The following is a 57,671-nucleotide window of genomic DNA, read 5'->3' on the forward strand; positions in this document are numbered from 1 at the left end:
ATATCGAGCTCATTATTACAAATCTAATTAACTAAATTTGTCCAATATTTTGGGGGCAGTCCATACTGAAGGAGGCTTTTAATTTTATAAGATGATTTTTACAAATTGACCACTTGGATCGAACAATAAATCGATATCATTTGTCAGTTCGACTTCAAATCCAGCAGTAACTTTATCGATGGCGCTGATTTGTGCAGTTTTATAATTTGTATCCACGTAGCTGACTATAGTAGTTGAGATAAAACCCGTTGGAATAGCGGTATCATTGTCAGATTCTACTTCTTTCCAATTACCTTCTTGATCAAAATCAACTTCGATTCCATTGGCTAACTCCACACTGTAAGCTGTTTTATTTGTTGCAGTAGGAGTTTGTTTCTCTGTTTTCCGAATTGTTATACCTTTAAAATAAGTATCAAGAAAACTGACCGCCGCTGCAGGTAATTCGGTGTTTGGGACTTGATGATCATCATCTTTGTCACATGATACCACGATGAATGCAAGAGCAAGTAAGGCTGTAAATGTTAAAATTAGTTTTTTCATATTTTAATTCTATTAATCATCTATTTTAGTAAACTGCCCTTTTTTATTAAACTCCAATTCAAGACCATTTGAAATTTCAACTTCAAATTTACGGCTTGACTTTTTGATTTTTACAATGTGGGTATTAGGAAAACTTTTTGTAACATAATTTTGAATTGATTTTGGTACAAATTTTAAAGGAATAGCGTTATTGTGACCATCTACTTCTTCCCAATTTCCTGATTTATCAAATTCTATTTTTGTACCATTATTTAAAATCACTTGGTATTCTTTTGAAAGTAGATTTTCTTTTTCTTCAATTGTACTTGTGATCTGATTGCTGGCAAAATTGTTTTTAATAAATGTTTGTGCATTTGCAGGTAATTGATTGCTGTTAATCACCTTTTTTTGTGCATAACTAACTGTCGATAATGCTACTAAAGCAACGATCGCCATTGTTTTAATTTTGTTCATAATATATCCTCCTATTTATTTATATAACAAAGTTCCCATACAATTTGGTAAAGAATTAGGAATTATAGCTTTTGTATCTTAAAAATATGAAAATTATTTAAGTATGAGTAATTTATGCTGATGGTCTTATTTGTCTCTATGATTGTTTTAACTATAGAAAGACCTAATCCATTTGAATTGATTGCAGTATTTTCTTTGTGAAATCGATCAAAAATATTTTCTGCCTGTAGTGCAGTGTTTTTGCCTAAATTTGCAATTGTAAAGAAATCCTTATGAATATCGATTTTTATAAATCCATTTTTTGATTTATTATAGTTGATAGCATTACGGAGTAAATTGGAAATTAATATCTTTACTAGATCCACATTGAAATCAGCAGAGAACTTTCCATGCTCAAGAACTTCTAAAGTGATTCCCCTAAATTCAATCAAGTCTGCTAACTCTTCACACGCTTCGTGAATTACGCTATTAAAATCCACTGTTTGCGTAGCATCAAATTGATTGTTTTCAATGCGAGATAGCATAAGTAATGCCTTATTTAATTTAATCATACGTTCTAAAGCTTCTTTAGTTTCACTGATCGTGATTAAATGATGCTCTGCCAGTTGTTCATCTTCTAGCAGTAATTCTAGTTTATTACTACTGATCGCCAAAGGCGTCTGTAACTCATGGGAAGCATTTTCAATAAACAGTTTTTGTTGCTGGAATATTTTTTCATTGCGATCAAGCATTTTATCGATTTCGGTATCCAATAGCATAAATTCTCTAACATTACTGTTGATCGGTACAGCTGTTTTTATTTTCCCAAACTGATAGTGCTCTAACTTGTCAAGAATTTGATAAAAAGGCTTAAAAGCTCGGTGAAATACAAGGGTGTTGAGTAAAAATATACTCACAATAATCAAGATGTATAGTATTATCAAAGCAGTTGCCAGATCATATTTTAGTTCATCTTCTTCTACGGTTGAAGTTCGAATTTCCAGTTGATACAGCTGTTTGTCCTTACCATAGAAGTAAGTATTTAAAATTCGATAAGGTTCCATATCCTCATCATATGGCATGTATATGAGATCGTTTTTGAAAATATTTTTTTCATCCTTGTTTACTTGCACATCAGATTTGGTGATTTTAAACTGATTAATACCGAATGTATCCGTTTTTAGAATAGATTCATCTTGGTATGCAGCACGAATAATTTCAATTTTTTGATTCTTTAAGCCGTCGTCTACATTATCATACACTTCTTCTGTGATGTATGCATAAAATAATGTTGCCCACACCGCAATTACAATCAAAATCATGATTGTAATGTATCTTATAGTGTAATTCTTGAGCGACTTTTTCATTAAAATATTTAGTTTTAAATAATGGTATTAGCAGTTAATGGCAATATAAAGATCACTTCACCAGTTTTTGAAGCCATTCAAACAATCGTGAATATATTTTTAGATCTTGGCCATTATTGCCTTGTGGGTCATTAAATCAATTTGTATCCTATACCATAAACAGCCTGGATATCGATATCAGCATGATTATCTTTTAATTTTTTTCTTAAATTTTTTATTTGTGAATAAATAAAGTCTAAACTGTCAGCCTGATCAATATGATCACCCCAAATTGACTCTGCTAAGCTATTTTTTTGAATAAGCTTAGTAGGCCTGATAATAAAATAATAGAGTAAATCAAACTCCTTTCGGTTGAGAACCACTGGTTTGTTATTAATCTGTATGCTTCTGTCTGTTGTGTTTACTGCAATGTTTTTATACGTAATGATATCATCACCATGTTGATTCTTTCGGCGTATAATCGATTTGATCCGTGCATGTAATTCTGCCAAATGAAAAGGTTTGGCTAAATAGTCATCAGCACCTAGCTCTAAACCTTTTACTTTATCGTCTACAGAATCTTTGGCCGACAGGATGATGATTGATTCTTCTTTTCCAATTTCTTTAATCTTTTCTAAGAGTTGCAATCCAGAACCTCCGGGTAACATGATATCGAGTAAAATACAATCATATGAATAAATTGATATTTTCTCTAATGCGCTATTGTAATCAAAAGCTTGTTCAACAAGGTATTTTTCAGCTTCTAAAGATTGCATGATAACCTGGCTCAAGGCAACTTCATCTTCGATTAGTAATATTTTCATATCTTTTAATTAGCTAACAAAGTTAATTTTGAAATTAGGAAAGACTTGGGAATTAAAGTCCAATAACAACTACGACAATATCATCATTATGATAAGCAGGATGAAAATGGGAAATTGCTCTTTGATTTTTATAAATCATCAGTTCATCATAGACCATTTTTTTCAGAATTCCTTTACCTTTTCCATGTACAAATTTTATTTCAGGCATATCCCAATATATTGCAGCATCCAACATATCGCGCATGTAGATGAGAGACTCATTAGCTAATTCCTCTGGTGTATAATCCTGCCAGTCGTATAGAAAGGCTTCAGCATGTAAATCTATTTGTACAGGGGGTTTTTTCATGTAAATCTTTTTGCAAAGGTACAAAAGTAAGATTAACAGACTACAAATAAAGTTCAAGGAGCTTTACTTAACGTCGACAGCTGAATGGAGTCGGTCATACCATTTTTTGATAGTCGCAGCTTCCTCATAAGACTCTTTTTCAGCATGAGTAAGCATAATATCCTGTATTTGTATTATTAGATCATTATGGTCCTGAAAAATACCATTACTGTCACGATAGTCATTAATTATTTCGAGCAAATGATTAAGCGATTTCATCTTGTGATATAAAATATGATGCTTTTCACCAATTTGATCTGCAATTTCTTCATACGCTACGCTAGAGTCATTCGTTTGGTTACGTGCCTTATTATAGAGCTGGCCGTAACCAGCAAGACGATGATTAAGATCATAAATCGTGCTTTCAAGATCTTCAATGAGTACAATGAGATTTTCTTGAATTTCAAAATCTTTTGATACGATTGACATAATACCCCTTTTTGTATGAATATAATTAAAATTTTGATCATTTTAAATTACAATAATGTAAAACAAAAAAAACGAAATAAAGTTTTCTTGTTTTGCATCGAGCTTTTTATATCACCCACACAGCCAGTTTAAAGAAGTTTTAGTGTATATTATTAGTTTATTGTACCTTTGTTAGGTAAATAAGATTAGAGGCTGTTACAGGACTCTACATCTACCTAATGGTTGAGTATAATTGGGATTTTGTACTTAATATAGAAGGGAGGAGGTTCAAATTGATCTTTCTCCCTTTTTATTCGAAAACTTCAGAAAAGATTATTGTATATTAAATTAATGGGAAAAGAAATCACTATAAACGGGTATCAATTGGAAATTTGTTCCAATTCACCTCATTCTGCATTGTATGCTGCGCAAGGTGGGGCTACGCGGATCGAATTTTGTCAAAATTTGGAAAATGGCGGCATCACACCTTCTTACGGTCAGATTGTTCAAGCAAGAAAGTTGATCGATATTGGCATACATGTTCTCATACGTCCAAGAGGAGGTGATTTTGTTTATTCCGATTTAGAGTTTGATGAGATGATGGCTGATGTACAGTTTTGTAAAGAGGCTGGCTGTGATGGTGTGGTGATAGGAGTAATGAAGAACGATGCAACAGTTGATATTGAACGAACGAAAGCCCTTGTCGATGCAGCAAGACCGATGCATGTAACCTTTCATCGCGCATTCGATAAGTGCGCCGATCCACTGTCTTCGTTAGCTATTTTAATCGAATTGGGAATTGATCGTTTATTGACCTCAGGATTGCAGAATAAAGCCGTGGATGGAGTTGAATTACTTAAGGAATTAGTCAAATATGCGGAAGGAAAAATTGTTATTATGCCTGGTGCAGGAGTGGATAGTAATAATATCGAAATGATCTTAAAGACAACTGGAGCGACTGCTATACATAGTTCCGCGAAAGAAACAGTTTATTCACAAATGTCTTATGATAGAAGTGAAGTGGAAGGTATGAATGAACCGATCTATCGTACATCAAAAGAAAAAGTCCACCAATTGGTAGACATCCTTAAAAAACAATAGCGTTGTAATTTACAACGCTATTGTTCTTAATATTTTTTAACCTATTTAGCTTCTAAAACTAATTGGTTTAAGATAGCATCGTTTTTAACGATTTGATTTGATTTCTTCATTTTAGATCTTGAACCAAGTTCAACATTACTACCTAAACTTAAGAACTGAACTTCAACACGTGAAGTAGTTTTATTTCTTCTATCTTTTCTTTTTAAACGTGTAACTCCCATTTTGATAAATTTTTTTATTGTTCAATAAAACGAGGTCGGAAGCGGATTCGAACCGCTGTAGGAGGTTTTGCAGACCTCAGCCTAGCCACTCGGCCATCCGACCCTATTTGTTCCCCTAGGGGAATGCAAAAGTAAAATTAATATTTGGATTAAAAAAGACTATTGTGCAATTATTTTTTAAAATAATCATTATCAAGCTGTTTTGTTTTTTGTATTTTTTTTTGATACTCCGCGTTTCAAAAAGACTGTAGCAAGAAACAGGTCCTTGTCTATTTTATTGTACAGTAATCTTGACTTTTGTTTTTTTAATATATATCTGAATATTAGTGATTTATCCATTTGGCGTGTAACTTGCATTGTTTGTGAAAACACTAATAACATAATAGAGCGATGAAAAAATTATTATTATCAACTACTGCAGCAGTATTACTTTCTGTTGGTGCATATGCACAAGGAGGATTAGGGTACGGAGTTAAAGCAGGTGTCAATCTTCCTTCTTACAGTTACGGGGGAAGTGACCTTTCTGATTCAAAATCCACTGTTAACTTTCATGTTACTGGTTATTTAGATGCACCTGTTACGAGCAACTTTTATATTCAACCAGGAGTTTCTTTACAAGGAAAAGGAGCTAAGTTTGCAGATTATAAAATTGGTGAAAATACTTATGAAGTGAAACAAAATACTATGTGGTTAGAAGTACCAGTGAATTTTGTATTGAAATTCCCAACTGCTGGAGAAGGTAAATTCTTTGTTGGAGCTGGTCCATATGTATCATTTGGTTTAAGCGGAAAAAATAAATATGAAGCTAAATCAGGAAGTGGAAGTACATCTGTTAGCGATGATTTCAAATTTGGCAAAGATGAAACCCTTAAAGGTACAGACTTTGGTGTGAATTTTTTAGCAGGATATCAATTGGGTAGTGGAATATCTATTAATGCAGGTTATGGCTTAGGTTTAACTAACATTGCTGGATCTAAATTTATTGGAAAAGGAGATGTTAAAAACCGAGTTTGGTCAATAGGCCTCGGATTCGGAATTTAATTAAAAGAATTAAGATTGTAATTAAATCTTTTAAAATTAAACCCTTGCTTTTTGAGCAAGGGTTTTTTATTGTCAACTAAAACTTTACATTAGTAGTATTGTTTGACAATTACATTTAGAAGATACTATGACAAAATTCCTGAGCTTACCATTTTACGTCAAATTAGCTTGTACGCTAATTTCCATTGTTATTTTAGGTTATCTCGCAAAGATAGGGGATACAATATTAGTCCCCTTTATACTGGGGCTGCTTTTAGCGTTGTTGCTCGTTCCCGTAAGTAATTTTTTTGAGAGAAAACTGAAATTTCCTCGCACTCTTGCTGGAATTATTACCGTTCTACTTTTCTTTGGCCTTTTAGGATTTGGATTTTACATGCTTGCTTCACAATTATCGATGATTAAGGAAGATTGGCCAGCTTTTAAGGAACAAATATTAGTGGGATTTCATAATGTGCAGATCTGGGTTACGGATCGCTTTGGCGTTATGCATAACGAACAAATGGATATCCTTAATAAGACGGCAACTAAGTCACTTGATAGCGGTACGCTCTTACTGGGAACAGCTTTGTTATCTTTATCTTCTCTGTTGATACTTTTTGTATTTACTTTCCTTTATACTTTCTTTCTACTTATCTATCGTAGTCACATTGTGCGATTTCTGTTATTGTTAAATCATCAAGAACACCACAATATCGTTATGGATGTCGTTGGCCAAGTGCAGTATGTAGTGAAAAAATATTTGATTGGTTTATTGCTACAGATGCTGATCGTTTCTACATTGGTATTTGCAGCTTTGAGTATCATTGGAGTGAAATATAGTTTACTGTTAGCTATTATCACGGGCGTGTTTAATGTGCTTCCCTATATTGGGATTTTCACGTCTATGTTAGTAATTGCACTACTTACTTTTGCGACGACCTCCTTTACACATGTACTGATTGTGACTGGAGCACTTATTATTATACATCTTATCGATAGTAATTTTATTGTTCCAAAGGTAGTTGGCTCAAAAGTAAAAGTAAATTCTTTATTTGCGATGATGGCGATAATCGTAGGAGAGTTGATATGGGGGATTTCAGGTATGTTCTTAGCAATTCCTATATTGGCTATCTGCAAAATTGTGATGGACCGTGTAAAAGAATTGAAGCCATGGGGTTACTTGCTTGGAGAAGAAGATCATAAAGGAGATACTTATTCTACTATACGTAATACAATAAGTTCTAAGAAGAAGCAGTAAATTAGTTTTTTTTGGAGTATTTTTTCGGGCGTAAAGCCATGATTTGGAATTGACTTAAAAGTCATTGTGATTTAAATACTGTATTTGAGCTTAAAACTTGTTTTTTCTTCAAGTCACACCTATGTTAGGAATTATATAAATTATTCATTACGAGGCGCCATAAGTAGTAAAAAGCAGCATATAAAAAAGGCTTCTAATTTAACATTAGAAGCCTTTCTTGTTTTCAATCAGTGCAATTCTATCACACTTTGATTTCTACTTCAACACCTGAAGGTAATTCAAGTTTCATCAATGCATCAACAGTTTTAGAGTTAGATGAATAAATATCTAACAATCTCTTGTATGAACATAATTGGAATTGCTCACGCGCTTTTTTGTTAACGTGTGGAGAACGTAAAACTGTATAGATTTTTTTCTCAGTAGGTAATGGAATAGGACCACTAACAACTGCACCTGTAGGTTTTACTGTTTTTACGATTTTCTCAGCTGATTTGTCAACTAAATTGTAATCGTATGATTTCAATTTGATTCTGATTCTTTGGCTCATTTTTGTTTTTGTTTAAAATGATCTCCCGTTAGAGCTATTATCAACAGGAGATCGGTTTACTTTATATTAGAAAGGATTATTCTCCTTTTAATTTACCTTTTGCTTTTGCAACAACTTCTTCAGTTACGTTACGTGGAGCTTCTTCGAAGTGATCAAATTCCATAGTAGAAGTTGCACGACCTGAAGTGATAGTACGCAATTGTGTTACGTAACCAAACATTTCCGAAAGTGGAACTAATGCTTTAATTACTTGAGAACCATTACGGCTATCTAAACCTTGCATCAAACCACGACGACGGTTTAAGTCACCCATTACATCACCCATGTTTTCTTCTGGTGTTAGAACCTCTATTTTCATAATTGGTTCCATTAGAACAGGAGAACATTTTGGCAATGCTTCACGGTATGCTTGACGAGCAGCTAATTCAAACGATAATGAATCTGAATCGACAGCGTGGAATGAACCATCAATCAAACGAACTTTCATTCCTGATAATGGGAATCCTGCTAATACACCATTTTTCATTGAAGTTTCAAATCCTTTTTGAACTGAAGGGATAAATTCTTTTGGAATTTTACCACCAACAATTTCATTTACGAATTGAAGTGGAGATTTAGTTAAATCGTAATCTTCATCCGCAGGAGAAATAACAACTTTAATGTCCGCAAATTTACCACGACCACCTGACTGTTTTTTGAATACTTCACGGTGTTCAGTAGTTCCATTGATAGACTCTTTGTACGATACTTGAGGAGCACCTTGGTTAACCTCAACTTTGAACTCACGTTTCAAACGATCGATCAAGATCTCTAAGTGAAGCTCACCCATACCAGAGATAACTGTTTGACCAGTTTCTTCGTCAGTTTTTACTACGAATGTAGGATCTTCTTCAGCTAATTTACCAAGACCAATACCTAATCTATCGATGTCAGCTTGAGTTTTAGGCTCAATTGCTAATCCGATAACTGGCTCAGGGAAGTTCATTGACTCTAACACGATAGGGTGTTTTTCATCACATAAAGTATCACCGGTTTTGATATCTTTGAAACCAACAACAGCACCAATATCACCAGCCTCGATGAAAGGGATAGGGTTTTGTTTGTTAGCGTGCATTTGGAAGATACGAGAGATACGCTCTTTGTTACCTGAACGAGTGTTCAATACATAAGAACCTGCATCTAACTTACCTGAGTAAGCACGGATGAAACACAAACGACCTACGAAAGGGTCAGTTGCAATTTTGAAACCTAATGCAGCGAAAGGCTCGTTAACATCTGGTTTACGTAATAATTCCTCACCTGTATCAGGGTTAGTACCTTTAACACCTTCTGAATCCATTGGAGAAGGTAATAATTCCATTACTAAATCCAACATAGTTTGAACACCTTTGTTTTTGAAAGATGAACCACAAACCATAGGAACGATAGAGTTATCTAATACTGCTGCACGTAAAGCATTTAAGATTTCACGCTCAGTTAATGAATTAGGATCTTCGAAGAATTTTTCCATCAAAGACTCATCATAACCAGCAACAGCTTCTAATAAACGCTCACGGTATTCAGCAACCTCTTCCAACATATCTTCTGGAATAGGAACTTCTGTAAACGTCATACCTTTATCATGCTCGTTCCAAACGATACCACGGTTGTTAATTAAATCAACAACACCAGTGAAAGTATCTTCAGCACCGATAGGTAATTGTAAAGCTACAGCTTCAGAACCTAACATTGATTTTACTTGACCAACAACTTTTAAGAAGTCAGCACCAGAACGGTCCATTTTGTTAACGAAACCGATACGTGGAACGGCATAGTTATCAGCTAATCTCCAGTTAGTTTCTGATTGAGGCTCAACACCATCAACTGCAGAAAATAAGAATACTAATCCGTCTAATACACGTAATGAACGGTTTACTTCAACCGTAAAATCTACGTGACCTGGAGTATCGATAACGTTTACTTGGTATTTGTTACCACGGTACTGCCAGAAAACTGTAGTAGCTGCAGAAGTAATCGTGATACCACGCTCAGCTTCTTGCTCCATCCAGTCCATTGTTGAAGCACCTTCGTGCACTTCACCAAGTTTATGATTAACACCTGAGTAGTAAAGAATACGCTCAGTTGTAGTTGTTTTACCAGCATCGATGTGAGCAGCGATACCAATATTTCTAGTGAATTTTAAATCTCTTGCCATAATATTTTTAAGCATTAGCCCAGATGGAGCTAAATATTTTTCTGTCTAAATAAGTACACCGATCCTGATAAAAGAATGAACGTTTACCAAAGATCGGTGTAATCATATTTTTGTGTGTAAGTTCAAAACTAGAATCTGAAGTGTGAGAACGCTTTATTAGCTTCAGCCATTTTGTGCGTATCTTCTTTCTTCTTAACAGCAGCACCTTCACCTTTAGAAGCTGAAATGATTTCTCCTGCTAATTTTTCAAACATTGTTTTCTCACCACGTCTGCGTGAATATGAAATTAACCATTTCATACCCAAAGCAATTTTACGCTCAGGACGAACTTCCATAGGAACTTGGAAGTTAGCACCACCAACACGACGAGATTTAACCTCTACAGCTGGCATAACGTTGTTTAAAGCTTTTTTCCAAGCTTCTAAACCGCTTTCGCTAGTTTTTTGCTCTACTAATTCAATTGCATTGTAAAAAATTTCGTATGCTGTAGATTTTTTACCATCGTACATCATATTGTTTACAAAGCGTGTTACCTGAGTGTCGTTAAACTTTGGATCAGGTAAAATGATTCTCTTTTTTGGTTTTGATTTTCTCATTTTTCTTTCCTCCGTTTAATTATTTCTTTTTACCTTTTGCTGGCGCAGCCGCTGCTTGTCCTGGTTTAGGACGTTTAGTTCCGTATTTAGAACGACGTTGGTTACGACCTGCTACACCTGAAGTATCTAATGCACCACGGATAATGTGGTAACGTACACCTGGTAAATCTTTAACACGACCACCACGAATCAAAACGATTGAGTGTTCTTGTAAATTGTGACCTTCTCCTGGGATGTAAGCGTTAACCTCTTTACCGTTTGTTAAACGTACACGAGCTACTTTACGCATTGCTGAGTTTGGTTTTTTAGGGGTAGTAGTATATACACGTGTACATACACCTCTTCGCTGTGGACATGAGTCCAACGCTGGTGACTTACTCTTGTCAACCAGAGCTACTCTACCTTTTCTAACTAATTGTTGAATAGTAGGCATTTACCTGATTTTGTTATTTAATTTTATTCTTAAATTATTATAAGTTCGCAAAGATAACCATTTTATTGTTAAATCGAAATGTCCAGTCAATTAGTTTTCCACATTTTGCTTGAAAATCTTAGAGTTAGCTGTTAGATTAGTTTTTTTTGTAATAAGTAACGAACAACTTGATCAGCTCCATATTTCGATAAATGATCGTCATCATGCATGTAGGGATCTTGACCATTGTATTTAATTATTTCAGGTAAATTGTAAATATCAATGTAAATATCTTCTGGAATAAAGGTTTTTAGATAAGTGTTGATGTGTGCAGATCGGGATTCAACGTAGTTTTCTTCTTTTACACTTTTATTTTTTATCTGTAGAGCCAAAATATTTGGAAAGATGATAGAATAACTAGGGGTCTGTCCGATCATTTTAAGCGGAATACCATTTTCTTTGAAATATTGAATTACTTGCTGAAGTTTTATTTTTAAGGTTTCATCTGGATATTGTTGCGAGCCCCAAAAACCAACAAGTATCACTTCATCAATTTTTTTCGTATTTTCTGGTATAAATTTTTGATACATATAGTCGATCAGTTCGCAAGATGCCTTTGGCCCTTTGGTGTCCAAAAGTGGATAAGTGGTGGATACGGTTGCTTGTAAAAGATTGATATTTTGTTTTTCTAATTGCTCTTTTAAACTCTGTCCGAAAACACCCGCATGACTATCCCCTAGTAAAAGAATATTCTTTTTGTTTGGAATGATGGTGGCACAGCTTTCAAAATTATATTGCTTAAATGTATTGTCTATATCCAGATGGCATGTGCCTTTTCTGAATTGTGAAGCAAGTCTGTTTTTTCTGTAATTGGTGTTATAGTTCGTCAGGTAATCAATTTCTTTATTTATTTGTAATCGATTATAAGGAAATAACATCATAATCCCTGTTAGCAACCCAACAGCGGTGGTAGCAGCTATTGTAAATGGTAGTTGATCAAATTTGTTATTGGTCTCGATGAAATAATAGGAAATACTTGCACAGAGTAAAGATAGTGTGAGGATGGGAATGATAATAAAAGGTTGATTCAATCCGAGATAAATGGCGAATACATAAATTGGCCAATGCCATAGATATAAAGAATAGGATAGTTTCGCTACCCATTGTATTGGTTTAATGGATAAAAAATTGAAATCGCACTGTGCTATAATGATACCAAAGGTCGCAATGACAGGAATAAGTGTATAATAGGAAGGCCAGCTTATATTTTGTTCGTTAAATAAATAGATACTAACAATTAAAATAGCATATCCCGTAATTGCAACTACTTTTCTGAAGAGCTTGGGTATCGACTTTTGAGTATAAGACTCTCCTAAAAATGCAAGTCCCCCAATTAACATTTCCCATGCCCGAGTCGGGAACATATAAAAACTGAAGGATTGGTCTGTATTATTGAAATATAAGTTCAGACCTAATGACAGCATAATCAAAAAGATGAAAAAGCTAACAAATCTTATTTTATTGTTCGTGTAGAGACTTTTAAAAGGGAATAAGAGGGCAGGGTATAAAAGGTAAAATTGCCATTCGACCGATAATGACCATGTGTGCAAAAGGATGTTATTTTGAGAGGCAACATCAAAATATCCACTATTTAAATAATATTCAATATTAGAACTAAAGATTATGCTGAAAAATGCATTATTTCCAAGTTGCTGTAAGTCTTTTGGAAGTAATATAAAACTCCCAATAATAGAAACACCTACAAGAAGAAACAAAAGTGCAGGAATAATGCGTGTTATACGTTTAGTATAGAATTGTTTAAAAGAAAAGTTGCTATTCTCAAAGCCCTTTAAAATAATTCGGGTCATTAAGTAGCCAGAGATGACGAAAAAAATATCCACACCACTAAAGCCACCATCAAAATAGGGTACTTTGAAATGAAAAAAAATTACTGCCAGTACCGCTAAAGCACGTAATGCCCCTATATCATTTCTAAATTTCATTTTTAAAGTAACTTGTAAACTGCAAATCTGAACAAAATAATTTATTTCACCTATTAAATTTTGTTCCATTTTATTTTTTAGACAATATCATAAAAACATAAAATTGCGTTCATGTTTTTATGATATTTTTGTATCGTTTATCAAAATCGAAAATATAAATATGAAAAAAATCATCCTGCTTACGCTGACTCTGTTGTGTTCTAAAGTATATAGTCAAACATTTGAAGTAGTGCCGTTGGGAGTTTATGGAGGAGATCATGAAGATAATCTATCTTCATACTTGATTGGTAAGTATAAGGCAAATGCATATTTAGCGCTAGATGCCGGTACTATAAATGCTGGAATTCGAAAAGCGATAACCTTAAAAACATTTGAGGTTCCAGCAGGCATGGTATTGCGAGATTATATCAAAGGGTATTTCATCTCACACGGACATCTTGATCATCTGGCAGGCATGATAATCAATTCTCCCTCAGATGCTGCAAAAAATATTTACGCAACAGCAGCAATGATAGATGTATTGAAAGCGCATTATTTCATAAACGATACATGGGCTAATTTTGCTAATGAAGGTGCTCTACCCATACGGAAATATCAATATAAACGTTTAAAAATTGGCCAGATCGATACGGTAACAAATACCGGAATGACTATTCAGGCTTTTGATTTAAGCCATGTGAACCCGATGAAGAGTTCAGCAGTTTTAGTAACTATAGGTGATAGTTCTATGGTATACCTAGGAGATACAGGAGCAGACCGTGTGGAAAAGGTCACAAATCTTGAAAATTTATGGCAATCTATAGCACCCATAATTAAATCACGACGATTGAAAGCTTTAATGATTGAAGTTTCATTTCCTAATGCACAACCAGAAAAATCACTTTTTGGACATTTAACACCTCTACTTTTAAACGAAGAATTGGGAAAGTTAGCAACTTTTACCGGAAGAGATATGCTACAAGGTTTAAATGTTATTGTTACCCATATGAAGCCTGTTTCCGATAATGTTGACACGATTAAACGGCAATTGCTGGAAAATAATTCTTATAAAGTTAATTTTATTTTTCCGGAGCAAGGAAAACGAATGGTCTTTTAATATATACTATTAATGATGGCTATGTTTTTTTCAATTGAATGTCAATTTTTGTGTTTTACCTAAAAAAAAGTGAATTTTTCTACTTAGATTTAAGGATAATTGGAAGGTGTATGAGAGATTGTTTTATTTTGTAAATCAGATTGTTATGAATTATTTAGAGGATGTTCAAAAATTGTTTTTGTATTATAAGCATTTAGTTGATAGTACTTTGAATCAGTTAAGTGATAGCCAGTTATTTTGGCGTTACAATGATGAAAGTAATAGTGTAGCTGTACTTATTCAGCATATATCCGGTAATATGAAGTCTCGTTTTACAGATTTTCTTACTTCTGATGGTGAAAAAGAATGGAGAAATCGTGATGCAGAGTTTGAATTGGTGGATCAGGACAAGAACAGGTTGTTTCGGGAATGGAATGAAGCATGGGACAATTTATTTAACACCTTGAAGTGTTTGGAATTTGAAGATCTAGGAAAGCTAATTTATATCCGTAATCAGGGCCATACAGTCGTAGAAGCAATTAATCGACAATTGGCTCATTATCCCTATCATGTAGGACAAATTGTTATGTTGGGAAAAATGATGAAAGGGAATAATTGGAAGTCATTATCCATCCCGAAAGGCGAATCAGAAGTTTTTAATGCTGTTAAATTTACGCAGACCAGGCATATTGAGCATTTTACAGATGAGATGTTGAGACATTTGGATGGTTAGTCTGTCTTTGAAATGAAAAGCCCCCAAAAAAGTGTTTTACTTGATTGGAGGCGTCCATTGTATTTTAATATGATTTAACTGATTAAAGTAAAATCGATTTGACGTTTGTCAAGATCAACCTTTTTAACTTTGATCTGTACTTCGTCACCTAATTGATATTTCTTTTTCTTGCGTTGACCTATGATTGCAAAGTTCTTTTCGTCTAATACATAAAAGTCGTCGTTAATGTCTCGTAATCTAACCATACCTTCGCATTTGTTGGTTTCAATTTCTACGTACATACCCCATTCAGTTACACCAGAGATAATTCCTTTATATTCAGTCCCGATTTGTTCCTGTAAAAATTCAGCTTGTTTATATTTTATTGAAGCACGTTCGGCTTCTGCTGCCTTCTTCTCCATTTGTGAAGTGTGTTCACACATTTTTTCATAATGATCGGCATTGATTTTATCACCTCCACTTAAATAGTATGCTAATAATCTATGTACCATTACATCAGGATATCGGCGAATAGGTGAAGTGAAGTGCGTATAATAATCAAATGAAAGACCATAATGACTTGTTCCTTTTGTCGTATAGATCGCTTTTGCCATCGAACGAATCGCCAAGGATGTTAACATATTTTGTTCTTTACTGCCTTCAATTTTAGTCATTAAAGCATTGAGAGATTTTGCAGTTTCTTTGTCAGATTTGATCGTTAACTTATGCCCGAACCGAGCAGCAAATTGAGAAAATGTAGTTAATGTCTCTGGATTGGGGACATCGTGAAAACGATAAACAAATGGTAATTTATTTTTTCCTTTTCCCTGTTTCCCAATGTATTCAGCAACTTTTCTATTGGCTAAAAGCATGAAATCTTCAATGAGTTTATGCGCATCTTTTCTTACTTTGGTATAGACCCCTGTTGGTTTACCGTTCTCATCCAACGTGAATTTTACTTCCTCACTTTCAAATGCAATTGCACCATTTTTAAATTTGCGCTCACGAAGAATATAAGCAAGTTCATTTAGTTTTAGTATCTCTGAAGCAAAATCTCCTATTTTTGTTTCAATAACATCTTGAGCTTCTTCGTAAGAAAAGCGTCGATCAGAATGAATGATCGTTCTTCCGAACCATTGCTCTACAACATTTGCCTTTTCATCAAGCTCAAAGACCGCTGAGAAACAAAGTTTATCCTCATGTGGTCGTAATGAACATACACCATTGGAAAGTCGCTCTGGAAGCATGGGGATTACCCTATCGACAAGATATACTGAAGTACCTCTTTCGTATGCTTCTTTGTCCAGTTCAGTCTCTGGAATAACATAGTGCGAAACATCGGCAATATGGACTCCGATTTCATAATTCCCATTTTCTAATTGCTGAAAAGAAATTGCATCATCGAAATCTTTTGCATCAGCAGGATCAATTGTAAATGTGGTGATTGCCCTAAAATCCCTGCGTTTTGCAATTTCTTCCTTAGAGCAGGTCTCTGGTAAAGCATTTGCCTCTTCTTCAACTTTTTTAGGAAACTTTAATGGAAATCCGTAGTCTGCCAATATAGCATTCATTTCCGTGTTGTTTTCTCCTTTTTTACCTAAAATAGTCTTGACTTTGCCAATCGGATTTTTTGCACCTTGTGGCCATTCAATAATAGAGACTACAACCTTTTCTCCATCCTTAGCACCCTCAAGATTATCAAGTGGTATAAAAATATCATGCAACATCTTTCTATCGTCTGCAATAAAGAATGCGAAGTTTTGAGAAAGATTGATAATACCTGTGAAATCTGTTTTTGCACGCTGTATAATTTCAACAACTTCTCCTTCTTTTTTACGGCCTCTGCTCTTTTCAAAAGTATGTACTTTAACAATATCTCCATGCAGTGCTTGACGTAATTTTCTAGGCGCCACAAAGATATCATTCTCAAATTCGTCTTGAGGTATAATATAAGCCGATCCCTCAGCAGTCATATCGACTTTTCCAATCACGTAAACTTTAAGTTGACGAAGTTTGAATTTACCCTTCTCAACCTCTAAAAAAGGGCTGTTTTTTGGATGGTCAGTTAGAATGTTGGCGATTGCTATTTTTGAATCTGAATCGTGAACGTTCAGCTTTGATGCGACTTGTTTATAGTTGAGTGGCTTGTTGTTTGACTTCTCGAAGATGTCGATGATGAGCTGTGTTAAAACCTCTTGGTACGGGTTTTCTTTTTTTGTCGTCATACGTTTTTATTTACTTTTATCGTGTTGTAAGTGGGGGAGAAGGCTACTGTAGTTTGCAATATAATACCATTGCTATTTAGGCTATTCCCGATGTCTTATCACATACAATATACAAATATTAATCCGAAATTGTGGATATCTAAATGTTCTTTGTTTTTGTTATAGAATTAAGTGTATTTTTAATTCTATTTAGCTTATTTAATATTTTGATAACCAGTATAGTGAGTATTAAATAGCTTAATGAATCATTATTTGTGATGTTGATAAACAATATACTTTCAGGTTCTGCTCGATTTTTAATATTTTGCTAAATGTGTTTTTATCAAATTCTTATTTATTAAAATTTAATAAAGTGTATTGTATCAATTATTTAGATTTCTTTTTGCTGAATTTTAGTTGATGATTAAGAAAGAACCTTAGCATCAGGATTTAGTAGAAGCGTGTGCAAAGTAAAGGTTTTTAGAAATGCTGGTACCTTTCTTTGAATTCAGTAAAATTTTGTTTTTTTATTATTTTTCCTGACATTGATCGCATAGACCCAGGGCATTTATAGCTACAGCTTCAAGTTTGTAACCTTCCGGAATGTTGAAGGAGGGAAGTGTGATTTCATCCATACAAAATACGGAGTTACAGCTTCTGCAGATGAAGTGCACATGTTGGTCATGATGATTGTGCTCGGAGCAGTTGGTCGAACAGAGGGCGTAAGTAGCTGTACCATTTAGATCAAAAATTTTATGCAATATTCCCTTCTCCTCAAATGAAGCTAAAACGCGATAGAGGGTGACACGATCAATTTCTTTACCGATTAATTTTTCGAGCTCTGGTTGTGAAATGGCTGATTTCTTAGTCGATATAACTTCCAAAGTTCGCAGTCTAGGCTGTGTAACCTTAAGCTGATATTGTTTTAGTAAAGTTGTAAAATCGACACGCTCATGTACTGTTTTTTCCTGTTGTTGCTCTTTACTCATAATACAAAAATACATCATTATTCTAATATAAAAAAACGGTCAGAAACAAGTTATTCATACTCGTTTCTGACCGTTTCTTTAAAGTCGTTTTATATCGATTTTATTTCGCTGCTGCCTTCGCGTGGTCAGCTAAGAAAGTAGCAAGGCCACTATCTGTTAATGGGTGTTTTAATAAAGCTGTGATTGCAGATAAAGGACCCGTCATCACATCAGCTCCAATCTTAGCACAACCTAAAATGTGCGCACTGTTACGTACCGAAGCCGCTAAGATCTGTGTTGGGAAACTGTAGTTATCATAGATTAAACGGATCTCTTCGATAAGTCCTAAACCATCTGTAGAAATATCATCTAAACGACCAATGAAAGGTGAAACATAAGTAGCTCCAGCTTTTGCAGCTAGGAGTGCCTGACCTGCAGAGAAAACCAAAGTACAGTTTGTTTTGATTCCTTTTTTGCTGAAATATTTAATTGCCTTGATACCATCTTTGATCATAGGAACTTTAACAACAATCTTGTCATCTAACTTTGCAAGTGCTTCTCCTTCTTTGATCATTTCTTCGTAGTTCGTAGAAATTACCTCCGCACTTACATCGCCATCTACGATAGCACAGATCGCTTTGTAATGATTGATTACATTCTCGTCACCACTGATTCCTTCTTTAGCCATTAAACTTGGGTTTGTTGTTACCCCGTCTAATACACCTAAATCTTGTGCTTCTTTGATTTGTTCTAAGTTTGCTGTGTCAATAAAAAATTTCATCTTGTATTGAATTGATTGTTAATTGTTTGGTTTATTTACCATTAAGTGGCAAAGTTATCGATTAAAATTCACTAATCTTGTGCAGAAATGAAATTACTGCACAAATATTGCTTAGTCATTACTGTTCATTTTAGATCATTCCTTTCATTTACTTCTATTATTCATTGATATGCAGATATTTCGTTCGCTTCAGTATCCAAATTTTAGATTACATATAATTGGCCAGGCAATCTCATTGATGGGCACATGGATGCAACGTGTTGCTATAAGTTGGTTAGTATATAAGTTAACAGATTCTGTTTTCTGGTTAGGTTTTGTATCTTTCATCTCCCTGCTTCCTTCTTTGGTATTATCTCCATTTATTGGAAGTTTTGTCGATAAACATAAAAAGTATAAGCTTGTTTTTATTACACAAATAGGTCTAATGATTCAAGCAGGAATCTTAACACTTTTAGTGTACCTGAAGATGGAAACAGTATTGTGGTTATCTATTTTGGGATTTGCACAAGGAGTAATCAACGCTTTCGATGTGTTGGGAAGACAATCGTTGATGGTACATTTAGTGGATAATAGAAAAGATCTGCCTAATGCAATAGCACTAAATTCTTCTATATTTAATGCAGCACGTATGGTTGGTCCGGCTATTGGTGGTATATTATTGAGTACATACGGTGAAATGATGTGTTTCAGCAGTAATTTTCTGAGTTTTATCCCTGTTTTGATTACTTTATGGATGATGAATGTCACAGAAAGTACAGCAAGCTTAAGCAAAGGAAGTAATTGGCAGGGATTGGTCGAAGGGTTTTATTATTTGAAAAGATCTCCCCATATTTTTTCGCTTATTATAGTGATGACTTTTTCTAGCTTATTAGTGATTCCATATACTTCTTTATTACCTGCTGTAGCAAAAGAAATGTTTAATGGCGATGCAGGAACATTTTCATGGTTTGAAAGTGCAGCTGGTCTTGGGGCAATGATAGGTGCTATTAATATGGCACGGCTAAAATCGGGGACTAATATGCGCTACCAAGTAATGGGCGCAGCATTGTTAATGGGAGCTGCCTTGTTTTTACTCGGGCATTCATCTGTTTTAGTTCTTGCTCTCTTATATACGGCGATCGTTTCTTTCGCTATGATGATGCAGAACTCCAGTATTAATACGTATATACAGACGCATGCGATGCCGATCTATAGAGCACGAGCAATTTCTTATTATGTAATGGCGTTTCAAGGTGTTTTCCCTATAGGTAGTTTGCTTATAGGGGCTTTAGCAAGCTATTTCGGATTGCGTAGTGTCTTATACTTTATGGGCGGTGCAGGTGTTTTGATAGCTTTATCTTATTATTTATATTTACGTCTGCATATTCATAAAAGGCTCTTTAAGTTTTAACTTTCTCTTGAGTAATTTAAGCGTTTTCTTTTTGTAATCAATCACTGCGCCATAAGGAGCTAAAATATCTCCTCCGATCACTCCGATCACAGGACGTAGATTCATCTGTTCGTAAGCATAGTTAATAGAACTTAGGTCAAGAACTGCAGCCCTATAATTTTTTATTTTCCAATCATGGATTTTAAAAAGAGGAATATGAATCAAAAAACTTTCCATGTTATTCGTGCCCAAACCTGTTGAAAGCGTATCGGTACTTTCTAATTGGAATTGGTCTGTGTGAATTTTTTCTAATTGGTTTTTATCAAAAACAGTCTTTGAAGCTCCAGTATCTAAAACCATTAAATGGTTAGTTTCGTATAAAGTGACCTCTATTAAAATATGAGTGCCTTGCTCCTGTATTTGTAAAATCTGTAAGGGAATGATTGCCATATTCCAAACATAGAAAAAATATGTGCTTCATGAAAGTTAAAGTATCTTTATTTAGATATATTAATGCACTTGATCTAAAGTTTGCCGTAAAGCAGTAGGATTATTTAAATTTTTAAACTGCGTTGGTGTTAAACCTGTGTTTTTTTTGAATTGATTGCTGAGATATGCAGTGCTTGAATAATTAAGCTTTTCAGCGATTTCAGCTAATGAAAGTTCATCGTAAATTAATAACTCCTTAATATATTCTATTTTTTGGAAGATAGCATATTTTTCAATACTGATACTTGCTACAGAAGAGAAGAGGGCACTTAAAGAGCTGTATTCAACATGTAAATGATCACTTAATATATCTGATAAATTTTTATTCAGATAGTTATAAGGATAGCGTGTATAATCGATGATCAGCAATTTTATTTTTTCAATAAGACGCGTGTTTTTATCATCGATTAATTCAAAACCAATAGCATGCAGATTTTCCTTCACTTTCTTTCGTTGTTCAGGCTGTAGTGAATGGTCCAGTGTAACCACACCTAGTTGTAGATCATGATAAGGAATATGCAACTCTTTAAATATATTTTCTACAGCCATCTTACATCTATTGCAGACCATATTTTTAATAAAGAGTTGCATATTATTTTTATAAAACGTTAATATCTTTTAGTACATTATTCATGTTTCGAACAGCATCCGCACTTTTGTGTAGTTTTTGCTTTTCCTCTTCCGAAAGCTTCAAAGGTACAATTTTATCCCATCCATTTTTATTGATGATGACTGGAACACCTAAATTGATATCCGATAATCCAAATTCTCCATCCAAAAATACACTTGCTGTGAAAAGCTTGTTTTGATTTCTAACGATACTTTCAACGACAGCTGCAGTCGCTGCCCCAGGAGCATACCATGCAGAGGTTCCGATTAAGGATGTCAAAGTTGCACCGCCTACCATTGTTTTCTGAATAATTTCTTCTTGCTCCTCCTCAGTTAAAAAATCAGTTACAGGAATACTATTCCATGTGGCATGTTTGATCAGAGGAATCATGGTCGTATCGCCGTGACCGCCGACAACAATTGCATTAAGGTCACTTGCAGAAGCGTTTAATTTTTGACTTAGCTGATATTTAAATCGTGCAGAATCCAATGTTCCCCCCATACCTATGATTCTATTTTTTGGAAGACCAGAGCTTTTTAAAGCCAAATATGTCATGGTATCCATTGGATTTGAAACAATAATAATAATGACCTCAGGAGAATGTTTGATCAAATTATCAACTACTGTTTTAACAATATTTGCATTAGTGCCGATTAGTTCTTCTCTGGTCATGCCCGGTTTTCTCGGAATTCCTGAAGTAATAACTGCTACAGTGGAGCCTGCGGTTGCACTGTAATCATTCGTTACACCTATTATTTTTGAGTCGAATCCCAATAAAGCAGCAGTCTGTGACATATCTTGTGCCTTACCTTCAGCAAACCCTTCCTTGATATCTAAAAGGATGATTTCTTCAGCAACCTCTCTTCGGATTAAATTATCTGCAGTTGTCGCTCCAACTGCTCCTGCACCAACTATTGTAACTTTCATAAGCCTTTTAATTTTGGTCCTTAGACATTAATTTTTCTTTGAATTTACTCAATAAATAGTAGGAAAGCAATTAAGTTGTATAAAAAATGATAGGAAATAAAAAGGAGAACTTTCGTTCTCCTTTTTATTAAAATGGATAGCCAATAGCTAGATTAAACATTAAATTGTCCTTGCGCCATCTGCTACTTCCTAAATCAATATCTTTCAAGACCCATCGCTCTCCTTTATCCAAATATGGAATACGGAATGGAATAGCAAAATCTGTTCTTAATATAAGAAAAGTAAAGTCAAATCTTAAACCTAAACCGCCACCGACAGCTAATTCAGTTAAGAAATCTTTGCTAAATTTTGCTCCGGGCTTTTCATCATCTGTATTTTGTAGCCATACATTACCGGCATCAATAAATGCCGCCCAATGGACAAAACCAGCCAATTTAGCACGATATTCTGTACTCATTTCCAATTTTATATCTCCAGTTTGATCAGCATAGAACTTATTGGTCCCAATGTTTTGAGGTTTTAAAGTTCCTGGACCAATTGCCCGAGCAGCAAAAGCGCGAATACTGTTTGGACCACCCACATAATACTGTTTTAGATAGGGTAAAGCACGGGAGTTACCATAAGAGTAACTTAGACCTACACTGACTCGCGATGCTAATTGTGAATTTTCACTTAGTTTTAAATAATGTCTACCATCACCACTTACCTTGATATATTGAGAAAAATAAGCGTTGAATAATTTAAATGTTTTACCATCATTGTAGTTGGCACCTTTTATCAATCCCAATACATTACCAGATAAATCTAAATTTCCTTTAAAATAAAAGGTGTTTTTTAGATTTTTGTTCATCATATTGGATAAAGTAAAATTATAATTTGGACCAATAGTAAATTGTGGTTCTATAGCATGTTTTAGCGTTGGTACAGTATCCATCTGGGCTTTATATTCATCTGAAATACGGCTGGGCTGTACATATGTAATCTCTAATAATCCCAAATCATGTTGTTTCTCTTCAGATTCCTGCCAGATATAACCATAGTCTAGTTTTAGAGATCGTAACGTATATGCTCGAGTTCTATTTAAGAATTCAAATCCCGTTTTGATGTAGGTTTTTGGTATAAATCTACGACTGGGATTTATTTTGAAAGGCGAAAGAATACGGGGAAACGTTAAAGTAAGATCTGCACCATAGCGATAATAGCTTGAGTTTAGACTTACACTTCCACCGGTCTGTGTTTCGTATCCACCAAACACATTTAGACTTAACAGTTCGGCACCTCTAAAGGCATTTCGTAATTGCCAGTTCACATTAAGTTCGGATCCATTATATACCGAAGCCATTTTTCCTAACAATTCGAGACGAATAGATTTCTTAGGAAGAGGAGTAAGATAGTAATATACATCTAGTCCGTTTTTGACATCTTTACTATCAACGAAGTTGTTTTTAACAAATTTGAAGCTATTTAGATTTACAAGATGACTGATTGTTTTATTATGTGCACCGCGATTATAACGATCTCCTTTTTTAAAGAAGATATGGTTAGCTATAACGGGTTTTCTAAAGGTATTTTTTGGATCTATAAAGTAATATGAACTATCGAATAATTGCGCATTACGTGGAGCACGTTGATATCCTGTACCTTCGTCCGTATAATTTGGATAGATGTATATATTATTTATCTTGGATGGTGATTTAGCTATAACAGGTGTTTCAGGTTTAATAGTGACATATAAATTGACTTTATTATCTCCAATTGTACTATCTGCTTCCACCAATATATAGTCGGGACTGAAATAATAGTACCCAATATTTTTAAGTTCATTATCAATCCGATCACGTTCATTCAGGATATCATCTAAACTATAATGCTTACCAACCTTTAAAAGAGACTTATCACGAGATAGGAGTATATCTCGGCCAAGCTGTATCGTACTGTCTACATTAAACGTAACAGATTTTATTTTATAAATCAGATTAGTCGTCGCAATATAGTGTATGGTCGCTTCTTTATCCTTAATTGTAGTGTCAGACTTTACCTCTGCATTAAAGAAACCAATATTTTCAAGTCGATTTCTTAACAGGTTTTCATTATATTCCCTATTTACATCACTCAATAAAACGGGTTCTTCACCCATTTTTTTTAGTTGTCTGCGAATGAAATTTTTTCCAACTGAATCCCCAGCCATGTTGTTGAAAGCTAGTTTGTAACGCCATCCAAAAAGTGTCTTATTGGGTTTGGGCATTAATACCTGTTCCAGATGCGTAGCTAAGGCCTTTTTATGTTCTTTGGAAATCGTATCCGATTCAATATCGACATGGCCATCCACATATAAGGACTGACCCTCTTTTAAATTTTTTGTGGTCGAACAAGAAGCAATGAAAAGCCCTATAAATACAACAAAAGCTATAAATTGATTGCTATTTTTCATTATTCTCCCTTTCTTCATTTCTAATCACTTTTTCTCCTATTGTATCTGTTTTCTGATTCGTTGAATCAGTCTTATTGCTTGGTTTGGTTTGCTGGATTTGTTTTCTATCCAAGTAACGTTCTTTATATTTCTTAGGATCGTTACGCATCATGCTATCTCGAATTGCAAAGCGGACGCTATCTCTGTAAACGGAGTCGGTTTCCATACGTTCTACGTCAAAACGTTTACGGAAATTTTTGCTTCGGGTATTATATTCATTTAATTTTTTAGAATTCATCCAAATTTCTCTGAATTTATTGTAGCTCATGTTGATGATAAATCCAATACCTGTTTCAACATATTGGCCCTGAAGTGTTACCTGATATTGGTTTTTCCGATATACGCGAGCGAAATAGCGACCATCTTGAGACAGTTGGTAATCTAGACTAATATCTCCAGCAATATTCGCAGCCTGCTCTCCAGGTCTTGAATTCCCTTCAACTTCAAAATTTGAGCCTATAGTGATTTTCAAACGGTCGTTAAATAGCATTTTTGAAACACCAATATTTAAATCGGTACGTGTTTCCCCAACTCCAGTTGTAAAATCCTGCTCGGATTGTAAGTCAAAATCTAATTCCACTCCCTTAATTAAATCCGAAGCTAGTCGGTTTAACTGTGACGTTAGTAATGAACTCACACTATTACGAGCCATAGATTCGACACCGCCACCACCAGATAAACTTTCAAAAGGATTAGAAGCCAAAAAGCGTCCTAACACGATCAATGAGAAAACCTGCTTATTCATTTCAGAAGGGTCTGTTCGTATTTGTGAAAGGGCATTATTGACTTTACTCACCACATCTTGAGACGCAATGGCGTTATTTTCATCCAGATCAATATCAAAGCCTAGTTTAGGCTCGAATAACTTTTCTGTGATTAATAAATTGACATTAAATGGTACTCGCTGTTTGTATAGATTAGAGTTATCTGCACCAAGTTGAGTTTGTACCAATTCAAGGGTAGGGGCCTTGACTTTGTATACTGCAGTGATATCCATTCGCGCATCGAGCGGGTCTCCTGCCCATGTAATTGTACTTCCTTCTTTAAATAAGAACTCACGTTTCACAGGGCCAAAAGAAAACGAATAACTTCCTTTGTCCACCGTATAAGTTCCCGACATGGTGATCTTGTTACTCGCATCGATACCTGCATTTAATTCAGCTTCACCTTGGATGTTTAAGGCGTCCTGAGATCCTTCGTCAAGAATAACTTTGAATTTAGCATTCTTGTCAGTTTGAAGATTCAGCGTCACATCGATTCCTGTTAATTTTGTTGTTGTTAGTGAATCCAATTTTGCAAAAACATTTGCTCTTGTTGTATCACTTTTATCAACAAATTCTACGACACCTTTTCGCTCCACCATTCCAGGGTCATCATTCGGCATAATGAATACAAAATCAGTTTTATCTTGAACTTTGATATTTCCATCGACAACAGGTTTATCCAACGTGCCTCTTATACGTAGATCAGAAGAAACGTACATTTTACCAAAGAACAGATCATTATCCTCCCGAGTCGAATTCACAACTTCAAAGTTATCAGTCTTAAGATTCAAATTAAAGTCATAATCTGTATAGTTTTTAGTTAAAATGGTACCATTCAAATCACCAGTATTGCCTTTTTTATCTTTGATGTTGAAATTGGATAAAGAGATTCCCCTATTATTAAAACTAATTTTTTCGTTATCAATTAAGAACGCCGCATTAAGCATAGCAACATTAAATTCAGCACCATTAAAATTCAGATCACCGTTGATAACAGGTCTATCAGTCGTCCCGGATATTTTAAGCTCTCCTTGGACATCCCCTTTAGATTCTTTTAAGTACCCAAAGCTGAAAGCTTGAATAGTCTTCATTTTTAGAGGAGCAATGTTGAGCGTAGCATCAAAAGTAGCTTCTCCGGTTGGAGGACTTATAAACTCTCCGATTAAACTGACGTTATTACCATTTTCAGTAATACTGACATTGGCTGCATACGTGTTTTCTTTTTCATTATTAACTTTAATATTGACATTTCCAATTGTATCCGTCCCTAAGTAAAATTTATCAATTCCAATATCTGATACAAAAACAGGGTTACTTTCAAGGCGTGAAATCGTTGCTTGTCCATTAATACCACCACCAATATTCATGTCATCAGCAGCAATCATTTTACTGAGGGTCTCAATTCTGAAATTTTTAAAAAGTAGATCTATAGGTGAATTCAGAACACTATCCTGTGATTTAATTTCCAATAACTGCCCCTTGTTTTCCAGAATGAAATTATGAGCTTGAATACCCGCTTTACCAAATGATAAAACATTCGTACTATCGACATTCCATTTGTCATAATTTAGCATTAATCCATCTTCTAGTAAGCTAAAAAGAAAGTTGCCACGATCTACTTTCATATGGGCACCTAAATGGTACTGTTCTTTATCTTTTTTGTCTTTAATCCAAACGCCAAAATCTAAGTTATTTTTAATGACTTTACCACTGAGTACCGTATTGATCAATTCGATATTGCTAACTTTTATTTTGTTAATCAAAGCAGAATAATACATGGTGCTGTCAACTGTTGTCAGATCAAAAGTTACACTATTAATATCTGTGCCTGCATAAACAATTTTTGGTGCATCGAGCTTCGCCTGGATCAACTTGTTCTTACTATTAAACATACCATCAAGTGTGATGTCTTTCATTTCAGTCAGATCAGGTAAGAAGTCCTTTATAAATTTTGTTCTGGTCAGCTGAGCAGAAAATTCAAATTGTTGATCTTCGTATTTTGGAATGTTTACAGGAGCTCCAGGTTGATAATAAACGTGTGCAATGTCTTGTATTGCTGTACCAAGCTCCATTAATTTATATTTACCAACTAAATGGGCATTTAGAAAGGCAGATTTTAACATTAAAAGATTTGAGCTACTATCCGAACGAGCGATAATTGAAATACTATCAAGAGTGTAGCGGTCATTATTGTATGCAATAGAAGAATTGATGATATGTGCTTCTCCATTCAGGAAATTAGGATCTGCTGTTTCAAAATTTCCGACCATTTTGCCATGATAACGGAAGTCATCATCCATTAACTTTAAATTCTGTAAATTAATGCTATCGACCATCAGTTCAAAATCGACTTTCGGATATTTTGCATGCATATTAGCGGTAGCATTTAAATTGAATTTGACATTTGGATCAATACTATTAATTGAAGCTTCGATATCGCCTGCATTAGCATTCATATTCATATCGATGTTATGGTATTGATATCCTAAAGCATCCAGACGTATTAGTTTTCCGTCCACATTCGCTATCGCTTTTTTAGGATCTAATCCATGCCCTTTTACGTTGGCTTCAAATGATAAGATACCTAAGACAGAATCTTGTTTCAAAATTTTTCCGATGTCAAAGTCTTTAATAGATACGTAAGCATCATAAGTCGTATCACGCTTTGCCATATCAAATTTACCATTTACTTTAGCAGTTCCTTTTTCCGTCACTAAAGATAAATTGGTGTTGAATGATTGCATTCCCCCTTTAAATGTCCCAGTAAGCCCTATTGCATTTGGAAGTTCAAGATTTTTAGGAAATAATGATTTGGCAACAAGTTGTTCAATATCAGATCGGCCAGTTGTGAATTTTTTGAGCGTAAGGTCAATAGACATCTTATCAACATTAGGAAGCCCCTTGAGTCTAGCACTGGCAATTACTTTTGTATTCGATAATGTGCTGAAATCTAAGTGTGGGATATTGAGATCGTTCAGTTTTCCCATTACTTTTCCGTCAATATTGAATTTTTTATTCATGAGCGGATGCATGATCTCCATAGTATCCAAGAACGGAGCAAAGTAATAAATATCGCGCATATCAACATGACTCTTTTTAATGTTGGCATTGACAGTAAGCAATTCAGGTTTTTCCGATATAGCCTCTAAAGAAGGATAAGATATTTTAATATAATCTTGTAATAATGTTTTAGAAGTTGCAGCATACAGATTTTTGATCTCAGCACCTGTATTGGTATAGATAAAATCGCCTTTTAGATTTTTAATTTCGAAACCGGAGTGATCTTTTGCTGTTAATGATTTTAGCGATCCGCTAATTGAATCTGCGCTATAATACAAATCAGTCATCGCAGTATTGATTACAGGGATTTTAATATTGAAATAATCAAATCCTTTCATCCGTGCTTGATTGTCATCTTTATACCATACATTGGTATTATTGATGTTGATATCAGAAACAGAAACAATCCAATTAACCTTGGATGGTGCTGATGCTGTTGTATTTTTATCTGCGGCTGGTTTAGTTATTTTTACTATTTTGTCAAAAAACACCTGTGAATCAGATCCTTCTAAATTAATCTTTTTTATTGAAACAATTTCCTTATTAAGATCAATACTATTGATATCCGCGTACAGCTTTTGAATGGCAAACCTTGTTCTCAGTTTTCCCGCTTTATCTTCATATCGAACATTAATATTTCGCAGGTCTGCTGTATTAATACCAATATCAGGTAATAAAGAAGTGGCAATTGCAGTGGAATCAGTAATTCCAAAATCTTCAACACTGGGGCCATCGCCTTCTTGGGTAGGATTCCATTGTGTGACTAATGCACTTAAGCCATCAATAGTAACTTTTGGCATATCAAATGCCATATTTTTTGTCAAGTCAAATTTCTTGATCCTGGTGTCAAAATGTTTCAAATAGACGTCAGCGCTTGTACCAATTACGTCATCGGCATATACCACGTGAAAACGATCAAAGATAACTTTGTCCATATTGAATACCATAGCAGAAGAAGTATCAGTTTTTGCTTTGGTACTTTCGGGACTCGCAAATGCTTTTATGATATAGTCAAAATTGAAACTGCTGTCAGGCATAGACCGACGTATCTTTGCGGTAATGCCAGTAGCCTCCAGTTGTTGGATTTCTACTGTACTTTTTAGTAGTTTCATCATATTGATATCCACTTTGATGGCCTCACCTGCTACTAATGTATCTCTAGATTGATCTTCCAGATAGATGTTTTCTAAAACAAGTTTTTTTGGAAATTCAATATTGATGCTACCAATATGAAAGGGCGTGCCAATTTTGCCCTCAACATAAGTGGCTACTTTTCCGGCAATAAAATTTTGCACGGAAGGAAGTCGAATCAAAAAAATAATGAGAAGTAAGAGTCCAATGACAGATCCAATAATCCATAAAAGGGTCTTTAATGCGATACGGCTAAATTTATTCAAAATATTTTTTAGTCTTTATATAAACCTTAATTTATTATTATAACGTAAAACAAGTGATTATGTTTATATCTTATTTACTATTTTACATTTAATTTTATTACAAAGAAGGATGGATATTCCAGTTTTTCTCCAAGAACTAAATATAGGGAGAAGTATTTGTAATGTTGTCGAGATTAATCAAAAATAGTGCCTTATTTCTAGTATACAACCTCTATTTTTAAGTTTGGCTTTTAGATTGGTTTTTTGCTTTTTTTCTACGTATATTCGAGATAATCAACATAAAACAAATGGAAAGAAAGAAATTTTTAAGCTCATTAGCGCTAGCGAGCGTTGGTGGAACAGTACTGACTTCATGTCTAAATACACAAAGTAATAATGAAACAACAATAACACAAGCCGGATTCAATGCCGGATTTATATTTCATAGCGTCTATTTCTGGTTAAAAGATGGAATCACGGCAGAGGAAGATAAGGATTTTTTAAAGTTTTTTGACATTTTGAAAAAAGTGCCGGGAGTACAATCTTGCCATATCGGTAAACCCGCTAAAACTAATCCAAGACCAGTGGTCGATAATTCTTTTTCATATCATATCATGTTGACTTTTGAAAATCTGGAAGCAATTACAAAATATGAAGAACATCCAGATCATCTAGCTGGGATTGATCAATATAGTAAGTATTGGGTAAAAGTAGAAGTAAAAGATACGGTGATTAGCTAGTTCTTAATAAAAAGCATAATATGAAAGAGAGAATCATAAGTGCTCTCTTTCATCTGTATATCATTTTACCTCAATACTCTGAGATGTATTTTGATTGTCTTGGTCATTATCATCTTTTTCTTGTCGTTCGACAGTTATTTTGCATTCTGTCAGTAAAGCCGCCATAGCACCAACTGCTGCAAATATAGGGGCAAAGATGAGGCCTATAGCACCTACAGTAACAGGGAAACTCATGATTTCTTTTCCTGATTTATCGGATATGCTGATTTTCGTTACATTTCCATCCGCAATGAGTTCTTTAATCTTCTTTAGTAGATTTTCACCTGTAATCGAGAAAGTTTCTTTAATGCTCATAATGATTTGATTTTTAAAATGATGTCCAATAAATATAATCATTATTGTCCAAATAATTGGATAGAAATGTTAAAAGCGTTGCTCACGCTTAAACTGATTAAATCTGGATTTATTTTTACCATCAACTCGTGAAGCTACTGCCCATATTGCCGCGGGCAACCAACCGATAAGTGTGCATTGCAAAATCAAACATAAAATTCCAGAAAATATTTTCCCTCTTAAAAAAAAGGAAAGCCAAGGTAATAATACTGCTATTAAGATCATATCTTTTGTTTCTTTGTTTAGCCAAAGATAAATCCTCCAATAATTTATTCACGTCTTTTTTAGGTAAACCTAGAAGAAGCATCGGCGAACATAGGTTATAAAAAGGTGAATAAATTCCTTCTTTCAATTGCTTACCTCATTTCGATGAGCTCACTTAACGTTTTTCCATCCCAGGTGTATTTCTTTTGACTTTTTGTTTCCTTGTAATTAGGCTCATCTAAATTGTCATCAATATTTTCGCCTTCAACTATTTTTTTGTAGATCATAGTGGGATCACCTTTATGTTCGGAGGGGAATAGGATTGTTTCATCGTAATAGAATACACCCGCATCAGAAACAGACATTTTGCTTGGGAAATGAATCAATTCTTGACCAGTCCATGCAAAATAGTAATATTGGGTAGCGATTCCACATGCCTCACCTAAAAAAGCAGAACGATGAATATTTTTAATGTTTTTTAATCCCATTCCTCCTAAGATCTTAGTCTCGGTACCAGTTTGATCATTTACCTCAGCTTGATATGAAGCGCGCGCAATAACGTTTTTTTCTCGATCAAAGACTTTGATTTCGGCGTCATAATATGATGGTGAATTTTCAGTAGAGGATCTAAATTTTTTGAAACCATAAATGAACTGTTCGCCCTCTTGGTTACGTATGCTGTTGAGAGCTAGTAAGCCTAACCATATAAAACCCTCTTTTTTGACATTGTTTTTTATAAAATTAATTTTATGCCATGGGGCATAAAATCCTCTTATCGTACTTCCATTGTATCCCTCACTGTTAATAACAACCATTGCACCCTCTTGTAGAGAATCGACCAACTTCGATTTAGTATCCGCATTTTCACGTACATATGCCACGTCAGCGAATACATAAGCTGTATCACCTTTTTGAAAATTCCATAAAGTGTATTCATCACTTACAGCATACGCTGCAGGTTGTTCCTGTGCACGAACCAGTAAAAAAGTAATTGAAAATAGAAAGAGAAGTGCTTTTTTTTTCATGTTTTTAACAATCTAGTTTTTTGTGTAAAATACTTATTTTGTAATGATCATAATCAATTAGAAGACAAATTTGATTCCAATTAGGGATATGAATACAATTATTTTTACACATCATTATAAATAAAAATATTGTTCAATTCTATGCGTTTGAAGTTTAATTGTTTATATCGTCTTTTAAACGCACATATTTTTAATATAGGGTAGCCTTGGCTATAGGGATGAAACTCTATAATTTAAGAGGGCCAATTTTCATGAAAATTGGCCCTCTTAAATTTTTAATTCTGAAATGATTTAAGCAAGACTAGCTAAGCTATCTTCTAATATTTTAATTTTAGATTCAGCATCAGCTTTCTTGTTTTGTTCATTTTGAATAATTTCTGGCTTCGCATTTTGAACAAAACGCTCATTCGATAATTTTTTGTCTACAGAAACGAGAAATCCTTTTAAATAATCGATTTCTTTTGTGATTCTTTCACGTTCAGCGTCTACATCTATGTTTTCTTCAAGCGCAACATAACATTCTTCTTTGCCAGCTAAGAAACTAACTGCTCCAGCTATTTTTTCTTGAACAAAGGTTAGTTTTTCAATGTTAGCCAACTTGATAATACTTTCTTGATAGTTTGTAAAATCAATTTCTGTTGCATTGATAGCTAAAGGTAAAGCAATTTTCGGTGAAATCTGCTTAGTATTACGGATATTTCGAACTTCAGAAATAATCTGCTGTACAAAAGTAAATTCCTTAATGATTTTTTGATCGATAGCGCCAACCGTTGGATACTCCGCCACAATGATACAATCTTTTGCATCGCGGTCTCCAAATAGTTCATCATGCCAAAGTTCTTCAGATAAGAAAGGCATAAAAGGATGAACCAATGTAAGTATACGTTTGAAAAATCCTTTTACCACTTCAAAAGTTTCCATTTCAAGAGGAGTTTGATACGCAGGTTTTATAAGCTCTAAATACCAAGCACAGAAATCATCCCATACTAATTTGTAAGTAGACATAAGGGCATCGGATAGGCGATAATGATTAAAGTGATCTTCGATCTCAATTAAAGTAGCATTAAATTTGCTTTCAAACCATTTTGCCGCAGTTTTCTGAGCTTCAGTTGCAGGAGCATCTATAGTCTCTAAACCTTTAACTAAACGGAATGCATTCCATATTTTATTCGCAAAATTACGGCCTTGCTCACAGTAAGAGACATCAAACATTAAGTCATTTCCAGCAGGCGAAGAAAGTAGCATACCTACGCGTACACCATCGGTGCCGTATTGAGCCATCAGTTCGATCGGATCAGGAGAATTTCCTAATGATTTGGACATTTTCCGGCCCAATTTATCACGAACGATACCTGTAAGATATACATTTTTGAAAGGAGCTTTACCCGTATATGCATGTCCCATGATCATCATACGCGCTACCCAGAAAAATAAAATTTCGGGAGCTGTTACTAAATCATTTGTAGGGTAGTAATAGTTGAATTCTTCATTTTCAGGGTTGCGAACGCCGTCGAATACCGACATAGGCCATAAACCAGACGAGAACCATGTATCGAGTACATCTTCTTCCTGACGAATCGCACCAGCAACTTTACCTTGAGATTCAAACTCTTGAATTGCCTCAGATTCAGTTTTTGCAACTACCCATTCATTTTTTTCATTGTACCATGCCGGAATACGTTGACCCCACCATAGCTGACGGGAAATACACCAATCTTTTACATTTTCCATCCAATGTTTGTAGCTGGATGTAAACTTGTCTGGAATTAAATTTACTTCTCCGCTTACAACATAATCTAATGCAGGTTGAGCTAATTTATCCATTTTGCACCACCATTGCATGGAAAGTTTTGGTTCAATAGCAGCATCAGTACGCTCTGAAAAACCTACTTGAGATTTATAATCTTCAATTTTTTCGATCTGATTGACTTCCTCTAAAAGTTTCGCAATCTTTTTACGAGCAATGAAGCGGTCTTCACCAACTAAAATTTGAGCATTGGCATTTAATGTTCCATCATCGTTTAATAAATCAATGATTTCTAAGTTATGTTTTTGACCTAAAGCATAATCATTCAAATCATGAGCAGGAGTTACTTTAAGGCAACCTGTACCAAATTCTATATCCACGTATTCATCTTCGATGATTGGAATCTCACGATTTATTAACGGGATAATAACTGATTTACCTTTTAGGTGTGTATAGCGCTCATCATTAGGGTTAATACAGATAGCTGCATCGGCCATGATCGTCTCTGGACGAGTCGTAGCAATGATGATTTGTTCATTTGAATCCTTAATTTGATAACGGATGTAGTATAGTTTTTGGTTGACCTCTCTACGGATTACCTCTTCATCAGATAAAGCTGTTTTTCCCTGTGGATCCCAGTTTACCATACGGACACCACGGTAAATGTAACCTTCTTTATAGAACTTGATGAAGGTGTCAATCACTGATTCTGATAAATCAGCGTCCATCGTAAATTTTGTGCGTTCCCAATCACATGAGGCACCTAATTTCTCAAGTTGTTTTAAGATGATGCCACCATATTTCTCTTTCCATTCCCAAGCATGTTTTAAGAAATCTTCACGCGATAATGATTTTTTATCAATTCCCTGCTCTTTCAACATAGCGACAACCTTTGCTTCAGTTGCAATAGAGGCATGATCGGTTCCAGGGACCCAACAAGCATTTTTACCCTGCATACGTGCTCGACGAATCAATACATCTTGAATGGTATTGTTCAGCATATGTCCCATGTGCAATACACCGGTGACGTTCGGAGGAGGCATTACTATTGTGTACGGTTCACGCTCATCAGGTGTAGAACGGAAAAATCCGTTCTCCATCCAGTAGCTGTACCATTTGTCTTCAGCTTCTTTAGGATTGTAAGTTTTTGCTATACTCATGATAATTTTTTTTCAAAATCGTTTGCAAATTTAGCGAATTTAGTTGTTTTATAGAAGTTTAATATTGCTATTTCAAAAATTGGTTTTCGACTTATTTATGCTTTTCATTACGTATAAAACCACATTACTAAGTGTAAATATATAATTAAGAGTATATCTTAAATTTTATCAAGCTTTAATGTGTTGATTATGATCTTGTTGTAATGTTGGTTTTGCAGCCATTTCTACTGTAAAATTGAAATTGACCTTATGGTAATATTTTTATAACATAATCATAACATTTTAGACTATTATTACTGAAATAGCGTACATTTGCGTGTTTTACATAAATACTAAAAATGAATAGAATTGCCAATGAGTTAAAGGCCCTAACTCAGTACTTTTTATTTTGGCTTATCATATGTTTTATTGATCGATTGCTGTTTATAACAGCTTTTTTTGATAAAATTGGATCGAAAAATTTCTCAGAGATTTTCAAAATCTATTATCACGGCCTTAGTTTAGATTTTTCAGCAGTATCCTATATCTGTGCAGTTCCTTTTCTTATCTACTGTATCTTATCTTTTTTACCGAATGTACATTATAAAAGAAAAATATTGGATGTGTACACCATCACTTTGCTCGTTATTTATTTTGTTGTTTCTTTTATTAATATCAATATTTATCGGGAATGGGGCGATAAAATTTCAAAGAGAGCAATTGATGCTTTTTTAGCATCACCATCTGGAGCCGTTGCTTCTGCCGAATCAACACCTGTATTCTTTCCAGTTTTTGGAATGATTGTCGGAATCGTTGTGGGCTATTTTTTATATCGTTGGATGTTCAAAAAAGTGCATTTTTATAATATTAAGCTGCCTTGGCAGAATGCTATTAAATTATTGATTGGAGCTATTTTGCTATTTACTTTTATAAGAGGAGGATATGGAAGAGCAACTTTAAATCCGAGCAAAGCTTATTTTTCTGAGCAAAGCTTTTATAATCATGCTGCGGTAAATACACAATGGGCACTGTTGCGGGATTATTTTGCGAAAAGTACCCGGTTAAAAAGTCCTTATCAGTTTTATAATGATGAAGACCAGCTCCATTCGACTTTAAAACCTGCATTTAATGCAAATCCAGATTCATCCGTTTCTATATTGACTACGAAACGTCCAAACGTTGTTGTTATCATGTTAGAAAGTTTTGTTGGCGGTCTAATTGAATCAATGGGAGGAGAAAAAGGAATTACACCAAATTTTGAGAAATTAATTAATCAAGGCGTATTTTTTGATCACATTTATGCGGCCGCAGATCGATCTGATAAAGGAATGGTGGGAATATTCAGTGCCTTTCCGGCACAAGGACCCGAAAGCATTATCAAGTATATCGATAAACATGAGAATTTGCCGGCTGTAGGTCAAGAATTAAGTAGTACAGGTTACCATGGCTCATTTTATCATGGGGGTCAAAGTGAGTTTTACAATTTTAAATCGTACATGTTGATGCACGGTGTCTCGAAAGTTGTCGATAATGCAAACTTTGGTGTAGATGTTTCACGGGCTTCATGGGGTGTCTATGACCATATTGTATTAAAACGAATGCTACATGATTTTGATACCGAGAAAACCCCCTTCTTTTCAACAATTTTTACATTAATCAATCACGAGCCCTTTAACTTGCCAGGGCGTTATAAATTTGGGACTAAATCAAATGCAGATAAATTTAGAAGCACAGCCTTCTATACAGATTCGATTGTTTATGATTTTATTAATCAAGCCAAAACCAAAAGCTGGTATAAAAATACCCTATTTGTTGTTGTAGCAGATCATGGGCACCGGTTGCCTGCAGAGAAATGGGAGTTGTCTAACCCGCATCGTTTTCATATTCCACTATTATTTTTTGGTGATGTAATCAAACCTGAGTTCAGAGGTAAAAAAATCGACCGTATCGGCAATCAGACCGATATGGTAGCGACATTGCTTCATCAATTAAATCTTCCGGCTACTCGATACCATTGGAGTCGCGATTTATTGAATCCAACCACACCTCAAATTGCGTTTTACAATTCTAAAGATGCTTTTGGTGTAATTACACCAGATCAAGTCGTGAGTTTTGATAATGTAGGGAAGATTATTAATTATAAACAGAATAGTGACTATTCTCCTGTAAAAACAGATAGTTTACTCAATATAGGAAAAGCTTATTACCAAGAAGTGTATAAAGAGTTTTTAAAATATTAGATAGAAAATATGATAAAGTTGAAAGGTTCATTTGCACCATATCTCGGTTTGCTGATTAGATTTCTCATACTGTTGTTAATTTATGCTTTTTTAAGACTGGGTTTTTATGGGATTAATTATGCTCTTTTTCCCCATGTAAATAGTGCTCAATTATTGTATATGTTATGGGGTGGGGTTAAATTTGATATCGTAGCGCTACTATATTTAAATATACTCTATTTATTGATGCAGATTATTCCTGCACCATTCAAGTATAATACCTTATATCAAAAAATAGCAAAGTGGATTTTTATTATTACCAATTCAATCGGAATCGCTTTAAATTTAGTTGATTTTGCTTATTATCCATTTACCTTGAAACGAACTACAGGGACTGTATTTGATCAGTTTGCAAATGAAAAAAATTTAGGTTCCTTGGCTTTAGATTTTTGCCTTGACTACTGGTATCTTTTTATACTATTTGCGATATTGGTTTATGCTTTAATTAAGCTATATGATCTCGTACAAGTACAGCGTCCACTACTGTTTAGATGGCATGCATATAGCATTCAATCGGCTTGTTTTTTAATTGCTATTTTTCTGTTTATTGGAGGCGTTCGTGGTGGATGGGCGCATAGTACAAGGCCTATTACATTAAGTAATGCAGGAGATTATGTAACGAATCCCGAAGAGATGAATATTGTATTAAATACCCCTTTTAGTTTAATGAAGACGTTAAAAGCGGTTAATTTAAAACCTATTCATACGTATACCGAACAAGAGCTGACTGCAATTTATAATCCTGTTCATTATCCTCAAAGTAAGGAACCTTTTAAAAAAATGAATGTTGTCTTTCTAATTTTGGAAAGCTTTGCAAAAGAACATTTTGGAGAATTAAATAAAGATATTCAAGGCGGACAGTATAAAGGATATACACCATTTTTGGATTCTTTAATCCGGGAAGGATATACTTTTGAACATACCTATGCTAACGGACGTAAATCAATTGATGCATTGCCTTCTGTTATAACAGGAATACCATCTGTAGGTGAACCATTTGTATTGTCGGTATATTCTGGTAATAAAACGACCAGTATTGCTAATCTGTTAGCAAATAAAGGTTATGAAACAGCATTTTTTCACGGTGCTCCAAATGGAAGTATGGGATTTTCTGCATATATGAAGTTAGCCGGTATTCAACATTATTATGGTAAAAACGAATACAATAACGATGCAGACTTTGACGGTATCTGGGGCATATGGGACGAACCGTTTATGCAATATATGGCTAGTGAAATCAACACCTTTAAACAGCCATTTTTTGCTAGTTTCTTTTCGCTTTCTTCTCACCACCCTTTTAAAGTACCCTCAAAATATGAAGGAGTTTTTCCAAAAGGACCTTTACCAGTTCAAGAACCTATTGGTTATACTGATAATGCATTGCGTCAATTTTTTAAAACTGCATCTTCTATGTCTTGGTATAAAAATACCTTGTTTGTTATCTGTGCAGATCATGCAACGGTAAGTGCATTGCCAGAATACCAGACTGCGGCCAATAGTTATGCGATTCCTATTATCCTTTACCATCCAGGAGGAGATTTAAAAGGTAGAAGTGATAAATTGGCGCAACAGATAGATATCATGCCTACAGTATTAAATTATTTGAATTATGATAAACCATATTTTGCATTTGGTTTCGATGCTTTAAATCCAACAAAGGAAAATTTTGTAGTCAACAATAATTCAGGAATATTTAATTTTTATTACAAAGATTATTTGCTGATCAACGATGGAATAAAAAATATTTCCCTCCACAATCTAAAAGAAGATCGGTTGATGAAACATGATTTATTGAAGCAACCACCCCTAGTGCTAGATACCATGGAAACAAAATTTAAAGCTTTTGAACAGCAATATAATAACCGAATGATCGAAAATAAATTAATTTACGACGGTAAATAACTGGAATTATTAGGATTTATATTAAGCATTGCCCCACAAAGGTGATGCTTTTTGTATTTTTAAGATTAACAATACGATCACCCTAGCACGACATAAGAAAGAGCCTGCAGGATGATAACAATGGCTATACCATCAGCCTAGCGCGACATAGGAATGAGCCTGCAAGTAGATAACATTGACTATACCATCAGCCTAGATCGACACAATGAATAGGTTATCTATGCACCTGCTATGCACAATATACACACAACAAATAGCCGAATGAGCTTATAGGATGACTATAGGGTGAAACTCATTTTGAAAAGTTTTAATACAAACTTTAGAAATAGGATAAATGATCGATGGAGATTACACGTTTGTGAAAGATTAAAATAACTAAAAAATATTTATTCGCTATTCGTTTTTTATACGTCAATTTGTAATTTATTTGCCCATGAACTAAAGTAGTAATCCTTATCTTTGTATCATGTCTGAACACGCTATTTTGGAACAAGAAACAATTGTGGCATTAGCCACAGCAAGTGGTAATGGTGCTATCGCTGTAATACGTCTTTCTGGTAAAGATGCTATTGAAATAACCAACCAGGTATTTCGGGGTAAGAATTTGCTCAAGCAAGCTTCACATACTCTTCATTTCGGTACCGTACGAGATGGAGAAGAAATCATTGATGAGGTATTGGTCTCACTATTTGTAGGCCCGAATTCTTATACTAAAGAAAATGTAGTTGAGATCTCCACCCACAATTCTAAGTATATAATTGAACGTGTGATGAGTCTGCTTATTAAAAAAGGAGCACAAGCAGCTAAAGCAGGAGAATTCACATTACGTGCTTTTTTAAATGGGGGAATGGACCTTTCTCAAGCAGAAGCTGTTGCTGATTTGATTGCTTCAAATTCTGCTGCTTCCCATCAAATTGCGATGCAACAGATGAGAGGCGGATTTTCCAATCAGCTGAAAAAATTGAGAGATGATTTGATCCACTTTGCATCACTAATAGAATTGGAACTTGACTTTTCAGAAGAAGATGTAGAATTTGCGAACCGCGATCAATTGAAAAGTTTAATTAAACAAATTAATCAAGTGGTGAGTAAGTTGATTTCTTCATTTGAACAAGGTAATGTCTTGAAAAATGGTGTTCCAGTTGTAATTGCAGGTAAACCTAATGTCGGAAAATCTACTTTGTTGAATGCTTTATTGAATGAGGAGCGTGCCATTGTATCGGACATTGCGGGTACCACAAGAGATACGATTGAAGATGAAATAAATATCAAAGGAATTACTTTCCGATTTATTGATACTGCCGGTATTCGTGAAACTATCGATGTTATCGAGGCTAAAGGAGTAGAGCGTACACGAGAAAAAATGAAGCAGGCACGTTTAATCATTTATTTATTTGATCCTACACAAGATGAGGTGGTAGATATTGAGGCGCAGATTGCAGAAGTTGCAGTATTGAACATACCTTTTGTTACAATTATTAATAAAGCTGACTTGCTTACAGTAGAGCAGAAAAAGCATTATGAGGTTTTAAAACCGCTATACATATCTGCAAAAGAACAAATAGGAGTAGAGGAGCTAAAAGATGAACTATTAAATCAAGTAAATCTATCTAACTTAAATACTGACGATGTCTTAGTAACCAATATTCGTCACGTAGAAGCTCTTCAGCATACACGAACATCCTTGGAACGCGTACTCAACGGAATTGACAACCCGGTTACATCTGATTTCTTAGCCATGGATATACGTCAATCATTATATCATTTAGGCGAAATTACAGGTTCTGTTTCAACCGATGATTTGTTGGATAATATATTTTCGAAATTCTGTATCGGAAAATAATAATTGGAATAATTAACAGTTAAAAAGCACTAACAGTCAAATTGTTAGTGCTTTTTTTTGTGATTAATGATTTGCTGAATAAAACTTCGTGTTTGCTATAGTGGATAGTAGAACTCAAAAATTAGAATTGCCTCTGTTTTCTATTATTGACGTTTATTTTGTTCCGATCGAGCTGATTGATGCTAGTGTGGGCTCATTAAATGTGATGTCTATTTTATATTCAATTGACTATTACTAAAAGTGCTGTAATATGGGATGATGAAATACAATATTCGTTATATCATTTTAAAAGCATATGGCGATTTTAAATATTCGTATTTCCCACTGAAATTCCTTAAATTTAAATACTCCAATTTTAAGCGGGTTTAGTTAATCAATATCTTATTAGCCTTAAGTTTTTTTTCAGGCTTGTATTGTTAATGTTCATAAAAACATAGAAATGAAGATCACATCCATTTTATATTTATTGCTATTGGGTCCACTAATTGGTAACGCCCAGGAAAATCTCGATTTTAGTGGCAATAAAACCATTGTTTCTCCCGATATTAACGGAAAACAGATAACCTTCAGACTTTTGGCTCCAGAAGCGAAGACTGTAAAGTTAGAGGGCAATTGGATGAAAACTGATGACTTGAATTTTGGAATTAAAGATTCAAGGGGAGTATGGTCGTTTACAAATCAAGATCTGAAACCCGATATTTATACCTATTCTTTTATTGTGGATGGAGTTAAAGCTACTGATCCCAATAACGCTTATCAGGTTCGGGATGTGAGTTCTGTCATGAGCATGTTTATCGTAAATGGACCAGAATCATCCAATTATACTGTTCAAAATGTCCCTCATGGTACTGTTGCTAAAAGATGGTATACTTCAAGAGGGCTAAAAGAAGATCGTAGATTAACCGTTTATACACCTCCCGGTTATGAGGCTTCAAAAGAAAAATATCCTGTCCTTTATCTTTTACATGGGATGGGGGGGGACGAAGAAGCTTGGATGACCTTAGGGAGAGCTTCACAAATTTTAGATAATCTAATAGCGCAAGGAAAAGCAAAGCCGATGATCGTCATTATGCCTAATGGTCACACGAGTAATGCGGCTGCACCAGGGGAGTCTTCTAAGGGTTTTTATAAAATTGATATGGTAACTCCAGATATTTTTACAGGAGATATGGAAGCTAATTTTAATGAAATCATAGCTTTTACAGAACAGAATTATCGGGTGAAAGCTGATGCGAAAAATCGAGCTATTGCTGGACTTTCAATGGGAGGTTTTCATTCCTTGTATATTTCAGCCAACCAACCTAAAACTTTTGATTATATTGGATTATTTTCTCCTGCAATTCTACCTCCAGAAAATAAGAAAAGTACAATTTACGAAAATCTTGATGCCAAGCTTCAGGTTCAAAAAAACAACGCTTACCGTTTGTACTGGATTGCCATTGGGAAAACGGATTTTTTATACAAGCATGTTGCCGGCTTCAGGGATAAACTCGATAAGATGAATTTTAGCTATCAATATGTCGAATCAGAAGGCGGTCATACCTGGAGCAACTGGAGGAAATATCTCAATGATTTTGTTCCTCAATTGTTTAAATAAAAAAAGTGTTATGATGCGAAAAGTTAAAAGTATCGTTGTTTTTTGTGCTTCTAGTTTAGGTAAAGAAAATATCTATGAGGAGCAAGCTGCACATGTCGGGCATGTATTTGCGAAAAAAGGTATTCGTCTAGTATATGGTGGTGGACGAGTTGGATTGATGGGAGCAGTTGCCAATGGTGCATTAGAAAAAGGAGGCGAAGTGATAGGTGTCATTCCTGAGTTTCTCAATTCCAAGGAAAGAGAGCATACAGGGGTTACAAAGTTAATTACAGTAGATACCATGCATGATCGCAAGCGAATCATGCACGATTATTCAGATGGAGTCATTGCATTGCCAGGGGGCTTTGGAACGCTCGAAGAGCTATTTGAAATGGTGACTTGGGGTCAGCTGGGGTTGCATAAAAAACCAGTAGGAATTCTCAATACGAATGGTTATTATGATCACCTCCTGTTATTTATTGATCACATGACGGCAGAAGGTTTATTGAAAGAAGAGAATAAATCCATGCTTCTGTTTGGAAATACCATTGAAGAGTTATTAGAAAAAATGGAACGGTACGAAGCACCCAAGGTTACTAAATGGATAGAAAAAGATGAAATTTAAACCTATTTATTAGTTGTTTAAGCATCTCTCTTATTGTGATTTTACTTTCGTCTTAATTTTTTTACAATTTGACTGATTAAAACAGATTTATAATCTGTTTATTTGTGTATCAGTAATGATGAAATTTCATCGAATAAACCTAACCGTATGGCGTTAATTATTTTAAATATTATTTTTTGTATTGCCTTTATTGGATTTGCCTATGTAAATCTCAATGATAAAGATTCCTGGCTATGGATCCCAATTTATATGCTGGCCTCTATTTGTTGCGGACTAGCCGTGTTTAATTTCTACTATCCATTTATATACCTTGGTGCTATTGTATTTTATCTAGTTTATGCAGTTATACTTTTTTTTGCAAAAGATGGCGTTCGCGATTGGTTGATGAAATATCGTAGACCAAGTATTGTGGAAAGTATGCAAGCAACGAAGCCATATATTGAGAAGACAAGAGAGTTTTTTGGTCTTCTGATTGTTAGTGGTGCATTAGCTATAAATTATTTTGTTGCTGTTAATTTATAAAAATTTATACTTGTGATTGATTTAGAAAAGAAAAAACAGCTAAGTGATATATTTCAAAAAATTATCCAACAAAACCTAGAATTAGATGCATGGTCTTGGTTGGACAATAAAGTGGAATTGATTAAAAATGAAGAAAAAACACTTCAATTAAATTTGAGTTTTTCCCAGCTCCCAAGAAAGCTTGGAAAAGAAAATATTGTTGTCCAATCCGAAGATGTTGCTGATCTAAAACAATTATTACCTGGCTTTTCTTTGGAAGCATGGACCATTGACCGATTATGTAGAGTATGGTTGTTGATGCAGTTACCTGATCAGAACAAGGAACAATATCTGAAAAAAATCAATACTTTATTTATTGCTTCAGAAATGAATGAACTGATTGCATTATACTCCGCTTTACCTTTCTTGAGCCATACCGAAGAATGGGTAGGTAAATGTGAAGAAGGAATCCGTAGTAATATAGGTACTGTATTGGAAGCAATTATGTATCATAATCCTTATCCATCAGTTATGCTTTCAGAAGGAGCATGGAATCAAATGATTTTGAAAGCATTTTTTACAGAGAAAGATGTTAAAAAAATTACTGGATTAAAAGAGCGCGTTAATCAGGCTTTAGCGAATACCTTGAACGATTATGTACAGGAACGCTTGGCAGCCCATAGAACTGTTCATCCAGAAATCTACCAATTAATAGAATTAGGAAAATAAAAAAATATTGAATTATGTGCTGTAATGAAAATTTCCAAGAAAGAAATTTAGGCGAAAGAAACCAAAGTACTCTTGATTTAAATGATATTAGTGGAATGAAGTTTTTTGACCCTCATATTCACATGACTTCACGAACTACCGATGATTACCAAGCAATGGTTGATGCCGGGATTGTGGCAATTATTGAACCTGCTTTTTGGTTGGGACAACCTCGAACAGGGATTGATAGTTTTACGGATTACTACAGTAGCTTAATTGGATGGGAAAGATTTAGATCTTCTCAGTTTGGTATTAAGCATTATTGTACAATAGGATTAAATTCACGTGAAGCGAACAATGAGCAATTAGCCGAACAGGTGATGGAATTACTGCCTCAGTTTATTTTCAAAGAAGGTGTGGTCGGTATTGGTGAAATTGGTTTTGATGATCAGACTGCTGCCGAAGAAAAATATTTCCGGTTACAGCTGGAGCTTGCTAAAGAAGCTGGACTTCCCGTGCAGATTCACACACCACATAGAGACAAGAAAAAAGGCACGCAACGAAGCATGGATATTGCTATTGAACATGGACTTTCTCCGTATTCAGTGATTATAGATCATAATAATGAAGAAACGGTTAAAGAAGTCTTAGATCGAGGGTTTTGGGCAGCTTTTACGATCTATCCTTTTACGAAAATGGGAAATGAACGTATGGTTGAGGTTGTTAAACAATATGGTTCTGAAAGAATTATGATTAATTCAGCTGCAGATTGGGGAATTTCTGATCCGCTTGCTGTTCCTAAAACGGCAGCTCTGATGAAACAATCAGGTATTAGTTTAGATGATATTGAATTGGTGAGTTACCGGAATGCAATTACCGCTTTTGGTCAAAGTGGACAGATAGACGAACGTGATTTTGTAACTATAAAAAATATTGATCAGTCTCAAAAATATGAAAGTAATTCTATTTTGCGTGGTGGTCAACAACCAAGGATAGATAAGAATTCGATCATTATTACTTAATCGTACACATATTGAAAAAATTAAAAGGATATATACGATTAATGAGACCAGCAAATGTCGTTACTGCAGTAGCCGACGCACTCGCTGGTATAGCAATATCCGGATATTTATTAACAGAAGGATGGAATTCTCCAGTACCTATTATTTTACTTTGCATTTCAACAATAGGGCTGTATAGTGGTGGAATTATTTTTAACGATGTTTTTGATGCAGATCTGGATAGAATAGAACGACCTGAGCGACCCATACCTAGTGGATTGATCAGCGAAAAAGAGGCCACAGTATTTGGATCTTTATTCTTCTTAGTTGGACTAATAGCAGCCTATTTCGTAGGAAATATCACAGTAATATTAGCCATAGCGATTATTTTAGCTTGTCTTGTCTACAACAGATGGGCAAAACATCATTCATTTTTAGGTCCGCTTAATATGGGACTTTGTCGTGGCCTAAACCTCTTGTTGGGAGTTAGTATTATAAGTACAGAGGTAAGTCAATGGTGGTTCTTGGCTATTGTACCTATTATCTACATCGCTTCTATTACAATGATAAGTCGGGGAGAAGTACATGGAGGAAGTAAAAAAATGCTTTATTTTGCAGCTGTACTTTATGCAGTTGTTATCACTAGCATTTTATTTTTCGCACAAACGAAGGGGGATATTATTATTACTCTTTTGTTTATCATTCCGTTCGCTTGGATGATTTTTAAACCCCTATTAAGAGCTATAAATAATCCGATAGGCCCCAATATAGGTAAAGCCGTTAAAGCAGGAGTGATTGCATTGATCCTCATGAATGCTGCATGGGCAAGTGTATTTGCAGATTGGAAAATTGCACTTGTCATTATTTTTTTATTACCATTATCTATTATACTGAGTAAAGCATTCGCAGTTACTTAATTAATGATTTTCAATTATGAGCTTTTTAGAACAGTCATTTAGTGTGAAATTTGAATATAAAATACATTTTACTAAATCGTTATTTCACACCGATAACCCTACTTTTACAGATTTTTTTAAAAGCAATCCGACAGATGTATTGCGTAAGATTTTTTTCGTCCTAGATCAGGGAGTTGCTGATGCACACGCAGATCTGGTTTCAGCGATCAGAACCTATTTCGATCAACAGCAAGAAGTACAGCTGATTCCTGAAATTTTGATTATACAAGGAGGAGAAGCCTCAAAAAATGATACAGGTCTATTCGATCGTTTGGTTGAAGCAGTAGATCAATACGGAATAGATCGACATTCTTACATTGCTGCGATCGGTGGTGGTGCCGTGCTTGATCTTGTCGGTTACGCAGCCGCAGTGTCACATCGTGGAATTAAACATATTCGTATACCAACGACTGTACTCTCGCAAAATGACTCTGGGATTGGTGTTAAGAACGGTATAAATTATAAGGGTAAGAAAAATTTTTTAGGCACTTTTGCTCCCCCCGCTGCTGTGTTTAATGATGATCAGTTTTTGTTAACATTAACGGATAGAGATTGGCGGTCAGGAATATCTGAAGCAGTTAAAGTTGCTTTAATCAAAGATCCTAGATTCTTTTATTGGATAGAAGATAATGCAGCGAAACTGGTGAGTCGTGATTTAGAGACCATGGATTACTTAATTGTACGTTGTGCCGAATTGCATTTAAACCATATCGCATCCGCCGATCCATTTGAGATGGGATCTGCGAGACCATTAGATTTCGGTCATTGGAGTGCACATAAACTAGAACAACTGAGTAATTTCAGTGTGCTGCATGGGGAGGCTGTAGCCATGGGAATAGCTTTGGATAGCACGTATTCTTTCTTAAGTGGATTGTTAACAGAAGATAAGCTGTTGCGCATATTGAATGTGCTGCTTCATGTATCATTTGATATTTCTAATCCATTTATTCAGATCAATGATGAAGAATCGCCTATACTTCGTGGTTTAACCGAATTCCAGGAACATCTTGGCGGTAAATTGACGATTACCTTATTGACGGATATTGGAACAGGTAAGGAAGTTCACCACATGGATCACCAGTTATTGATTGCGGCAAGTAACTATGTCTTAAATTTTACCAGCGCAACAGCTGGTTTGGATCATTAAATTAGTTAAAATGAAAGTTAATACAGGACATTTAACCTATTGCACCAATATTCATCCAGGGAAAAATTGGAATGATGATTTTACAGCTCTAAAAGATAATTTTTCTTTTATCAAAGAATCAGTTTCGCCTGGCCAGCCATTGGGAATAGGATTGAGATTATCAAATGTATCGAGTTTAGAACTTAGCGAGCAGGGTAATATAGCGGAATTTAAACATTGGTTAAAAGAAAATAATGCCTATGTTTTTACAATGAATGGATTTCCTTATGGAGAATTTCACCGTACTGTTGTCAAAGAAGATGTGCATACACCTGACTGGACTACCGAAGCACGTAAAGATTATACAATCAGACTTTTCACTATTCTTCAGTCCTTATTACCAGAAGGAATGGTCGGTGGAATTTCGACATCGCCGCTTAGTTATAGACACTGGTTCAAAACGACTACCGATTTTACGGAAGCCAAAAATGCTGCCACGATAAATATAGTTGCTGTAATAAAAGCATTAGTTACAATAGCAAATGCAACAGGTACGGTTATGCACCTTGACTTGGAACCAGAACCTGATGGAATCATTGAAACTGGACGAGAATTTATAGATTGGTATACAGACGATCTGCTTCCAACTGCTATTTCAGATCTTGTAGATTCATTTGGCATTACCGCTATCGAAGCTGAAGCTCTTACCAAGAGACATCTTTGCCTTTGTTATGACGTATGCCATTTTGCAATTGGCTATGAAGATCACGCCGATGTATTAAAAGAACTTAAGGAGAAAGGTATTGCAGTAGGGAAGATACAGATATCTGCTGCTTTGAAAGCAAATATGGATCAGTCCCCTGATCAGCGTATAGCTATTAAAGAAAGTTTTCAAAAATTCAACGAACCGACATATCTACATCAGGTAGTGGCCTTAAAAAGAGATGGCAAGCTTATTCGTTATACAGATCTAACACCAGCCATAGCAGATTTTGAGCACCAGGATGTGATGCAGTGGCGCGCACATTTTCATGTTCCTATATCTGTTCAAGATATTGGAGTCTTGCAATCAACGCAACAAGATATTATAGAAGTGTTGAATCTCCAAAAAGTTGCCCCTTTTACCGAACATTTGGAAGTGGAAACCTATACCTGGGAAGTATTGCCCGAACAGTTAAAAATACCAATAGCTGCATCCATCAGTAATGAACTGGAGTGGGTAATTAAAACAAATGTATAAGATGAAGAAAACAGTTGTAATTGACGTAGTTGGGCTATCTGCAAATTTAATAGGAAAATATACCCCATTTTTGGAACAATACATAAAAAGAAAAAATTTAGCAACTATAGCTCCAATGTTACCGGCTGTTACTACCAGCGTCCAGTCTACCTATCTTACAGGTAAAAAACCTACCGAGCATGGTGTGGTTGGAAACGGTTGGTATGATCATGTAGATTCGGAAATTAAGTTTTGGAAGCAGTCTAACAAACTTGTATTAGCGGAAAAGATCTGGGATAGAGCAAAAAAAGAAGACCCGAACTTTACGTGCGCAAATCTATTTTGGTGGTATAATATGTATTCAAATGCAGATTATAGCGTTACACCACGACCTAATTATCTGGCCGACGGTCGAAAGCTTCCGGACTGTTATGCAGAACCGGCAACATTGAGAGATCTTTTGCAGAAAAAGCTTGGTCAGTTTCCTCTTTTTAATTTTTGGGGACCTGGTGCTAATATTAAATCAAGCCGATGGATTGCTGATGCATCTATGATCACAGATGAACTGTATGATCCTACACTGTCTTTAATCTACTTGCCACATTTGGATTATTGTTTGCAAAAATTTGGAAATGATTGGTCTAATATCGGTAAGGAACTAGGTGAGATCGATATTCTGATTAAGGACTTGGTTGAATTCTATGAAAAAAGAGGAGCGAACATTATTATTCTTTCGGAATATGGTATTGTACCTGTAAATAATCCCATTCATATCAATCGAATACTAAGGGAAGCCGGATTATTACAGATCCGTGTAGAACGAGGTCTGGAATTATTGGATGCAGGAGCCTCCAAAGCATTTGCAGTGGCAGACCATCAGGTTGCACATGTCTATATAAATGATTTATCGGTAGTTGATCAGGTGAAGGATATGTTAGATAAATTACCAGGAATTGCGGTAGTGCTTGACAAAGAAGGTAAAAAGGAATATGGGATAGACCATGACCGTGCAGGAGATTTTGTTTTGGTTGCAAATCCAGAAAGTTGGTTTACTTATTATTTCTGGCAGGATGATGCTAAAGCACCCGATTATGCAAGATGTGTCGATATCCATAAAAAACCCGGATATGATCCTGTTGAAATGTTTATGTCTTCTAAATTTCGTGCATTATATAAACTGTTGAGAAAAAAAGCAGGTTTTCGTTACGTTATGGATGTAATACCTTTAAATGCTAATTTGGTAAAAGGTTCACATGGTAGTGTCAATACATCTTCCGAATTTCATCCTGTTTTGATTACGGATACGGAATTAAATAAAAACAGTATACAGGCAACAGAAGTATATGAGTTAATTTGGAAATCTTTGCATAGTAAAAAGAATTAAAGCTAATCACAGTAAAATCCGATCTAGAACAATATCTGTTCTTTTCAAGAATAAAAACAAAGCCATTCTTTTTTAAGAATGGCTTTGTTTTTTAATAATACGTTGATAAAGATCAACTCATTATTTTAATGAGTTGATATAAGCTGCAATTTTCAATCCATCAGCCTTAGAAACTTGTGGCATAGGCGGCATTTCTGTTGCATATCCAGGCCAGTTTTCTGGTTTAGGGTTGTAGATGAGCTGCAAAATTTTCTCATTTGAATATTTGCGTTTTGCAATATCAGTGAATGACGGTCCAATCTGTTTTTTCGTAGGATTGTGACAGGCTAAGCAAGTATTGCTAGTCAATATTCCCTTCACCTCAGCATAAGTAGGAGCTTTAGTTATTGTTTTCACTTCATTTACTTTAGCCTTTGCTTCAACAGGTTTTGCTTCTGTATTTTTTGTTTTAACAGTCGTAGTTTTTTTACCGGCAACAGTTTTATTATTTGCTGTTACTGTCTTTTCTGCCGGTTTAGCTGTAACTTCAACTACAGGGTCATGAGTAGAATTCCTGGTGCTAAGTGCACTTATTGCTAGTTTATCTCCAGATGGAATTGCATTTAAAGTATAGTAAGCTTCAGGATGGACAATTGAATAAAAGTTTTGTTTCTCACGAATACCATCTACACTTATGGTGTGGATATAATGTTCACGTAAACCATCGACAACAATTCTTGCTTTTAGGCCGTCGGGAGAAACCTTAACTCCTTTTATGTTTAAAGTCTCTTTATTTACTGGAGGAGAACCATATACAGGATGGTATTTATAGATGAAACTTTCAACACTGTATGAAGCTAGATCTTCAGCAGATTTTAAATCTACAGGTTGTGTAAATTCGATCTCAAAACCGTCTGGCATAGCTCTTACTGCTTTCATTTCAAAAGGCGTCTTGTTGTTGTATACTAAGCGCTCAAGTCCTTCATTTGCTTCACCTGCAGAACCCCACCCACGGTTGGTTTCACCGACAAATAAAGATCCATCTTGTCCCCACGCCATTCTCAAGACACCAGAACGGAAACCACTCTTAAACAAAAATGCGGCACCTTGTTCTTCACCATTTACCGTCTCTAAGAAAACACGTGAAATGATGCTCATACCTTGGTCACCAACGAGTAATTGTCCTTCAAATGGACCAAATGTGCCTTTCGGAATTTTGACCGGTTCAGAGTTTGAAATACCAAGAATACCATGCGGCAACCATACCGACGGTAAACGAATCTCTGGAATTTCTTTTTTCATTTCAAATACCGTTTTGAAATTCTCGTTGACTCTATTTTCAGGTTTGATGTAGCGACCTTCCGCATTTTTGATACGACGTTCATCTACTTTAGAATAGAAAGATTCAGATGATAACTTTAACGGTGAATCAGGTCTTTTTGTCCATACTAAACTGGCTGGATGTCCCATAAAATCTCCTTTACTGACCTTCCATAATCCTCCGGAACCAACCCAGTCACCTTGGTTTTCTGTATAGTAGAGTTGACCGTCAATCACATTTATTCCTGCTGGAGAACGCACACCTGCAGCCCATGGTTGCATTTTTCCATCTGCGCTAATGTTCATAATCCATCCACGCATAGGAACACGACTTTCTGCGCGCCACCACTCTTCATCACCAAAAGCTACATTTCCAGATACGAAAAAAGAACCGTCAGATGCGATTTTAGGACCAAAACTATATTCATGATAATGTCCGCTTAAAGGCCAAGCATACACAGTTTCATAAACATCAGCTTTGCCGTCCATATTTTTGTCAATTAGCTTCGTTAGCTCACCTCTTTGTGCAACATATAACGCACCATCTTTGTAAGCAAGACCTAAAATCTCGTGAAGACCCGTTGCAAATTTTCGAAAGTACGGTCTGTTGCTGGTGGGGTTTTCAACAATAAATACATCACCTCTACGGGTGGATATGCCTAGATCTCCATTAGGTAAAGTAACCAGGCCACCAACCTCTAAAACAGGTCCTTCGGGCATTCTTACTTTCATGATCTTAAAAAAATCTTCTTCTTTTGGTGTTTCTTGAGCTTGGGAAACAGTATAGCCAAAACTCAAAGCTAGCATTGCTAGCATTCTAAAAGTGTGTTTCATATAATATTTGTACTCTCTCAATTAGAATGAAATAGAATAATTTAATTGTTTGTCTAGGAGAATGATTAATTCTTTTCCTCCGTTAGCATCTCGAATAATAGGTTTAGGAGCACCTTTGTCAAGTTCAAGGTAATAAGACTGACCATCAACGAGGTAATACCCTTTCGCTAGTTCTTCAATTGAACTTGCATTTGCCATTAAAACATACAAGTTAGGGACAGTTTTGTCAATGTTTATGGATCTGTTCAGGCCTTTACCATCATTTGAAACCGTGATGAGATCGGTGACTTCAGCGCCATATATATTATATTTAAATTGTGGTCTATCCTCATTGTCGATAACATAACCTTTGGTTTTAAATCCACTACCAGTACTGTCAGTAGGCCATGTGGTTTGAACAGTTGCCAGCTGGGCTAAAGCAGGAGTAGCTTTCTTTACAAAAGATGTTACTGCTCCACGGGCTCTAGAAGTACCGTTTCCTCTACCGTCCCACATAGGAGTGGCATCAATAAATTCGCCATGCCATCCCTGCAATAATAGACCATTGTCCAAATCATAGCTGTAATGTGTCTTTAAAGGACTGCCGACAGATATTGCGTGTACAGCAAGCAACTTAGGGGCATAATTCACAAAACTTCTAATCATGGTATTAGAAGGTGCATCTATATAAATAGGGTCAGCGTCACCACCACCTCTATTGTTTACATTAATCTGTTCTTCGGGAAGTTTTGATATTTTAATATTTCGAAAAGCAACTGAACCATGATCGCCTTGAAGACGCAGTGGACCTAACGGCTTTTCTTTATCGGCTGCTCCGCCAGTTGGACCAAACAATTCAACATTATCCTGAACTAAAACACCATTAAGTTCCACAGCTAAAACTCTCGCATTTGAAGTCTTTTTTCCTGTAGCATCAAATTTAGGCGCTTGAAATGCAATTTTTAAGTGTTGCCATAGACCCGGTGCTTTGCTTGCATTTTGACGAGGAGCATAACCTTCAAAACCTTTGGATCCTTCTGGTCTAGCATCATCCCAACGTTCGTATATACCGCCATTGTCAGACGACATGGGTTGCAGCACTCCCCAAGAATCTTTAAGTTGAACTTCATAATTTCCCTGTAGGTAGATTCCTGAATTTGAGTTCTTTGCCATTAAGTAATCCAGTTCAAGAATTATATTTCCATGAACTGCATTTGTTAACAAGTCAGACCCCTTCATTTTATTAGAAGTGATGTTAACAAGGATACCGGATCCTTTTGTAGCTTTCAATTCATTCTCATTTCTTGGGTCAGAGATTACTTTTTCAGCAATAGTCCAAGATTTTCCTGTAGCATTGAAGGCAGCAAGATCATTAAGTTTAATTTCCGATTGATCGGTTAGCTGTTGGGCTAGTAATAATGTCGTTCCAAATAACCAGCATAGGCCGGTTGTTCCGAACTTCAAATAGTTTAATTTCATATGGAGTACTAGGTTTAAAAATTTAAATATAGTAATTTTTGTGCTTGCTAAAAGGATTTTGTGTAACAAAGTGAATATACTGACTGTTGCGGTTAATATTAAGCTATGATTTCTAAATATTCATATTACTGGTAAAATAGCTTCTAAAAATGGGCCAGCAAAATAATATATATATTGGCTAAAATAAAGCTAGTATGAGTGGGGTTATAGTTGCATCTTTATGTCAAGAATACAAATTTAAGTAAGTACAACCGATAATATTAAAATTTATTATGATTAAAACACTTTTGTCTAAGATTTCTTTACTATTGATTTTTATATCAGTTTTGAGTTCTTGCCATCAAAAGAGGTCCGGAAAACCAAGAGTATTGGTTTTCAGTAAAACTGCAGGTTTCCACCATAATTCTATTGAAAAAGGAAATATTGCCCTCCAGAAGTTAGGACTCGAAAATAACTTTGATGTTGATACAACAACAAATGCAGATTGGTTCAATGAAGATTCGTTAAAAAATTATTCAGCTGTGGTATTCCTAAATACGACTGGTGATCTTTTGAATAATTATCAGGAAGCTGATTTTGAGCGTTATATACAAGCTGGAGGAGGTTTTGTCGGTATTCACGGAGCTGCCGATGCCGAGTATGATTGGGGCTGGTATGGAAGGTTGGTAGGTGGATACTTTGCTACTCATCCTGAAGTCAAAGAAGGGAAATTAACAGTGGTTGATAAAAAACATCCGGCAACAAAAATGCTTCCCGATACTTGGGTACATACAGATGAGTGGTATGTCTTTAAAAGACGTTATGAAGCTACCCATGTGTTAATGAATATCAATAAGGAGGTATATGCAAATCCAGAACAAATGGCCGAGACACCAATGGCCTGGTATCATGATTTTGATGGTGGCCGTTCTTTTTATACAGGTTTAGGTCATCAAGATGAAGATTATTCAGACCCTTTATTCTTAAAGCATATCTTAGGTGCTATCGAATATGCAATCGGAGATAATTACGAATTAGATTATGGTAAGGCTAAAACAAAGCGGGTTCCAGAAGAGGAAAGATTTACGAAAGTTTCACTGGCTGTAGGCGAGTTCTTTGAACCTACCGAAATGGCCATACTTCCTAATTTGGATATTTTAGTAGCACAACGTCGGGGAGAATTGCTTCATTATAATCAAGAAACAAAAAAAGTAACTCAAGTGGGACTGTTAGATGTTTATCACAAAACTGAAACACCCAATGTTAATGCAGAAGAAGGCTTTATGGGGTTAACAATAGATCCGGATTTTGCAGATAATCATTATATATACGCTTTTTATAGTCCAAAGGATACATCTGTTAATCGTTTGTCACGTTTTGAGTTCAAAAATAATAAGTTAGACCTCGCAACCGAAAAGATTGTGCTTCAGTTTTATTCACAACGAGATATCTGCTGTCATACTGGTGGTTCTTTGGCATTTGATAAAGACCGAAATCTTTATTTATCCACAGGAGACAACTCAACACCATTTGATGAAAAGGATCAAAAATTTGTCAGCAATGGTTATTCACCGCGGGATGATAGGGCTGGACATGAGCAGTATGATGCCGCACGTAGCTCTGGAAATAGCAATGATCTGCGTGGTAAAATTTTGAGAATAAAAATAGCAAAAGACGGTTCATATCAGATTCCAAAAGGAAATTTATTTCCAGAGGGACAGGAAAATACAAAACCAGAAATTTACGTGATGGGAAACAGGAACCCCTATAGGATATCTGTTGACCCGAAAAATGGATTCTTGTATTGGGGAGAAGTGGGACCTGATGCCAATACCGATAGTTTAGGTAGAGGTCCTCGCGGATATGATGAGGTAAACCAAGCGCGTAAGGCAGGCTTCTTCGGGTGGCCATTTTTCGTAGGTAATAATTATGCCTACAATCCGTATAATTATGAAACTGGAGTTAGTGGACAGGCATTTGAGGTTCAAAAGCCAATTAATAGTTCCCGGAATAATACCGGTATAAAAGAATTACCGGCCGCACAACCGGCCTTTATATGGTATCCTTATGCAGAATCAACAGATTTTCCACAGGTGGGTTCAGGAGGGCGTAATGCGATGGCCGGGCCGGTATACTATTCGGATCTTTATCCAAAAGAAACGAGGTATCCAGATTACTATGATGGCAAGCTATTTATTTACGATTGGGTTAGAGGATGGATCAAAGCAGTCACTATGTTACCAAATGGAGACTTTGATAAAATGGAACCATTTATGCCACATACAAAATTAGCTTCTGCGATTGATATGGAAGTTGGTCCTGATGGAAGAATATATCTTTTAGAATATGGTAACGGTTGGTTCAGTAAAAATGCAGATGCAGCAATATCAAGAATCGATTATAATCCAGGTGAATTAGCTTCAAAACGTGTTAATAAAAATGTTTCGGCAAAAAAATCACCAAGTGATACGACTTATAAAGATTTAGATAAAGCAAACGGAGCATTGGGGCATAAAGAAGGATCAGATACACCAAAAGGAGAAGCTTTAGTGTTAGCTTCTGATTGTCAAGCATGTCACGGTGTCGACAAGAAATCAGTTGGTCCTGCATATACTGTAGTTGCGAAACACTATAAAGATAATAAGGACGCATTATCGTTGTTATCTAAGAAAATCATCAATGGTGGAGGCGGTGTCTGGGGTGAGGTAGCCATGCCGGCTCATCCATCACTAAAGCAAGAGGATGCGAATGAAATTGTTAAATGGATACTTTCATTATAAGGGGTTCCATAGATTTTTATTAAACGTTACAAAAGAGGTTGTATCATCAGATACAACCTCTTTTGTTTTCTCTGATTTGATGATTATTGACAGGCAATTACAGAAGATAGAAACGAGTAATCAATTTTCACGCATTGATATTCGGGATTTCTTAATACTTCATTGCTCAAAGGTAATTACGGGTGCCAATCCACTAAACCATTATACTCCGCATATAAATTCATTTAATAGAATTAATAAATTGACTTGGATATTTTGTCAATGTTTGTATATTTGTCCATTATCTTTAATTAATCTAAATAACAATGTACTACGTTAAGCAACTATTAATTGCGATGATTGTACTTTTTGGCGGTAACCAAATAGTTCAAGCTCACGCGATTTGGATTGAAAGTAATCCTGTGGGTATTAAAAATCAATCTCATACCATCCGGGTTTATTATGGAGAATATGCAACTGGAGAAATTGAAAAAACAAAAGACTGGTATTCTGACTTGAATCAGTTAAAACTGAATCTTGTAAATTCTGAGAATAAGGTTGAACTAAAACTTACTGATAAAGGAGATTATTTAGAAGCTAGTTTTGTACCTGCTAAAGATGGTATTTATCAGATCTTTGTTTCTCACCCTGCGAAAGAACTTGGAGGCACCACACGATACGAATTTTTAGCGCAAAGCCAGATTCAAGTAGGTAAAGACGCTGCATATGCAGCAATACCGTTAGCTGCTCACTTTATCTTCCAAAACAAAATCTTTAAAACAAATGGTCTGGTAGAAATTCAGTTATTACGCGGAAATAGTCCAGTCGCTGATAAAGAAGTTTTAGTGATGTCTCCAAACGGTTGGAGCAAAAACTATAAGA

Annotated in this window: 47 protein-coding genes and 1 tRNA gene (1 of these 48 running past the window's edge); 21 read left to right on the top strand and 27 right to left on the bottom strand. The window is 35.2% G+C overall.

The annotated features are described in order from the left end of the window. Positions 1–84: 84 nt before the first annotated feature. The 6 genes from ACFS6I_RS12225 to ACFS6I_RS12250 all read right to left on the bottom strand — a co-directional run bounded on the left by ACFS6I_RS12225 (position 85) and on the right by ACFS6I_RS12250 (position 3,956). A complete protein-coding gene (locus ACFS6I_RS12225; protein ID WP_021188495.1) occupies positions 85–540 on the bottom strand; it encodes a PepSY-like domain-containing protein in 456 nt (151 codons plus the stop codon). 12 nt (positions 541–552) lie between these two features. Then, the gene (locus tag ACFS6I_RS12230) at positions 553–993 is read right to left on the bottom strand and encodes a PepSY-like domain-containing protein (protein ID WP_021188494.1); all 441 of its coding nucleotides are present in this window, start codon (positions 991–993) and stop codon (positions 553–555) included. A gap of 62 nt (positions 994–1,055) precedes the next feature. After that, the gene (locus ACFS6I_RS12235) at positions 1,056–2,339 is read right to left on the bottom strand and encodes a sensor histidine kinase (RefSeq protein WP_449329224.1); all 1,284 of its coding nucleotides are present in this window, start codon (positions 2,337–2,339) and stop codon (positions 1,056–1,058) included. Between the two features lie 131 nt (positions 2,340–2,470). Then, complete coding sequence (locus tag ACFS6I_RS12240) at positions 2,471–3,142, bottom strand: response regulator transcription factor (RefSeq protein ID WP_380920930.1); 672 nt, start codon at positions 3,140–3,142, stop codon at positions 2,471–2,473. 52 nt (positions 3,143–3,194) lie between these two features. Continuing rightward, a complete protein-coding gene (locus tag ACFS6I_RS12245) occupies positions 3,195–3,488 on the bottom strand; it encodes a Smr/MutS family protein (protein ID WP_380920932.1) in 294 nt (97 codons plus the stop codon). A gap of 63 nt (positions 3,489–3,551) precedes the next feature. Next, positions 3,552–3,956 (bottom strand): hypothetical protein, encoded by a 405-nt coding sequence (locus tag ACFS6I_RS12250; protein ID WP_021188490.1) that lies wholly within the window; start codon positions 3,954–3,956, stop codon positions 3,552–3,554. A 330-nt stretch (positions 3,957–4,286) separates the two neighbouring features. Here ACFS6I_RS12250 and ACFS6I_RS12255 point away from each other — a divergent pair, with 330 nt between their 5' ends. Further along, entirely contained in the window at positions 4,287–5,036 is a 750-nt protein-coding gene (locus ACFS6I_RS12255) for a copper homeostasis protein CutC (RefSeq protein WP_380920934.1), read from the top strand. Between the two features lie 41 nt (positions 5,037–5,077). On the opposite strand, the gene ACFS6I_RS12260 is transcribed toward ACFS6I_RS12255, so the two are convergent. Together ACFS6I_RS12260 and ACFS6I_RS12265 are read right to left on the bottom strand one after the other, a co-directional pair. Beyond that, entirely contained in the window at positions 5,078–5,257 is a 180-nt protein-coding gene (locus ACFS6I_RS12260; protein ID WP_021188488.1) for a hypothetical protein, read from the bottom strand. Between the two features lie 32 nt (positions 5,258–5,289). Further along, positions 5,290–5,360, bottom strand: a tRNA-Cys gene (locus tag ACFS6I_RS12265). A 287-nt stretch (positions 5,361–5,647) separates the two neighbouring features. On the opposite strand from ACFS6I_RS12265, the gene ACFS6I_RS12270 reads away from it, so the two are divergent. Next, complete coding sequence (locus ACFS6I_RS12270; RefSeq protein ID WP_132842788.1) at positions 5,648–6,298, top strand: porin family protein; 651 nt, start codon at positions 5,648–5,650, stop codon at positions 6,296–6,298. 127 nt (positions 6,299–6,425) lie between these two features. Next, a complete protein-coding gene (locus ACFS6I_RS12275) occupies positions 6,426–7,535 on the top strand; it encodes an AI-2E family transporter (RefSeq protein WP_380920937.1) in 1,110 nt (369 codons plus the stop codon). Positions 7,536–7,776: 241 nt separating this feature from the next. Here the strand turns inward: ACFS6I_RS12275 and rpsJ are convergent, their stop codons facing one another. The 5 genes from rpsJ to ACFS6I_RS12300 all read right to left on the bottom strand — a co-directional run bounded on the left by rpsJ (position 7,777) and on the right by ACFS6I_RS12300 (position 13,287). Continuing rightward, on the bottom strand, positions 7,777–8,082 hold the full coding sequence (gene rpsJ, locus ACFS6I_RS12280) for a 30S ribosomal protein S10 (protein ID WP_013667229.1): 306 nt from the start codon (positions 8,080–8,082) through the stop codon (positions 7,777–7,779). 76 nt (positions 8,083–8,158) lie between these two features. Continuing rightward, positions 8,159–10,276 (bottom strand): elongation factor G, encoded by a 2,118-nt coding sequence (gene fusA / locus ACFS6I_RS12285; RefSeq protein ID WP_315400840.1) that lies wholly within the window; start codon positions 10,274–10,276, stop codon positions 8,159–8,161. A gap of 128 nt (positions 10,277–10,404) precedes the next feature. Beyond that, positions 10,405–10,872, bottom strand: a complete 468-nt coding sequence (gene rpsG / locus ACFS6I_RS12290) for a 30S ribosomal protein S7 (protein WP_021188484.1) — start codon at positions 10,870–10,872, stop codon at positions 10,405–10,407. 19 nt (positions 10,873–10,891) lie between these two features. After that, positions 10,892–11,305 (bottom strand): 30S ribosomal protein S12, encoded by a 414-nt coding sequence (gene rpsL / locus ACFS6I_RS12295; RefSeq protein ID WP_002993550.1) that lies wholly within the window; start codon positions 11,303–11,305, stop codon positions 10,892–10,894. Between the two features lie 131 nt (positions 11,306–11,436). After that, positions 11,437–13,287, bottom strand: a complete 1,851-nt coding sequence (locus ACFS6I_RS12300) for an acyltransferase family protein (protein WP_380920940.1) — start codon at positions 13,285–13,287, stop codon at positions 11,437–11,439. A gap of 160 nt (positions 13,288–13,447) precedes the next feature. Between ACFS6I_RS12300 and ACFS6I_RS12305 the strand changes: the two genes are divergently transcribed. Together ACFS6I_RS12305 and ACFS6I_RS12310 are read left to right on the top strand one after the other, a co-directional pair. Continuing rightward, positions 13,448–14,383, top strand: coding sequence for an MBL fold metallo-hydrolase (locus ACFS6I_RS12305; protein WP_380920942.1), 936 nt, complete (start codon positions 13,448–13,450; stop codon positions 14,381–14,383). 145 nt (positions 14,384–14,528) lie between these two features. After that, positions 14,529–15,095, top strand: coding sequence for a DUF1572 family protein (locus tag ACFS6I_RS12310; RefSeq protein ID WP_021188481.1), 567 nt, complete (start codon positions 14,529–14,531; stop codon positions 15,093–15,095). A 74-nt stretch (positions 15,096–15,169) separates the two neighbouring features. Here ACFS6I_RS12310 and rnr read toward each other — a convergent pair whose 3' ends face one another. The 3 genes from rnr to fsa form a co-directional block, all read right to left on the bottom strand. Further along, positions 15,170–17,299 (bottom strand): ribonuclease R, encoded by a 2,130-nt coding sequence (gene rnr, locus ACFS6I_RS12315; protein WP_380920944.1) that lies wholly within the window; start codon positions 17,297–17,299, stop codon positions 15,170–15,172. 509 nt (positions 17,300–17,808) lie between these two features. Beyond that, a complete protein-coding gene (locus ACFS6I_RS12320) occupies positions 17,809–18,267 on the bottom strand; it encodes a Fur family transcriptional regulator (RefSeq protein WP_021188479.1) in 459 nt (152 codons plus the stop codon). A 100-nt stretch (positions 18,268–18,367) separates the two neighbouring features. After that, the gene (fsa, locus tag ACFS6I_RS12325; protein ID WP_380920946.1) at positions 18,368–19,027 is read right to left on the bottom strand and encodes a fructose-6-phosphate aldolase; all 660 of its coding nucleotides are present in this window, start codon (positions 19,025–19,027) and stop codon (positions 18,368–18,370) included. A gap of 169 nt (positions 19,028–19,196) precedes the next feature. Between fsa and ACFS6I_RS12330 the strand changes: the two genes are divergently transcribed. After that, positions 19,197–20,417, top strand: a complete 1,221-nt coding sequence (locus tag ACFS6I_RS12330; RefSeq protein ID WP_132770834.1) for an MFS transporter — start codon at positions 19,197–19,199, stop codon at positions 20,415–20,417. Here the strand turns inward: ACFS6I_RS12330 and ACFS6I_RS12335 are convergent. From ACFS6I_RS12335 to ACFS6I_RS12355, 5 genes are all read right to left on the bottom strand, one after another. After that, positions 20,379–20,846, bottom strand: a complete 468-nt coding sequence (locus tag ACFS6I_RS12335) for an aspartyl protease family protein (RefSeq protein ID WP_380920949.1) — start codon at positions 20,844–20,846, stop codon at positions 20,379–20,381. The genes ACFS6I_RS12330 and ACFS6I_RS12335 overlap by 39 nt on opposite strands. Positions 20,847–20,906: 60 nt before the next feature. After that, the gene (locus ACFS6I_RS12340) at positions 20,907–21,455 is read right to left on the bottom strand and encodes a helix-turn-helix domain-containing protein (protein WP_259194198.1); all 549 of its coding nucleotides are present in this window, start codon (positions 21,453–21,455) and stop codon (positions 20,907–20,909) included. Positions 21,456–21,483: 28 nt separating this feature from the next. Beyond that, a complete protein-coding gene (locus tag ACFS6I_RS12345; protein WP_132770832.1) occupies positions 21,484–22,422 on the bottom strand; it encodes a malate dehydrogenase in 939 nt (312 codons plus the stop codon). 127 nt (positions 22,423–22,549) lie between these two features. Continuing rightward, positions 22,550–24,853, bottom strand: a complete 2,304-nt coding sequence (gene tamL / locus ACFS6I_RS12350) for a translocation and assembly module lipoprotein TamL (RefSeq protein ID WP_380920951.1) — start codon at positions 24,851–24,853, stop codon at positions 22,550–22,552. Beyond that, complete coding sequence (locus ACFS6I_RS12355) at positions 24,843–30,113, bottom strand: translocation/assembly module TamB domain-containing protein (RefSeq protein ID WP_380920953.1); 5,271 nt, start codon at positions 30,111–30,113, stop codon at positions 24,843–24,845. The genes tamL and ACFS6I_RS12355 overlap by 11 nt, the downstream gene beginning before the upstream one ends. Positions 30,114–30,400: 287 nt before the next feature. Here ACFS6I_RS12355 and ACFS6I_RS12360 point away from each other — a divergent pair, with 287 nt between their 5' ends. Next, entirely contained in the window at positions 30,401–30,832 is a 432-nt protein-coding gene (locus ACFS6I_RS12360) for a Dabb family protein (protein ID WP_380920955.1), read from the top strand. A gap of 60 nt (positions 30,833–30,892) precedes the next feature. Here the strand turns inward: ACFS6I_RS12360 and ACFS6I_RS12365 are convergent, their stop codons facing one another. The 4 genes from ACFS6I_RS12365 to ACFS6I_RS12380 all read right to left on the bottom strand — a co-directional run bounded on the left by ACFS6I_RS12365 (position 30,893) and on the right by ACFS6I_RS12380 (position 35,361). Continuing rightward, positions 30,893–31,186 (bottom strand): DUF4342 domain-containing protein, encoded by a 294-nt coding sequence (locus ACFS6I_RS12365; protein ID WP_037525171.1) that lies wholly within the window; start codon positions 31,184–31,186, stop codon positions 30,893–30,895. Between the two features lie 69 nt (positions 31,187–31,255). After that, on the bottom strand, positions 31,256–31,450 hold the full coding sequence (locus ACFS6I_RS12370) for a YqaE/Pmp3 family membrane protein (protein ID WP_021188471.1): 195 nt from the start codon (positions 31,448–31,450) through the stop codon (positions 31,256–31,258). 131 nt (positions 31,451–31,581) lie between these two features. Further along, positions 31,582–32,454 (bottom strand): hypothetical protein, encoded by an 873-nt coding sequence (locus ACFS6I_RS12375; RefSeq protein WP_380920958.1) that lies wholly within the window; start codon positions 32,452–32,454, stop codon positions 31,582–31,584. A gap of 291 nt (positions 32,455–32,745) precedes the next feature. Beyond that, the gene (locus ACFS6I_RS12380; RefSeq protein ID WP_380920960.1) at positions 32,746–35,361 is read right to left on the bottom strand and encodes a valine--tRNA ligase; all 2,616 of its coding nucleotides are present in this window, start codon (positions 35,359–35,361) and stop codon (positions 32,746–32,748) included. A 338-nt stretch (positions 35,362–35,699) separates the two neighbouring features. Here ACFS6I_RS12380 and ACFS6I_RS12385 point away from each other — a divergent pair, with 338 nt between their 5' ends. From ACFS6I_RS12385 to ACFS6I_RS12440, 12 genes are all read left to right on the top strand, one after another. After that, complete coding sequence (locus ACFS6I_RS12385) at positions 35,700–37,580, top strand: LTA synthase family protein (protein WP_380920962.1); 1,881 nt, start codon at positions 35,700–35,702, stop codon at positions 37,578–37,580. Between the two features lie 9 nt (positions 37,581–37,589). Beyond that, a complete protein-coding gene (locus tag ACFS6I_RS12390) occupies positions 37,590–39,521 on the top strand; it encodes an LTA synthase family protein (RefSeq protein WP_380920964.1) in 1,932 nt (643 codons plus the stop codon). Between the two features lie 466 nt (positions 39,522–39,987). After that, complete coding sequence (gene mnmE, locus ACFS6I_RS12395) at positions 39,988–41,364, top strand: tRNA uridine-5-carboxymethylaminomethyl(34) synthesis GTPase MnmE (RefSeq protein ID WP_380920966.1); 1,377 nt, start codon at positions 39,988–39,990, stop codon at positions 41,362–41,364. Between the two features lie 439 nt (positions 41,365–41,803). Then, the gene (locus tag ACFS6I_RS12400; RefSeq protein WP_380920968.1) at positions 41,804–42,961 is read left to right on the top strand and encodes an esterase; all 1,158 of its coding nucleotides are present in this window, start codon (positions 41,804–41,806) and stop codon (positions 42,959–42,961) included. 10 nt (positions 42,962–42,971) lie between these two features. Continuing rightward, entirely contained in the window at positions 42,972–43,565 is a 594-nt protein-coding gene (locus ACFS6I_RS12405) for an LOG family protein (RefSeq protein WP_346581480.1), read from the top strand. Positions 43,566–43,712: 147 nt separating this feature from the next. Further along, on the top strand, positions 43,713–44,087 hold the full coding sequence (locus tag ACFS6I_RS12410) for a transmembrane 220 family protein (RefSeq protein ID WP_132770816.1): 375 nt from the start codon (positions 43,713–43,715) through the stop codon (positions 44,085–44,087). Positions 44,088–44,099: 12 nt separating this feature from the next. Beyond that, on the top strand, positions 44,100–44,795 hold the full coding sequence (locus ACFS6I_RS12415; RefSeq protein WP_380920971.1) for an EboA domain-containing protein: 696 nt from the start codon (positions 44,100–44,102) through the stop codon (positions 44,793–44,795). A gap of 14 nt (positions 44,796–44,809) precedes the next feature. Beyond that, positions 44,810–45,796 (top strand): TatD family hydrolase, encoded by a 987-nt coding sequence (locus ACFS6I_RS12420; RefSeq protein ID WP_380920973.1) that lies wholly within the window; start codon positions 44,810–44,812, stop codon positions 45,794–45,796. Positions 45,797–45,837: 41 nt separating this feature from the next. Continuing rightward, positions 45,838–46,692, top strand: a complete 855-nt coding sequence (gene eboC, locus ACFS6I_RS12425; protein ID WP_380920975.1) for a UbiA-like protein EboC — start codon at positions 45,838–45,840, stop codon at positions 46,690–46,692. 16 nt (positions 46,693–46,708) lie between these two features. Further along, the gene (locus ACFS6I_RS12430; RefSeq protein WP_380920976.1) at positions 46,709–47,878 is read left to right on the top strand and encodes a 3-dehydroquinate synthase; all 1,170 of its coding nucleotides are present in this window, start codon (positions 46,709–46,711) and stop codon (positions 47,876–47,878) included. Positions 47,879–47,888: 10 nt separating this feature from the next. Then, positions 47,889–49,097 (top strand): metabolite traffic protein EboE, encoded by a 1,209-nt coding sequence (gene eboE, locus ACFS6I_RS12435; protein WP_380920978.1) that lies wholly within the window; start codon positions 47,889–47,891, stop codon positions 49,095–49,097. Position 49,098: 1 nt separating this feature from the next. Continuing rightward, positions 49,099–50,460: an alkaline phosphatase family protein gene (locus ACFS6I_RS12440; protein WP_380920980.1), complete on the top strand. Its 1,362-nt coding sequence runs from the start codon at positions 49,099–49,101 to the stop codon at positions 50,458–50,460. Positions 50,461–50,580: 120 nt separating this feature from the next. On the opposite strand, the gene ACFS6I_RS12445 is transcribed toward ACFS6I_RS12440, so the two are convergent. Both ACFS6I_RS12445 and ACFS6I_RS12450 read right to left on the bottom strand, forming a co-directional pair. Continuing rightward, positions 50,581–52,593, bottom strand: a complete 2,013-nt coding sequence (locus ACFS6I_RS12445; RefSeq protein ID WP_380920982.1) for a hypothetical protein — start codon at positions 52,591–52,593, stop codon at positions 50,581–50,583. Between the two features lie 21 nt (positions 52,594–52,614). Further along, positions 52,615–54,051, bottom strand: a complete 1,437-nt coding sequence (locus ACFS6I_RS12450; RefSeq protein ID WP_380920984.1) for a 3-keto-disaccharide hydrolase — start codon at positions 54,049–54,051, stop codon at positions 52,615–52,617. Between the two features lie 272 nt (positions 54,052–54,323). Here ACFS6I_RS12450 and ACFS6I_RS12455 point away from each other — a divergent pair, with 272 nt between their 5' ends. Further along, positions 54,324–56,810 (top strand): ThuA domain-containing protein, encoded by a 2,487-nt coding sequence (locus ACFS6I_RS12455; RefSeq protein ID WP_380920986.1) that lies wholly within the window; start codon positions 54,324–54,326, stop codon positions 56,808–56,810. Between the two features lie 305 nt (positions 56,811–57,115). Next, on the top strand, positions 57,116–57,671 hold the 5' portion of the coding sequence (locus tag ACFS6I_RS12460; protein WP_380920988.1) for a hypothetical protein. Its footprint extends 152 nt past the window's final position; the window shows 556 of its 708 coding nt (coding positions 1–556); its start codon is at positions 57,116–57,118; its stop codon lies off the right edge, out of view.

The organism is Sphingobacterium anhuiense (genome assembly GCF_042686355.1).
GTDB classification, from domain to species: domain Bacteria; phylum Bacteroidota; class Bacteroidia; order Sphingobacteriales; family Sphingobacteriaceae; genus Sphingobacterium; species Sphingobacterium anhuiense.

Excerpts from the sequence above, each read along its gene's own strand:
- ACFS6I_RS12225 (WP_021188495.1), bottom strand. The coding sequence starts at position 540 with ATGAAAAAACTAATTTTAACATTTACAGCCTTACTTGCTCTTGCATTC.
- ACFS6I_RS12230 (WP_021188494.1), bottom strand. The coding sequence starts at position 993 with ATGAACAAAATTAAAACAATGGCGATCGTTGCTTTAGTAGCATTATCG.
- ACFS6I_RS12235 (WP_449329224.1), bottom strand. The coding sequence starts at position 2,339 with ATGAAAAAGTCGCTCAAGAATTACACTATAAGATACATTACAATCATG.
- ACFS6I_RS12240 (WP_380920930.1), bottom strand. The coding sequence starts at position 3,142 with ATGAAAATATTACTAATCGAAGATGAAGTTGCCTTGAGCCAGGTTATC.
- ACFS6I_RS12245 (WP_380920932.1), bottom strand. The coding sequence starts at position 3,488 with ATGAAAAAACCCCCTGTACAAATAGATTTACATGCTGAAGCCTTTCTA.
- ACFS6I_RS12250 (WP_021188490.1), bottom strand. The coding sequence starts at position 3,956 with ATGTCAATCGTATCAAAAGATTTTGAAATTCAAGAAAATCTCATTGTA.
- ACFS6I_RS12255 (WP_380920934.1), top strand. The coding sequence starts at position 4,287 with ATGGGAAAAGAAATCACTATAAACGGGTATCAATTGGAAATTTGTTCC.
- ACFS6I_RS12260 (WP_021188488.1), bottom strand. The coding sequence starts at position 5,257 with ATGGGAGTTACACGTTTAAAAAGAAAAGATAGAAGAAATAAAACTACT.
- ACFS6I_RS12270 (WP_132842788.1), top strand. The coding sequence starts at position 5,648 with ATGAAAAAATTATTATTATCAACTACTGCAGCAGTATTACTTTCTGTT.
- ACFS6I_RS12275 (WP_380920937.1), top strand. The coding sequence starts at position 6,426 with ATGACAAAATTCCTGAGCTTACCATTTTACGTCAAATTAGCTTGTACG.
- rpsJ (WP_013667229.1), bottom strand. The coding sequence starts at position 8,082 with ATGAGCCAAAGAATCAGAATCAAATTGAAATCATACGATTACAATTTA.
- fusA (WP_315400840.1), bottom strand. The coding sequence starts at position 10,276 with ATGGCAAGAGATTTAAAATTCACTAGAAATATTGGTATCGCTGCTCAC.
- rpsG (WP_021188484.1), bottom strand. The coding sequence starts at position 10,872 with ATGAGAAAATCAAAACCAAAAAAGAGAATCATTTTACCTGATCCAAAG.
- rpsL (WP_002993550.1), bottom strand. The coding sequence starts at position 11,305 with ATGCCTACTATTCAACAATTAGTTAGAAAAGGTAGAGTAGCTCTGGTT.
- ACFS6I_RS12300 (WP_380920940.1), bottom strand. The coding sequence starts at position 13,287 with ATGAAATTTAGAAATGATATAGGGGCATTACGTGCTTTAGCGGTACTG.
- ACFS6I_RS12305 (WP_380920942.1), top strand. The coding sequence starts at position 13,448 with ATGAAAAAAATCATCCTGCTTACGCTGACTCTGTTGTGTTCTAAAGTA.
- ACFS6I_RS12310 (WP_021188481.1), top strand. The coding sequence starts at position 14,529 with ATGAATTATTTAGAGGATGTTCAAAAATTGTTTTTGTATTATAAGCAT.
- rnr (WP_380920944.1), bottom strand. The coding sequence starts at position 17,299 with ATGACGACAAAAAAAGAAAACCCGTACCAAGAGGTTTTAACACAGCTC.
- ACFS6I_RS12320 (WP_021188479.1), bottom strand. The coding sequence starts at position 18,267 with ATGAGTAAAGAGCAACAACAGGAAAAAACAGTACATGAGCGTGTCGAT.
- fsa (WP_380920946.1), bottom strand. The coding sequence starts at position 19,027 with ATGAAATTTTTTATTGACACAGCAAACTTAGAACAAATCAAAGAAGCA.
- ACFS6I_RS12330 (WP_132770834.1), top strand. The coding sequence starts at position 19,197 with ATGCAGATATTTCGTTCGCTTCAGTATCCAAATTTTAGATTACATATA.
- ACFS6I_RS12335 (WP_380920949.1), bottom strand. The coding sequence starts at position 20,846 with ATGGCAATCATTCCCTTACAGATTTTACAAATACAGGAGCAAGGCACT.
- ACFS6I_RS12340 (WP_259194198.1), bottom strand. The coding sequence starts at position 21,455 with ATGGTCTGCAATAGATGTAAGATGGCTGTAGAAAATATATTTAAAGAG.
- ACFS6I_RS12345 (WP_132770832.1), bottom strand. The coding sequence starts at position 22,422 with ATGAAAGTTACAATAGTTGGTGCAGGAGCAGTTGGAGCGACAACTGCA.
- tamL (WP_380920951.1), bottom strand. The coding sequence starts at position 24,853 with ATGAAAAATAGCAATCAATTTATAGCTTTTGTTGTATTTATAGGGCTT.
- ACFS6I_RS12360 (WP_380920955.1), top strand. The coding sequence starts at position 30,401 with ATGGAAAGAAAGAAATTTTTAAGCTCATTAGCGCTAGCGAGCGTTGGT.
- ACFS6I_RS12365 (WP_037525171.1), bottom strand. The coding sequence starts at position 31,186 with ATGAGCATTAAAGAAACTTTCTCGATTACAGGTGAAAATCTACTAAAG.
- ACFS6I_RS12370 (WP_021188471.1), bottom strand. The coding sequence starts at position 31,450 with ATGATCTTAATAGCAGTATTATTACCTTGGCTTTCCTTTTTTTTAAGA.
- ACFS6I_RS12375 (WP_380920958.1), bottom strand. The coding sequence starts at position 32,454 with ATGAAAAAAAAAGCACTTCTCTTTCTATTTTCAATTACTTTTTTACTG.
- ACFS6I_RS12380 (WP_380920960.1), bottom strand. The coding sequence starts at position 35,361 with ATGAGTATAGCAAAAACTTACAATCCTAAAGAAGCTGAAGACAAATGG.
- ACFS6I_RS12385 (WP_380920962.1), top strand. The coding sequence starts at position 35,700 with ATGAATAGAATTGCCAATGAGTTAAAGGCCCTAACTCAGTACTTTTTA.
- ACFS6I_RS12390 (WP_380920964.1), top strand. The coding sequence starts at position 37,590 with ATGATAAAGTTGAAAGGTTCATTTGCACCATATCTCGGTTTGCTGATT.
- mnmE (WP_380920966.1), top strand. The coding sequence starts at position 39,988 with ATGTCTGAACACGCTATTTTGGAACAAGAAACAATTGTGGCATTAGCC.
- ACFS6I_RS12400 (WP_380920968.1), top strand. The coding sequence starts at position 41,804 with ATGAAGATCACATCCATTTTATATTTATTGCTATTGGGTCCACTAATT.
- ACFS6I_RS12405 (WP_346581480.1), top strand. The coding sequence starts at position 42,972 with ATGATGCGAAAAGTTAAAAGTATCGTTGTTTTTTGTGCTTCTAGTTTA.
- ACFS6I_RS12410 (WP_132770816.1), top strand. The coding sequence starts at position 43,713 with ATGGCGTTAATTATTTTAAATATTATTTTTTGTATTGCCTTTATTGGA.
- ACFS6I_RS12420 (WP_380920973.1), top strand. The coding sequence starts at position 44,810 with ATGTGCTGTAATGAAAATTTCCAAGAAAGAAATTTAGGCGAAAGAAAC.
- eboC (WP_380920975.1), top strand. The coding sequence starts at position 45,838 with ATGAGACCAGCAAATGTCGTTACTGCAGTAGCCGACGCACTCGCTGGT.
- ACFS6I_RS12430 (WP_380920976.1), top strand. The coding sequence starts at position 46,709 with ATGAGCTTTTTAGAACAGTCATTTAGTGTGAAATTTGAATATAAAATA.
- eboE (WP_380920978.1), top strand. The coding sequence starts at position 47,889 with ATGAAAGTTAATACAGGACATTTAACCTATTGCACCAATATTCATCCA.
- ACFS6I_RS12440 (WP_380920980.1), top strand. The coding sequence starts at position 49,099 with ATGAAGAAAACAGTTGTAATTGACGTAGTTGGGCTATCTGCAAATTTA.
- ACFS6I_RS12445 (WP_380920982.1), bottom strand. The coding sequence starts at position 52,593 with ATGAAACACACTTTTAGAATGCTAGCAATGCTAGCTTTGAGTTTTGGC.
- ACFS6I_RS12450 (WP_380920984.1), bottom strand. The coding sequence starts at position 54,051 with ATGAAATTAAACTATTTGAAGTTCGGAACAACCGGCCTATGCTGGTTA.
- ACFS6I_RS12455 (WP_380920986.1), top strand. The coding sequence starts at position 54,324 with ATGATTAAAACACTTTTGTCTAAGATTTCTTTACTATTGATTTTTATA.